We start from the raw sequence: 57,671 nt of genomic DNA, 5'->3' as shown, positions 1-57,671 counted from the left end.
TCGCGCACGGTGGCATCGGTGGTCAGGTACATGAGGGCTAAAAAACGACGTTTGATTATGCCTTCGCATTATGCCTGCATATAAGGCCCGCTGACCGTTTTCTCCTCGCGCGATGGTTTTTTCTCGGCGCGCAAACGTGTGAAATCAAGGACTTGCCGGTATTGCCGGATCATGTGTCGCACGCTCTGATCTTTTAAGCAGTCGGTGATTATTCGATAGTTTCCGGCGCTAATTTATGGGGTAAAACAGAGCCTGTTGCGCACGTTCGATTTTTATTTGAACACTTGTGGAGGAATAATGAAGCATACCGACTTTGGCCAGATGCCATGCCCGATCGCGCGCAGCCTCGGGAAGGTAGGCGAATGGTGGAGCATCCTCATCCTGCGCGATGCGTTCTACGGCCTGACCCGTTTCGACGAGTTCGAGAAAAGCCTGAAGATCGCCCCGAACATGCTGACCCGGCGGCTGGCCGGGCTGGTGGCGGGCGGCCTGATGGAGAAGCGCCAGTACAGCGCCCGGCCGCCCCGTTATGAGTACCTGCTCACGGAGAAGGGCCGGGCCTTCAAGCCCGTGCTGCTGGCCTTCGTGGCCTGGGGCAACGAGCACCTGGCGCCGGAAGGCGCCAGCCTGCTGGTGGTGCACCGGGAAACGGGCCAGCCCGCCGAGCAGATCCTGGTCGATGCCCGCAGCGGCCGCACCATCAGCGACGAGGACTACATGTTCGCCCCCGGTCCGGCCGCACCGGAACTGATGCGTACCCGCCTGCGTGAAGCCAGCCAGCGCGTGCCGTTCGTGAAGCATTCCAGCGCCAACTGATCTTTCGGCACCGTGCTCTACCTTGCCGGCCGCCTCGCGCGGCCGGTTTTCATTCCATTTGCAAACTTTTCCCTGTAGTGCGTCACTCTTCCATCGACGCCCGTAGAATGCATTTCTAAACTTAAAAAAATAATAAGGGTTCTGGAAGCGGCAATTTTATTGCTGCAGCGAATCGATGCTGCGGTTACTTGTTGCATATTGGCAGTTTGGAAGATACAGGGAGAAAACATGAACAAGGCAAAGAAATACCTGGCTGTACCGCTGCTCGCCGTCCTGATGGGCATGGGCACGGCTTATGCACAATCGCTGGCGAAAGCCGATGAAAAGGCGCTGAAGGACATGGCGATCGCCAACATGGCGGAAGTCGATGCAGGCAAGATCGCGCTGCAGAAATCGCAGAACGCGGAAGTGAAGGCATTTGCCCAGCAGATGGTCGATGACCACGGCAAGGGCCTGGACGAAGTGAAGGCCGTGGCGCAGGCCAAGAACGTCACGCTGCCGAGCGAGCCGGATGCCAAGCACAAGGCCATGGCGAAGAAACTGGAAGCCACCCCGGCCGACAAATTCGACAAGGCCTATATCGACATGGCCGGCGTGAAGAGCCACAAGGAGGCGCATGCGCTGGTCGTGAAGACCCAGAAGAGCGCCAAGGATGCGGACGTCAAGGGCCTGGCCGCCAAGCTGCAGCCGACCATCGACCAGCACATGGGCCACGTCGAGAAGCTGGCTGCCGGCATGAAGGGCAAGAGCTCGGGCATGAGCGACAGCGGCAGCACGGGCGGCTCCGCCATGCCGATGAACAAGGACAAGATCGGCACGCAGCAGCAGTCGAGCGGCAATACGGACAACCCGGCCAGCCCGGCGAATCCAACCAAGTAAGCAAGTGAGCAAGTGAGCGCGGCGCGCGCAGCGCTCGCCGCAGACAGGCTCCGGCTCCGGCCGGGGCCTTTTTTTCGCCTACTGCTCGGGCTCGATGGCCGGTTCGATCGTGATCTCCGAGCGCAGCGAGTTGGCGATGTAGCACTTGTCATGCGCCTCGTGGTGGATGGCCGCGATCTCCTCCTCGCTGGGCCACGCCATGCCGGCAAACGCGATGTCCGGGCGCAGCGTGATGTTCGTCATCCCCAGCCGGCCGTTCGGCAGCTTTTCCAGCAGGCCCACGGCGTTGTCGATGTAGCTTTCGACCGTATGGCCCTTCTTTGCCGCGATCGACAGGAAGAACAGCATGTGGCAGCTGGACACGGCGGCCACCAGCGCTTCCTCGGGATCGACATTGTCGGCCACCGACATCGGCAGCGGCACCGACAGCGGCGACGACGACGCCGGCACGCGCAGGCCGCCATCGAAGACCCACTCGTGGGCGCGGCTGTATTTCTGGTCCAGGAAGGGATGGCCGTTGCGCTGCCATTCCAGGCGTGCTTCGAATTGCATGTACACCTCCGCAGATGACGAAACGTCATCTTACCTTCGGTGCAAAGCCAGGATGACATTACGGCCAACTTTCCGTCCCGAGTGTTGCGCGGCGCGGCAAAAAGTCGGCACCCGGCGTGCCGCCGCGCACCGCCGCACGTACAATAAGTTTCCGTACGTCTACACTCTGGTGTGCAATGAAACTTTCCCATCCCGGCCAGCCCCAGGCATCGTCGCTGCAGCTCTCCGAACTGATCGGCGCGCTCAGCTATGCGCTCGACATCACCGAAGGCCAGCCCGCCGGGCACTGCGTACGCGCCTGCTGGATCGGCATGGCGATCGGCCGGCACGCCGGCATGACGCAGCATGAACTGTGGGAGCTGTATTACACGCTGCTGCTGAAGGACCTGGGCTGCAGCAGCAATGCGGCGCGCATCTGCGAGCTGTACCTGACGGACGACCTGTCCTTCAAGCGCGAGTTCAAGACGATCGGCACCAGCCTGCCGCAGGTGCTGGCGTTCGTGCTCAAGCACACCGGCCTGAACGCCGGCCTGGCCGAGCGCTTCCGCGGCGTGCTGACCATCCTGCGCGACGGCAAGCGCATCACCGACGAACTGATCGCCACGCGCTGCCAACGGGGCGCGGACATCGCCCGCCTGCTGCGTTTTTCCGACGGCGTGGCGAACGGCATCTACAGCCTCGACGAGCATTTCGATGGCGGCGGCCGGCCCGACGGCCTGACGGGCGAAGCGATTCCGCTGTATGCGCGCATCGCTCTGCTGGCCCAGGTGATCGACGTGTTCCATACCGCCGACGGCCGTGCGGCGGCCCTGCGTGAAGCGCGCGCCCGGTCCGGCCAGTGGTTCGATCCGGCACTGGTGGCGGCCTTCGATGCCATCGCGGCCGATGAAGCATTCTGGCGCGTGCTGGCCTCCCCGGACGTGGACGCGGCCGTGCGGGCGCTGGAGCCGTCCGGCCACGCGGTGCCGCTGGACGAAGACTACCTCGACGATATCGCCACCGCCTTCGGCCAGGTGGTCGATTCGAAAAGCCCGTACACCAGCGGGCACAGTGCCCGGGTTGCGCTGTACACGGACATGATCGCCGAGCAGCTGGGCATGTCCGAAGGCGACCGCCGCTGGCTGCGCCGCGGCGCCGTGCTGCACGACGTGGGCAAGCTGGGCGTCAGCAACAGCGTGCTGGACAAGGCCGGCTCGCTCGACCGCGCCGAGTGGGAAGCGGTGCGCCTGCATGCCGAATACACGGAAACGATCCTGGGCCGCATCGGCGCCTTCCGCGAGCTGGCCCGCATCGCCGGCGCGCACCACGAGAAGCTCGATGGCACCGGCTATCCGCGCGGCCTGCATGCGGTCGACATCCCGCTGGAGACGCGCATCATCACCACGGCCGATATCTTCGATGCGATCACGGCCGAGCGCCCGTACCGCGGCGCCATCCCGATCCCGCAGGCGCTCGAAATGATGGGCAAGACGGTCGGCACGGCGCTCGATCCGGCCTGCTATGACGCCCTCGTGGCGGCCGTCGCGCGGCTCGAACTGTAAGCCGCCCGCCGCGGCGGGCGCGCGCCCAGCCTCTATACTGGCGGCTTTCGTCCACGGATCCCGCCATGTCCATCGTCCGCTGCACCTGGGCCAATCCGGCCAACCCCCGCTATCTCGCCTACCACGACGAGGAGTGGGGCGTGCCATGCCATGACGAAGGGCGCCTGTTCGAGATGCTGAACCTGGAAGGCGCGCAGGCCGGGCTGTCGTGGGAGACCATCCTCAACAAGCGCGCCACCTACCGCCTGGCCTTCGACGGCTGGGACCCCGTGAAGATCGCCGCCTATGGACCGGACAAGGTGGCGGCGCTGCTGGCCGATCCCGGCATCGTGCGCAACCGGCTGAAGGTCGCCGCGGCGATCACCAATGCGCAGGCCTACCTGCGGCTGCGCGAGGCAGGGCAGACGCTCGATGGCTACCTGTGGGACTGGGTGGAGGGGAAGCCCCTGTGCAACCACATCGCCACGCCGGCCGACCGTCCCGCGAAAACGGACCTCTCCGACCGCATCTCGAAGGACCTGGCCAGGCGGGGCTTCAAGTTCGTCGGTTCGACGATCGTCTACGCCTACCTCCAGGGCATCGGAATCGTCAACGACCACGATGCCGCCTGCTTCCGCCACGAGGAGTGTGCGCGCCTTGGCTGACCGCGTCATCCTCGACCTGGGCTTCGGCGACGGCGCCCATTTCGCACATTTCGCGCAGGCGCGCGGGGAGGGCGGCCGGCTGCACTACATCGCGCTGTTCGATCACCTCCCGCCGGCACCGGCGCAACTGGCATCGCACTGGCCGACCGCCGTGCCGGGCCTGCACCGCATCGAACTCGATGATGGCCGCACGGTCCTCGACGTGGCGATCGGCCCCGTCGACACGCTGCTCGCCGAGCTTGCGGCGCGGGTGGATGAATTCATCGTGCCCTTCCCACTGCCGGCACTGCGCGCGCTGGCACGCCTGGCCGTGCCCGATGCGCGGCTGGTCACCTGCCCGGGCGACGAGGACTGGCGCCGCAGCCTGCGCGCCGCCGGCTTTTCGTGGGAGGCCGCAACCGCTCCGCTGCAGGCCCGCTACACGAGCCGCAAGCCGCAGCCGCCACGGCCCGCGCCGCCGGTGCGCAGCGCGGTCGTCATCGGTGCCGGCGTGGCCGGTGCCGCGGCCTGCGAGCGCCTGTGCGCGCGGGGCTGGGACGTCACGCTGGTCGAGCGCCACGCAGAACCCGCACAGGAAGCCTCCGGCAACCGCGCCGGCATCTTCATGCCGCTGCTGTCGCGCGACGACAATCTGCCCACGCGGCTGACCCGCGCCGCCTACCTCTACGCGCTGCGCCGCTGGGGGGCGCTGGGCGGTATGGCTGCCGATGGCAGCGCACCGATCCTTGGCGAAGAGTGCGGCGTGCTGCAACTGGCGCGCGATGCCGAACACGCGGCGTTGCAGAAGGAGGTCGCCGAGGCGTGGCGCTATCCGGACGAATACGTGCGCTGGCTCGATGCCGCAGCGGCGTCGCGGCTGCTGGGCTCCGGCACGCCGCACGGTGCCTGGCTGTTCGCGCAGGGCGGCTGGGCCAACCCGGCTTCCGTGTGCCGCGCCATGCTGGCCGCCTGCGGTGCGCGCTTGCAGCGTGTCTTTCACGCAGAAGCGATCCGGCTGGAACGGGCCGGCGAGCGCTGGCTCGTGATGAGCGCCGACGGCACCGTGATCGCCGCGGGCGCGCATGTGATCGTCGCCAATGGCGCCGGCGCGATGGACCTGGCGCAGACGGCCGGCCTGCCGCTGTACACGATGCGCGGCCAGGTCACGCACCTGCCGGCGGACGACGCGCCGCACCTGCCGCTGGTCGTGTGCCGCGAGGCCTACATGACGCCGGCCGTGGACGGCATCGTCAGCGTCGGCGCCACCTACGACAAGAGCGCCGACCGCGCGCTGGACCCGGCCAGCCAGCGGGAGAACCTGGAACGCGCGCGTGACATCCTGGGCGCGGCACGGCTGCCGGCCGAGCCGCCGCTGGCCGGCCGCGTGGGCCTGCGCTGCATGGCGCCGGACCGCCTGCCGCTGGTGGGCGCGCTGCCCGATCACGCCGCGCCGGGCCAGCCCGAGCGCCTGCGCGACGTGCCGCGCCATCCGAACCTGCACGGCCTGCTGGGCTATGCGTCGCGCGGCCTGATCTGGGCACCGCTGGCGGCCGAACTGCTGGCCTCCCAGCTGGAAGGCGCGGCGCCGCCGCTGGAAGCGACGCTCGTCGCAGCGCTCGATCCCGGGCGCTTCCTGCTGAAGGCGCGGCGCCGGAGTGTCGCAGGCGCGCCATAAATGTGGCCGAATCGCTTGCGATTTGCGCCACAAAGTCCGGTTTCCCGGGAGTGCGCCGATATAATTGCCGCTCTGTAATCAGGCGTAACAGCGCAAACGGCGGAGTGATGACGGAAGATCAAGGCGGTTCCCCCGAGCTGTTCGTGTTCCTGGCTTCCACGGTGCACGACATGAAGAATTCCATCAGCGTGCTGGGCGGCACGCTGGAGAACCTGCTCGACCGGCCGGCCGCGCCCGGCGCGCCGGCCGAAGATCCCGCCTACCCGCAACTGGCGCACATGCTGTACCAGACGCGCCGCCTGTCCGACAACCTGATGCAGCTGCTGGCGCTGTACAAGGAGGTGGGCAAGCCGACGTATCCGTTCGACCCGAACACGGTGCCCGTGCAGGAGCTGGTGCAGCAGGTGGCCAGCCAGGCGCGCGTGCTGCTGGCGTCGAAGGGCGTGACGCTGGAAGTCGACTTCCCGCCGGACCTGCTGTGGACACTGGACGAAGACCTCGTCATCGGCGTGCTGGCGCACGCGATCCACAACGCCGTGCGCTACACGCGCGACCGCATCCGCCTGGCCATCTTCGAGCGCGACGGGCTGCTGGAATGCACCGTGGAGGACAACGGCATGGGCTTCCCGCCGTCGATGCTGCAGGCCGGCGCGGCGGTGGGCCAGGGCGTGAACTTCCTCACCAACAGCAGTGGCCTGGGACTGTTCTTTGCCAGCGAAGTGGCGAAGATGCACCGGCGCCGTCACGCTGGCGGTAGTGACGTCATCGGCAGCATCGGGCTGGAGAATGGCGGACCGCTGGGCGGCGGCCGCTTCGTGCTGGTTTTGCCATGACCCTTGCCATGATGATTCCGGTGACGCCATGACCAGCACCTACATCACCGCGAGCGGCGCCCCGGTGGCGGAGATCGCCAGCGTGGACTGGAGCGAGAAGCGCTACCTGGTGGTCGACGATTTCGTCGGCATCCGCCAGTTGCTGCGCGAGGCGCTGCGCAACCTGGGGGCGCGGCACATCGACCAGGCTTCGTCCGGTGGCGAGGCGATGACGCTGCTCGCGCGCCTGCACTACGACGTGGTGCTGTGCGACTTCAACCTGGGCGAGGGCAAGAACGGCCAGCAGGTGCTGGAGGAAGCGCGCGTGCGCAACCTGATGGTCCCCAGCAGCGTGTGGCTGATGGTGTCGGCCGAGAAGAGCGTGGAATCCGTGATGGGGGCGGCCGAACACCAGCCGGATGCCTACATCATCAAGCCGATCACGGAAGGCGTGATGCTCACGCGGCTGAACCGGGTGTGGCACAAGAAGCAGATCTTCCAGCAGATCGACGCGGCCTACATCGAGAAGGACTACCTGCGCGCGGCCAAGCTGTGCGACGCGCAGATCGCCCGGCACAAGGTGCACGAGATCGACCTGATGCGCATGAAGGCCACGCTGCTGCTGAAGGCCGGCGAAACGGAAAAGGCGCGCCTCGTCTACGAACGCCTGCTGGAGGAGCGCGAGTTCAACTGGGCCCGCGCGGGCCTGGGCAGGATCCGCCTCGCCAATGGCGACCATGAGGTGGCACGCCAGATGTTCCAGGCCGTGATCGCGGAAAACCGTTTCTATATCGACGCCTACGACCAGCTGGCCCATGCGCTCGAGCTGATGGGCCGCCACGAGGATGCCTGCGACGTGCTGGGCAAGGCGGCCAAGCTGTCGCCGAACTCCGTGCCGCGCCAGCGCAGCCTGGGCAACGCGGCGCTCCGCATCGGCAATATCCCGCTGGCCGAGCATGCGTTCCGCAAGTGCATGGCGATCGGCGAGTACTCGATCCGCCGCACCGTCGATGCCTACCTGGGCATGGCGCGCGTGTGCGGCATGAAGGGCGACACGAAGGAGGCGCTGCGCCTGCTGGCCGTGGCGCAGCGCGATTTCACCGACGAACACGTACTCCTGCGCAGCAAGATCACCGAAGGCCTGGTCTTCCACGAGAGCGGTGATTTCCGCCGCGCTCGCAAGTCCGGCGACGAGCTGGCGGCGCTGCTGGAGAAGGATCCGGAGCGGCCGCCAACGGCCATCTGCATCGAGATGGCCACGCTTCTGTTCGCGGTGGGCGTGAAGGAGGCACCGGTCGAGCTGCTGTGCCACGTGGTGCGCAACAACCACGACAACCAGGTGCTGGTGGACGAAGTACAGCGCCTGTTCGACCGGGCGCGCATGAGCGAGGAGGGCGTCGACCTGATCGCGGTCGCGCGCAAGGAAGCGTCCGAGGTGATGAACCAGGGCGTACTGCTGTGGAAGACCGGCAAGCTGGTGGAAGCGGTGGCGTGGATGCGCGAATCGCGCGCGCGGCTGCCGGACAATATGCGCATCCTGTTCAACTCGGCGCAGATGCTGATCAACCTGATGCAGCACAGCGGCCACGACGAGGCGCTGATGCTGGAGGCGAACGCGGTGCTGATGCACGTCGACAAACTGGCACCGGGCCAGCAGCGGTTCGCCCTGCTGGTCGAACAGCTGCAGGCGCTGGTGCCGGGCACCACGGCCGAGGAACTCGATGCGGAGTTCGATGCCGAGGCGGCGGCCGGCTAGGCGCTCACTCCTTCTTCTGCAACGGCTTGCGCGCCGCCGGCTTGCGCGGCAGGTCCGCTGCCGCTTTCGCTTCTTCCGGCCGGGCCGCGCCCGGTGCGGCGGCGCCGCCCGGCTTGCCGTCCGTGGCCATCGCCGAGCTCACGGCCTGCGTGAACTGCTCCTGCAGCAGGTTCCACCAGGCGGCCGGATTGGCCATCTGCGCGGCGGCGGCACTGGCCAGGTCCGGTTTCGGCAGGCCGTGCGCGGCGGGTGGCACGGGTTCCGGCTTTGCGGCCGGCGGCTTCGGTGGTGTACTGCCTGCCGCCTGCGCCGCTTCCATGTGCTGGAAGAACGCGGCGGCATACGGATTGGCGTCGAACAGCGACTTGTCCGGCCGGTCGGCCTTCTGCTGCAGCGAATCGGCCAGCGTCTGGCCCATCGACTTCAGCGTGGCGAGCGTGCCGCGCTGGACTTCCAGCGCCTGGATACTGCTGCGCAGCATGGTGGTGTTCAGGTTCAGCCAGGATTCCACCGCCTTCAGGTCGGCGATCTTCTTGTCCAGCTCATCGACCGACAGGGTGGGCGTGGCCAGGCCGGGCACGCCCATGCTGCCCCACAGGTTCTTGACGAAATCGAGCGTATCCGTCATCACGGCGGCACCGGGAATAGGGGGCATCTGTGGTGTGCTCATGGCTGTCTCCTGAGTGGGTATTGGCGCGCTAGCGGCGCGTGTTGTGCCGGATGCGTGGCGCACCGCTTCGCCTAGCGTAGCAGATACGGCCGCCTGACGGCAAAATCCGCCTCCGGCGCACGGCTGCGTCCCGCAGTCGGAACCGTTACACTAGCGGGCATGACGATCGTTTCCTTCCTTTCGCGGCAGCGCCGGGTGGCGGTGCTGTGCGCGGCCACGCTGGCGCTGCACTACGTGACGATCGACTGGCTGGGCAACCGCCTGGGCACGCCGGAGCGGCCGCAGGAGCCGATGCGGCCGATGACCGTGGGTGCCCAGCTGCGCCTGGCGCTGCCGGAACGGCCTCCCGTCGCGCAGGCGCAGGCGCAGGCAGAACCGGCGCCGAAAGCCGCACCCGTGCGCCGAGCGCCGCGCCACGCCCCACCCGCGGCTCCGGCACCGCCGCCCGATCCCGTCGCCGAGCCCTCCGCAGAGGGCGTTGCCCCGCTGGAGGAAGCGCTCGCCGAGCCCGCGCCGGCACCGGCGCCGCAGGTCGTCGCCACGCCGCCGGCACCCGCAGTGACGCCACCGCCGCCGCAAGCCGGCGCCGCGCCGCAGCCGCCGGCGGTAGAATCGGCGCTGCCCGCCGGGCGGCGCTTCCGCGTCAATCCGCCGCCATCGGCCCGCTTCGAGCTGGAAGTGAAGCGCACCGATGCGAACGGCACCAAATGGAACGGCGTGGCGGACATGCGCTGGCAGGTGGGTGGCGGTACCTACCAGGTTGGCCTGGATGTGGGCATCAGCATGCTGGTGGCGCGGGTCGACCTGCTCAATCTCACGAGCGAGGGCACCATCGACGATGCCGGCATCGCGCCCGTGAAGACGACGGAGAAGCGGCGCAGCCGGTCGATGACGGCCACGCATTTCGACCACGACGGCAAGCGCATCACGTTCTCGGCCAGCACGGCCAGCGCGCCGCTGGCACCGGGCGCGCAGGACAAGGCCACGGTGCCGTTCCAGCTGGCCGCCATCGGCCGGGGCGACGTCAACCAGTTCGCCGGCGACATCGACATCCAGGTGGGCGAGGACCGCGGCGCCACCGTGTACCGCTTCCAGCTGGTGGGCGAAGAGGAACTGGAAACGAAGATGGGCCGGCTCGTCACGTGGCGGCTGGCGCGGCCGCCGCGGCCGGGCAGCTACAACGCGCGGCTCGATATCTGGCTGGCGCCCAGCCTGGACTGGTATCCGGTCCAGATCCGCAATACGGAAGGCAATGGCGCCGTCACCACGCAGACCGTCACGACGATCTTGCATTGATCACCTGCACTAATCATTTGCAATAATCATCTGCAATAAGCACCTGCACTGATTCCAACGAAAGCACATCGATGAAGAAGAAGTACACCCTGGGCGCCCTGGCGCTGGCCGCACTGCTTCCGCTGGCACCGCTGGCTGCCGCGCAGGACGACCACCCGAGCGTCAAGCGCCCGTTCGAGCTGCCGCCCTCGGCGGAACTCACGTACACCGTGAAGGCCAATAACCACGGCATTCCACTGACCGGCAATGGCGTAATCACGTGGCAGCAGGGCGGCGGCAAATACCTGCTGGTGACGGAAGCCCGCTCCGGCCTGTTCGGCAAGGTGCTGGAGTACCGCAGCGAAGGCGCGGTGGATGCCTACGGCCTGGCGCCGGATACGTACTACGAAAAGCGCCTCCGCAAGGGCGCCAGCACCACCACGTTCAGGCGCGACACGAAGACCATCGCGTTCGCCGACAGCGACGACACCGCACCCCTGAGGGGCGGCGAGCAGGACCGCAGCAGCGCCGCCTGGCAGCTGGCCGCCCTGGCCCGCGCCGCGCCGGACAGGTTCACGGCCGGCTCCGAATGGAAGCTGTTCGTGGCTGGCCGCCGGGGCGCCGACACGTGGACCTTCAAGGTGGTCGGCACCGAAACCATCCGCACCGGCCTGGGCGAACTGAAGGCCCTCCACTTCACCAAGGCGCCACCGAAGAAGGACAAGGGCCAGCGCGTCGACCTGTGGCTGGCGCCGTCGCAGGAGTGGTATCCCGTGCGGCTGGTGTTTACGGAAGATGACGGCGACTCGTTCGAGCAGCTGCTCGAGAAGATCAGCAAAAAATAACCGGGGACAGACCCCTGTTTTCAGGAAATTTCTTCAAAACAGGGGTCTGTCCCCGGTTTCCGAAGCCACGCCCCGAACTGGTATACTGACGCCCCCGCCTGAGTCCACGAGCCTTGTCAGCTTTGCATCAGGACGCCAGTTACCCGGAGCGCAATGAGTCATTCTTCGAACGCGACAGCCAGCGCAGCCTCGGCTACCGACCACCATGCCATGGATGCCCAGGATGCCCTGCATCCCGATTCGCTCCAGGCGCACTTCCAGCCGCACGTCGCCGTCGACGAGATCGAGCAGGTCTTCCACCTGAAGCGCGCGCAGCCGCTGCTGCAGGTGTTCACGGCGCTGTTCCACGGCGGCTTCGACAGCGTGCTGGTGCGCCTGCTGGTGCTGCGCGAGCTGGCGACCGACACCTCGTCCACCGCCTTCTCCCGAGCGGACATCAACACCCGCCTCGCCTACCTGCTGCCGGAAAGCCTGGAAACGGTGCTGATGCGCCTGCGTACCAACCAGCTGCTGGCCTGGGATGCGCAGCAGGGCGTCTACCGCGTCACGCCGATGGCGCGCAACGTGCTCTCCGCGCTGGACGGCCTGCTCGGCCTCGGCCAGCAGGAAGACGAGGACGCCGGCATGGGCTTCCTGCTGTCGCAGGTGGCCGGTGCCCAGGCCGTGGGCGGCGTCACGGTCGAGCAGCTGCAGCATTTGCTGGGCCGCCTGACCGACCTGACGGAGGAATTCCGCGACGCGATCGCCTCCGGTTCCGAGTTCCGCCTGCGCGAGTCGCAGGAAAAATGGCACACGGCGTGCGACTGGGTCGAGAAGGGCTCGGAGATCCTGCGCGCCATCACCAGCGACGAGAATGCCGATGCGGCCACCCAGCGTGCCGCGCAGGCCATCGGCCGCGCCCAGAGTTCGCTGCTGAACATGCAGGGCATGTTCTCGCGCGCGCTGAACCAGATCGAACGGCAGCGCGTGCACCTGGGCCAGTCCGGCCTGTCGACCACCGACATCAAGCGCTGGCTGCTGGCCCACAGCGACCTGGCTTCGCTGGCGGAAGACGCCATCGAGCAGCCCGTGAAACCCCTGTTCATCACGCCGGCCGAGATGATCGACGTGGCCGAGACGGAGCTGCTGACCGAACGCGTGGCCAGCGCCGTGGGCGGCCTGCCGTCCGGCGAGAACGCGCCGCTGACGATGGACGAAGGCCACCCGATGCAGCGCGAGCTGGACGACTGGCTGACCCGCCTGTCCGACTTCGCCACGCTGAACAACTTCCCCAGCATCGCCGACGAGTCGCCGCGCGACATCAAGGTGCACGAGGCGCTGCTGCCGGCCAGCTTCGCGGTCGCATCCTACCGCGCCTCGATGCTGCCCCTGCTGGGTGATGAGGGAGAAGCAAGCCTGCAGGGCGCGACGGCCGACCTGGCGCGCCTGCCGCTGCAGTTCGCGCCCACCGACATGATGGTGCAGCTGGACGACATGGAGGTGGCCGCGATGTCGCTGGCCAGCCTGTCGCTGTTTGCACCGCCCCCGCCATCCCCCGATTCGACCGAAAGCGGCAAGGAAGAGAATTGACCCGATGAATGATGATTCCCAGATCCTGATCGCGCGCCTGCTGACGCACCAGACGCTGCGCCGCGACGACAAGCTCGTGAAGCGCGCGCTGTCCGACGAACTGTTCCGCCAGGAGGTCGATGCGCGGCTGCTGGCCACCGGCCTGAAGCTGCTCGACAACGTGTATGCGGACCACGTCACGCTGGCGCTGCACCGTGCCATCGAGCCGAAGATCTTCGGCGCGCGCGACACGTGGCAGAACAATAACTTCGGCCTGGCCCGCGACGGCGTGGCGCTGCTGGTCGTGCTGTGGGCGCTGATCATCCTGCCCAAGCGCGAGCGGCAGGAAACCCACCAGCATGCGGACGACGACCAGGACGACATGTTCGGCAACGAGAAGCCCGTGCCGCGCGCGGAAGACACGTCGATCGGCATCCCGTACAAGGCGTTGCTGGCCGACTTCGGCGACAAGCTGGGCAAGAAGACGCGCATGGACATGAACCTGGGCATCCTGTCGAAGCTGGGCTTCATCGAACGCCGCGGCGACATCCTCGTCGAAGGCCCGCTGCTGGACCTGCTGATGGACACGGACCTGCTGAAGGAACGCATCATCAACGGCGCGCTGGCCGAAGTGTTCAAGCGCGCGCCGGCCCAGGTGGTGCACATTCCCCGCGCCGTGCTGGCCGCCGCGCATGAAGCGGAAGCCGCGGTGGAGGCGGCGGAAGACGAAGTGGCCGCCGCGATCCGCGATGCCACCGCCGCCGCATCGTCGAACGACGACACCGCCGCCGACGAACCAGAAAACCGGAGCTGATCCATGTTTCACATCAAATCGCTGGAGCTGGTCCACTGGGACTACTGGCAGCGCATCAAGAACATTCCCCTGGACGCCAAGATCATCACGATCGCCGGCCAGAACGGGTCCGGCAAGACCACGCTGCTCGACGCGCTGCGCACGCTGTTCGGCCTGGACTGCTCGATGGGGCGCACCTATAAACACTACGCGCGCCACTCCGGGCAGCAGAGCGCCTGGCTGCGCGCCGTCGTCGACAACAGCGCCGTGGGCCGGCAGCTGTCGAACCGGCCGTTCCGCTCCAGCGGCTTCTTTGCCGAGGACGAAGTCACGCTGTTCTGCCAGATCCAGAAGAACGGCGGCGACTGGAAGCGCCAGTACCTGATGCGCCCCGGGAATGTCGAGATCGAGGAAGTCACCGATGCCAACGACTGGCTCGGTGTCGAGAACTACCGCAAACGCCTTGCCAATGCGGGCCTGTCGCCGGCGATGGCGAAAGTTCTGGCCCTTGAGCAGGGCGAAACGGACAAGCTGTGCGAATACGCGCCGCGCCAGCTGCTGGACCTGGTGTTCCAGGTGTTCGGCGACAAGGAAGTGCTGGACGCGTACGACGAGGCGAAGCGCCACCAGCGCGACACGGAAGAAGAGCTGAAGCGCTTCGAGGCGGAGCTGGACGGCTCGCGCGCCAACCTGGAAGGGCTGCGCCTGCGCGTGGCCAACTACCACCAGTGGGAAACCCTGCACAAGGAACGCCGCAACCTGCAGGAAGAAGTGCTGCCGTCGCTGGAATACCACGAGGCGCGCGAGAAGGCCAACAACATCGGCCGCCAGCTGCGCGAGTCGAAGAAGCCCCTGTCGCAGGTGGACCAGGTGATCGCCGACCGCCGCCGCGAGGTGGAACGCCACGCGGCGCTGCTGCAGGATGCGCAGCAGCAGGAAACGCTGCTGGAACAGGAGTCGACGGTCCTGCAGAACCGCCTGTCCGCGCTGAACGCCAAGATCAAGCCGCTGGACAGCCTGATCGAACAGAAGTCGCGCCTGCAGAAGATGGCCAGCGAAGCCGGCGCCGACGTGGCCGACATCGCCGTCCAGCTGGAAGCGAAGGAAGCGGAGCTGGGCAAGCTGCGCGCGTCGCGTGACGCCGTGTCGTCGCGCATCGCGGCCGACAAGGCCACCATCGCCGCGCTGCAGGGCAAGACGGCAATGCCGGAGCCGGACAATGTGCGCCAGATGCGCCGCGTGCTGCGCGATGCGAACATCCCGCACGCCATGCTGTCCGATATCGTCGAGGTCACGGATCCGAAGTGGCAGGGCGCCGTGGAAGGCGTACTGGGTGGTTACGCGTCCGTGGTGCTGCTGGAGAACGCGTCTGACGCCTCCGCCGCGTATCGCCTGGCCGAGAAGGAGCGCTACCGTCACTTCATCGTGCCGGAATGCGTGAAGGCGCACGAGCCGAAGAACGCCAGCCTGCTGTCGGTCGTGCGGTTTTCCGCGCGGGCCCCGGAATGGCTGATCGAGCAGCTGTCGCGCATCACGCGCGTCGATTCGGTGGAAGAGGGCGCGAAGCTCGGCAACATCGAGGAATGGATCACGCCGGACGCGTACCACAAGGAACGCCGCGGCGGCCGCTCGCTGTTCGTGGAAGTGTCGCGCTACCGCTTCGGTTCGGCCGGCCGCACGCAGCGCCAGGAAGCCATCGCGCGCAACCTGCCGGCGCTGGAAGCGGAAGAAGACAAGTTCACGCTGCAGATCAGCAAGCTGGCCGCCGAGACCAGCGCGCTGAAGGCCCGCGTGGCCGGCGTGGATGCGGTGAAGGAGCTGTCCGCCCGTGCCGATGAATTCGACGAGGCGGCGCGTACCGCCGTGCCGCTGCGTTCGGAACGCCTGGAAGTGGGTTCCCGCCTGGGCGAGCTGCAGGGCCTGATGAAGAACGCCACGGTGGCGCGCACGCGTGCCGACGGCGCGTGGAACGGCGCGCGCATGGCGCTCTCGGAAGCGGAAGCCGGCATGCGCCTGAACTACAAGCGCATGCTCGACCAGCGCTCCGACCACGCCCGTGCACTGCTGGCACTGCGCCGCCAATGGAAGCACCTGCCGGCCGGCTGGCGCCGTCCGGCGCGCCGGCAGGCCCTCGTGGCGCAGCACCACAATGCGCACCAGGTGGACCTGCGCATCGCCAGCCTGCAGGCCAGCCTGGCGCGCGACGACTGGGAGCTCGATGCCACCGTGATCGACCAGTACGGGCGCCTGAGCGAGCAGCTGTCGTCCCGCAAATCGGAAACGGAGGAACGCCGCTACCAGAACAACCGCGCGATCGAAGCGACGGGGAACGCCCGCGGCGCCTACATCGAGCGGCTGCGCTACACGATCAAGCAGTACACCAAGAACATCAAGGAGCTGGGCGAACTGGCCAAGATCGAGGTCCATGCCGACCCCGTGAAGCTGGAGAACGACGACCTGCTGCTGGCCCAGGCCGGCCTGCACGTGCGCTTCAAGTTCGACGGCAAGGGCGTGATCGGCATGAACGACGGCGAAGCCTCCGGCGGCCAGCAGGTGATGAAGTCGCTGGTGCTGCTGATCGGCCTGCTGAAGTCCGACGAAGGTTCGGGCGGCTTCGTGTTCATCGACGAACCGTTTGCCCACCTGGACATCCGCAACATCCAGCTGGTCGGCGAGTTCCTGAAGAACACCGATGCCCAGTACCTGATGACGACGCCGCTGACGCACAACACGGACGTCTACGATCCTTCCGAACTCACGCTCATCACGAGCAAGAAGAAGAAGGACACGCAGTGGGCCCAGCCGATCTTCGTGCTGCAGCGGCGCAAGGACGATCCGGCCGACACCGCAAAAGCCGCCTGAGGTTCCAGTCGCCAGCCTTGCGCGCCACCGTCCGGAAGGAGGGTGGCGCCATGGCCGGAGACTAGAACCGGTACACCACCCCGCTGTACACCGAGAAGCCATCCCCGGGATAGAAGCTGGCGGAGTCGAGCCCCCGGGCGTTATCGACCGTGCTGGCGGCGGAGGCATAGTGCCTGTCGCCGAGGTTGCGGAAGTCGAGATACGCCTTCCATTTCCTGCCCGGCGCCTCGTAGCCGAACTTGGCGGCCCAGATCACGGCCGACGGCGCCTTCAGGCTGTTGGCATAGTCCACATAGTAGCCCGACATCGCGCGCGTGTTCACGCCCGCATAGAAACCACCGGCCTGCTGATACAGCAGCTCGCCCTGGTAGACGTGCCGCGGCAGGCTGGGAAGTTGGTTCCTGCCGTAGCGGGCATCGCCCCGGTAATAAAAGTCGCTGAACGTGTAGGCCTGGCGGTAGCTCAGGCGGTCGTCATCGGCGTTCTTCCACAGCTTCGACGTCAGCGCCGCCTCGATCCCCTGGTGGATGGTCTTGCTGGCGTTCGCGTTGGCGATCAGCGCATCGACGCCGGCACTGGCCTGCCGCACCACCGTCGACAGCAGTTCGTCGCTGATCCAGGAGCGGTAGACGGACAGCGTTCCTTCGTGCGCCTCGCTGCCGGCACGCAGGCCGATCTCGCCCGTGGTGGCCCGCTGCGGCTTCAATGGGCGGATGTACGGCACCCCGGTACTGCCCATCTGCCACGTCACGGGCGGATCGACCGACCGGGAGATGTTCGCGAACACCAGCAGATCCGGCGTGGCCTGGTAGCGCAGCCCCACGCGCGGCGCCACGGCATGGTCGTTGTAGCGCACGGCACGGGGGAACTTCTCCGTCGTCGTCAGGATCGTGCGGTCGATATGGGCATCGCGGTCCACCTCGATGAACGACAGGCCGGTCGACAGGGCCAGCCCTTCCGACAGCTGCAGCTCGTTGGCAAACGACAGCACCGTGTCGCGCGAGCCCGTGTACACGGTGTACTGGCGTTCGGTGGTGCGCGTGGCGGTGGCGAGGTTCTGGTCGTAGGCCGTCACGTCGCCCTTCAGCAGCCGCGTGTCGCTGAAGGCGATCGTGGTATCGCTCGGCTTGCCGAACAGCGTGTCGCCGGTGCGCAGGTAGCGCAGCGACATGGAGCCGTCCGTCGAACGCCAGTCCTGCGGCGTCGTCGAGTAACGCCAGCCGTTGTCCAGCGGGTAATCGTTGTAGGCCAGGCCCAGTTCCAGCTTCGCGCGATCGTCCAGGGTCAGCGTGGTCTTGCTGGTGACGAGCGTGGTACCGGTCTTCTTGCGCGCGCTGGTGGTGGCATTGCTCTGGCGCGGATCGGCTGCCAGCTGGGCCAGCGTGATCGTGCTGCCGTTGCGCAGCTCCTCGTTGCGGTGGCGGACCGTCAGGCGCGTCTCGAGCCGGTCGCTGAAGCGATGGCCCAGGTTGGCCACATACTCGTTGCCGCTGTTCGGGGTCTGCCGCTGAAAGCCGTCGCGCTCGTTGTAGAAGTACGCCAGGTAGTAATCGGTGTGGTTGTCGGCCGAGACGCCGCCGGTGCTCAGCGCGTACTTGCGATAGCCGTAGCTGCCGGCTTCCACGCCGATGGCGGTGCCGGGCGCGGAACGGCCCGTGTGCGTGACGAAGTTGATCGCGCCGCCCAGCGACAGCGCGGCATACGAGAAGGCGTTGGCGCCGTTCAGCACTTCCGTGTAATCGAGCCCGTTCAAGGTCAGCAGGTCTTCCTGCGTGCCGCCGGGTCCCGTGATCGGCAGGCCGTCGTACAGGTACTTGATGCCCAGCGAATAGCCCTGGTAGAAGGCGTTCAGGCCCGAACCGCGGATGGAGATCTTGTTGGCGCCGTTGCCGCTGGTGGCGGCCGCGAACACGCCGGGCTGGTAGGCCAGCACGTCTTCCGCATTGGCCGCGCGGCCCCGTTCCACATCGGCATTGTTCACGACGCTGACGGTGCCGGCCACCTGGTCGAGCCGCGCCCGGGCCCTGTCCGCTTCGTCCAGTGCCTGGCCCTTGACGATGACGGTGGCGCCCACCAGCACTTCGGCTGCTGCGGCGGTCGCGGCCTGCTGTGCGGACGCGGCACCGGTCGCCAGGCACAGTGCGGCGCCGAGGCCGCAGAACATGGCGGGGTGATACGGGGACGTGATGGGATGCGCGCGGGGCGGCTGCGATGGCGGTCTGATTCGTTTCACTAGCGTCACTTGTCGTCGATGAACAAGTGGCAGAAGTTACAACCTGCAAACGCGCGCAACAAACAATAAAAACTGCGATCTATAGCAGGATCCGTTTCATATCGACAGGCGCGGAACTGCTTTGCGCCGGCGCCGCGCGGACCGCCTCAATGCAGCTTGATGCTCACCACGGTCGGATCGTCCTTCACCTCGATCGACGCATCGTCGAACGACGGCGGACCGAAGCGGGGCACGAAGTTGCGCGACAGGCCGTAGTCCTCGCTGGGGATGCCCAGGGTGCGATCGAGCTTGCCGTTGTCGTTGGCGTCCTCGTACACCAGCACGGCCCAGGTGCCGGCCGGGACATCCTTCACGCTCACCGTCATGGCGCCCGCCGTGGACGGTGCCGACGCCGTATGGACGCACTGCTTCAGGAACGTGGCGCGGTCGCACACGGCCACTTTCAGCTGGCCCTTGCCGACGACGTTCGTGACCTTCACCTCGACGGTGGCGGCCACGGCGACCTGCAGCGAGGCGACGCACAGGGCGGCGGCGGTCAGCAGATGGCGCAGGGAGGGGCGGGTCGAAAACATCATGCGGATTCCTTTCTCTGGTTGGATGCGCGGCGCGGCCGCGCGGGCGGATATGGTAGTCTTGGCAACACCGGATTTCACGCGATCATACATGCTCTTCAATACGTTCATCGTCGTTGTCACTGTCGCGGCGATGGAGCTGTTCTCCATCGTCGCGCACAAGTACATCATGCACGGCTTCGGCTGGGGGTGGCACAAGTCGCACCACGAGGAGCGCACGGGCTGGTTCGAGAAGAACGACCTGTACGCCGTGTTCTTCGCCGGGATCGCCATCGCGCTGATCTACGCCGGCACGCGGGGCCACCATCCGCTCGAATGGATCGGTGCCGGCATGACGGCGTACGGCTTCCTGTACTTCGTGGCGCACGACGGGCTGGTGCACCGCCGCTGGCCGTTCACCTACATTCCGCGGCGCGGCTACCTGAAGCGGCTGTACCAGGCGCACCGCATGCACCATGCCGTGCAGGGCAAGGAAGGCACCGTGTCGTTCGGCTTCCTGTACGCGCCGCCCGTGGCAAGACTCAAGCAGCAGTTGCACGCGCTCCATCAGGGCGCGCCGCGCGCGCGTCCACGCGAGGGCGCTGCCACAGGCCTGCAGGACGTGCCGCCGGCTTCCTGAAGCGCGACAGCAGCGCTGCCACGCCGCCCTTCGCCAGCAGCCACAGTTTGGTGGCCTTTGACGTGCCCACCCGTTCGTCCCAGGCGTGCGCGCCGCGCCGCTTGACCTCCACGCCGATCTGCCGGTACACATAGCGCGCCGTGGCGATGGCCCAGGCGGCACGCAGCGGCAGCGAGGCGATGCCATCGGCGGCGGAGTCGTAGTAGGGCTCCGCTTCGTCCACCAGCCGTGCCGCAACGACGGCCAGTGCCGCGCGGTGCTGCGGCAGGCCCGCTTCGCCGGCGGGAATGCCCGCTTCGCGCAGCCACTGCGCCGGCACGTAGCTGCGGCCGATCGCCGCATCGTCGACGATGTCGCGCGCGATGTTCGTCAGCTGGAAGGCCAGCCCCAGGTCGCAGGCGCGGTCCAGCACCGGTTCGCGCGTGACACCCATGATCGACGCCATCATCAGCCCCACGACACCGGCCACGTGATAGCAGTAGCGCAGCGTGTCGTCCAGCGTTTCGTACCGCACCTCGTGCACGTCCATCGCGAAGCCAGCCAGGTGGTCGAAGGCGAAGCGGGGCGGGATCGCATGGCGCAGCGCCACTTCCTGGAAGGCGGCGAAGGCGGGCTCCGTCATCGTTTCGCGCTGGTAGGCGCGGCGGGTCGTGTCTTCGAGGACGGCCAGTTCCCGCGCGGCCGCTTCGGGCGTCGGGGCGATGGTGCCGAACCCCAGCTCCTGGCCATCGACCACGTCGTCGCAATGGCGGCACCACGCGTACAGCATCAGCACGCTGCGGCGCGTGGCGGGATCGAACAGCTTTGCGGCGGCGGCAAAGCTCTTCGAGCCCACATTGATCGTGTGCGTGGCATGCTCGAGCAGCGTGCCGCCCGCGGCCGTACCGAGCGTCCCGTTCACGCCGTTCACGTCGCCACCCCCTCCAGCATCAGCCCGGCCGTGGCCTTCGCCGAGCCGATCACGCCCGGCACGCCGGCACCGGGATGCGTGCCGGCGCCCACCAGGTACAGGTTGGACAGCTCGGCATCGCGGTTGTGCGGCCGGAACCAGGCGCTCTGCGTGAGGATCGGCTCCAGCGAGAAGGCCGAGCCCACGTGGGCATTGAGCTGGTCGCGGAAATCGAACGGCGTGAAGATGCGGCTGGTGACGAGCTGGCTGCGCAGGCCCGGCATGTAGCGCTCCTCCAGGTACTGGAAGATGCGGTCGCGGTAGCGCGGACCTTCCACGTCCCAGTCGATGTCCGCATTGCCCAGGTGCGGCACGGGCGCCAGCACGTAGTGGCTGCCGCAGCCGGGCGGCGCCAGCGACGGGTCGGTCACGCACGGCGCGTGCAGGTACAGCGAAAAGTCTTCCGACAGCGTCTTGCCGCCGAAGATCTCGTCGATCAGGCCCCGGTAGCGGGGGCCGAAGCACACGGTGTGGTGCTGCAACTGGCTGTGGTGGTGATCCAGCCCGAAGTACAGCACGAACAGCGAATTGGAAAAGCGCTTCTTCTGCAGCGCGCCGCCTTCGGCCGCACCGCGCGGATGCTGGCCCAGCAGCTTGGCATAGGTATGCACCACGTCCGCATTCGAGGCCACCGTATCGGCGGCAAATACACGGCCATCCTCCAGCCGCACGCCGGTTGCACGCGCGTCTTTCGTTTCGATCTGCGCGACATTGGCATTGAGCTCGATGCGGCCGCCCAGGTCCTCGAACAGCTTCACCAGGCCCTTGACGAGGGCGCCGGTGCCGCCGCGCGGGAACCACACGCCCCATTTGCGCTCCAGCGCATGGATCAGCGTGTAGATCGACGAGGTGGCGAACGGATTGCCGCCCACCAGCAGCGAGTGGAAGGAGAAGGCCTGGCGCAGGTGCTCGTCCTCGATGAAGCGCGACACCATGCTGTACACGCTGCGCCAGGCCTGCAGCCGCGCCAGTTGCGGGCCGGCGGCGATCATGTCGCGGAACGACAGGAAGGGCACGGCGCCCAGCTTCAGGTAGCCTTCCTCGAACACCGCCTTCGAATAGGCGAGAAAGCGCTGGTAGCCCTGCACGTCGGCCGGGTTGCGGGCGTGGATCTGGCGGTCCAGCGCCTCCTGGTCGTTGGCGTAGTCGAACTGGTGGCCGTCTTCCCAGCACAGCCGGTAGAACGGCGACACGGGCAGCATCTCCACGTAGTCCGCCATGTTCCTGCCGGCCACCGTGAACAGCTCCTCGATGGCGGAAGGATCGGTGATGACGGTGGGGCCCGCGTCGAACGTGAAGCCCTGGTCTTCGTAGACGTAGGCGCGGCCGCCCGGCTTGTCGCGCTTTTCCAGCAGCGTGGTCTGCACGCCGCTGGCCTGCAGGCGGATGGCCAGTGCCAGGCCGCCGAAGCCGGCGCCCACGACAACGGCGGTTTTGGTTGGATTCATGCGGACGTCCTGGTCGTTAAATTCGGTTGAAACTGGTGCGGGTGGATCCTGACGGCGGCGCGCAGCGCGGCACCGACAGGCACCGGCGGCTTGCCGGTCAGTACGCGGGCCATGTCGCCCAGCGTGGGATGGCCGGCGTAGAAGCGCGCGATCAGGTCCGGCGGCAGGCGGTAGAAGCGCTGCATCACGCGCCAGCGCTCGTCCGGCTGCCCGGCCAGGAACAGCATGCGGTTCAGCAGCCGGAAGAAGCGCTGGCCGCGCCACTCGGCCTGGGCATCGGCGCGCAGCGCGGCAAACAGGGCCGGCGCGTCGAGGTCCTGCAGGGCGGCGATGCGTTCGGCCAGCCGCACCGCGTGCGGCAGCGAGTAGCCGGTGGTCGGGTGGAACAGGCCGGCGCGGAGCCCCGTTGCGGGCTGGCCGGCCAGGTCGTCCCAGAAACCGTCCACATCGCCGGCCAGCACGATGGGCAGCGAGCCGTGCTCCTCGCGCAGCAGTTCGGCAACGTGCCAGCCGCGCGACCTGGCATACGCGGCGATGTTGGCACGCAGCCGCTCCGGTTCCCAGGCGCTGCTGTCCACGTAATGCGTGTCCTCGATCAGCACCGTGTCGGGCGTGAAGGGCAGCAGGTAGACGAAACGGTAGCCGCCCTGCTGCGCGACGCCGGCATCCATGATCACGGGCGCCGTCAGGCCATGCGGTTCGTGCAGGCGCACTTCCTGGCCGAGGAAGGTCTGGTAGCCCAGCGCCAGCCGGCTGGTGGGCCGCATGCCGCGCCCGTCGATCACGGCGCGCGCCGCCAGCAGTTCGCCATTGGCGAGACGGACCGTGGTGGGCGTCAATGCCTCGATGCGCACGCCGGTGCGCAAGGCTTCGCCCAGCGCCGGTGCGATCACGCGCGCGAAATCGTGCGAAGCGATGCTGGCATAGCCGCTCTCCATCGTCCGTGACAGGCCGGGGAACACCACCTCGTAGCGGGACCAGTGCGCCGAGACGAGCGGGGCCAGCCACTCCCGTTGCGAGGCATCCAGATCGCCATCGTGGAACGACCAGGTGTGGTTGCCGCCGATGGTCTCGCCCTGTTCGAGCAGCAGGATGCGCAGGTCGGGGCGGTGGGTGCGCAGGCGCCAGGCCAGCAGGCCGTTGGCGAGGCCGCCGCCGGCCAGGATCAGGTCGTAGGTCGTCGAAGCGGAAGCGTTCATGCCGATTGCGCCACGGGCTGCGCGGCCCCCACGGCCGCTTCGATGATGTCCGCCGCGCGGCGCGTGCCGCCGGCCTGCGCCAGTTCCTCGGCCATGATGTCGAGGCGCTGCTGGAAGGTAGACTTGTCCAGCAGTTGCCGCAGCATCCTGCGTAGGTGCGCGGTGGTGACGAAGCGGGGCGACGCCTGCAGGCCGATGCCGGCATACGCGACACGCGCCGCGGTCCCGGGCTGGTCGAACGCGATCGGCAGCGCCAGGATCGGCGTGCGCGCCTCGATCGCATCCATCACCGTGTTCGAGCCGGCGTGCGAAACGACGACGTCGGCACGTGCCAGCAGTTCGCGCTGCGGGCCGAACGCGCAGACCCAGTTGGCGCCGGCCTCCTGCAGCGCGCGCGCCTGCGCTTCATCCAGGCCGCCGCAATGGGCGATCAGCAGCTGCACGTCCAGCGCACGGCAGGCCTTCGCCACCCGCTTGAACAGCCCGAAGCGGTGGCCCTGCATCGTGCCGAACGAGGCAAACACGAACGGCTTGTGCGGATCGACGGCCGGCATCGGGTCGCGTGCCAGGCTCGCGCCCGAGGCAGACCGCAGGGGCCCCACGTGATGGAAATTGGCCGGCAGTGCGCGCCGCGGGAAGTCGAAGCCTTCGGTGGTCTGGCTGACCTGCGCCAGCGGCGACAGGCATTCGTGCAGCATGCCGCGCGGCGACAGGCCGAACGCGCGCGCGTGCTGCTCGATCACTTTGCGGTGCGGCGTCATCAGCCAGTCGTAGACGCGCGTGCTGCCCTGGTACATCTGCAGGTCGCGCTCGCTGGTGCCGTAGGCGAACGGCATCACGGGCAGCGGGATGCCGGGCTCGCGGTTGACGGGCAGGGCGCAGGCGACGGAGACGAACGGCATGTTCAGCGCTTCGGCGACCAGGCCGCCGGCCGCTTCCATCTGGTCGGCGATGAGGAAATCGACGCCTTCCGCGGCCAACGCGGCGGGCAGTTCGCGGCACAGCATGTCCGTGCCGCGCGCCATGTCGCCGATCACGCGGCGCAGGCCCAGCGGGCTGCCGGGATTGGCGGCACGGGCCATCACGGCGGCAAACGAGCCGCGCGGGTGGCTGGCGGCGCCGAGCGCATGGAAGCCCAGGCGCGGATCGGCCAGGTGGTCGCCCGCATCGATCTGCTGGAAGAAGGTGACGCGGTGGCCGCGGTCCACCAGCTCGCTGGCGAGGGCCGATTGCGCACTGAAATGGCTGAAGAACGCCGGTGCCACCACGCCGAAATGCGCCATCGGGTTCTCCGTGCGGCGGTCAGCCGGCGCGGCTGTTGAAGCCTGCCGGCGCGGCGGGTGCCGCGTACAGGTGCGGCACCGCGTCCGATGGCGGCCAGGCCTGCGCCAGGTGCGCGCCGAACATGCCCTGCACGAAGCGGCGCGTGCGCTGGGCACCGGCCAGCGCGTCTTCCAGGTGACGTTCCACGTCGCGCAGGTGATCGGCCAGGCGGCGCTGCGCTTCGTCCGCGCCGAGCGTGGCCAGCAGCGTGGCCTTGCCCTGGTCCAGCCCCGTGTCCTTGCCGGTTACCGTGATGTCGTTGCCCGGCACGTCCTGGAAGTCGTCGCGGATCTGGAACGCGTGTCCCGCCGCCAGCGCAAACGAACGCAGCGAGCGGGCCACGCAGTCGTCCACTTCGGCCAGCACGGCCGCCATGTCCACGGTGGCGCCCAGCAGCAGGCCCGTCTTGCGTTCGTTGGTGGTGGCGATGGCTTCGGCGGAGCGGCTGGTGCCGCCATGCAGGTCCTCGAACTGGCCGCGCACCAGGCCTTGCGCCCCCACCGTTTCGGCCAGCGTGGCAACGAGGCGGGCACGCGTGATGGACGGAATGCCGGGCGCCGACGCCAGGATCGCGAACGCGCGGCTCAGCAGCGCGACGGAGGCCAGGATGGCGACATCTTCACCGAACTGGCGGTGGATGGTGGGACGGCCGCGGCGCAGCGTGGCATCGTCCATGCACGGCATGTCGTCGAGGATCAGCGAGGCGGCGTGCACGATCTCCACGGCGCAGGCCACGTCGATGACCGCCGGCGACTTGCAGTTCAGGTCCGCCGCCACCAGCATCAGCAGCAGCGGGCGCATGCGCTTGCCCGAGCCCAGCACGGCCGCACGCATCGCGCTGGCCAGCCGGTCGTGGCGGTCGCCGTCGGCCGCCAGCAGATGTTCAATGCGCTGGTCGAGGGCCTGGCGCATCGCCTCGATGCCATGCACCGACGGATCGCTGGCGGTCTCGTGGCCGGCCTCGCCGAGCCATCCTGTCTGAGTAGTCATGCGCTTTCCTTCGGACGAAGTATCGAAAGGCCATGATAACGGAAAAGCGTTAGAAAAGTGGCAAGACGATCAATCGTGCGGCGTCCAGGACAGGCACCCGCGGGCATTACGCTTTTACCCATGCCGGGGCCAGCACCGGCAATCAGCTGTCCTTGCGAGCGAGGTAGCCCCGCACTGCGCTGACAACAGGACCGGCTGCCTGTACAGCTTCGACAAGCTGTTCGGGTGTGATCGCCAGTTCCTTCGTCCAGTACCGCATCTCCCACGACTCGTGGATGTTGATCCTGCTGCGATCCTTGTTCGACTGGTGCGGCGAGGCAGGGGCCGGCGGAGATGCCGCAGCACTCGCAGGCGGCACGGCACCTGGTTGCAGGCCGAATGGCCGCAGCAGTTTTTCGACGGTGGCCAGCGTGGGGCTGGTGGCTTCCCGCTCGATGTCCGCCAGCGCCCGAGCCGAAACGCCGCACAGCCTGGCGTATTCGGCGATCGTCAGGCGCAGACCTGTGCGGATCTTTCTTATCACCGCAGGGATCGGCATCGAAGGTGCCGCCAGGAGTTCGTCATGCAACGCGCGCCGCACAGCGTTCATTTCTGCAGGTGCCATCGGTTTGTAGCGCTTGTCCATCACAGCCCCTCGATCTGGACGCAGGCATTGCGCCACGCCCGTTCCAGCGGCTTGAGGAACTGCTCGCCGATCCCTGCCGCTCGCGCCTCCTCGAACAGGGTGCCCAGCGGCCCCGCCATGGCTGCAACACCAGCACGTATCAGGCTGGCGTCCAGATGCGCTGCCTCCGCGGCCTGGTCAATGACACTCGACCAGTCCGGCGAACCGCCATCGTCCCGCTGCCAGCGCATGCGCCTTGCGATGCCGTCGGGATGCAGCCACATAGGCGCGAAGTCGAACAGTGGCGTCAGGCCGATGAACCCGTCCGGCTTGCGTCCAATGGCGGTGTTCCTGGCGTGATTGTCCTTGTTGCCAAGGACGATGTTCGCGATGTCCCGCTTGATGTATTCGATGACATCGCGTGCCGGATCGGTGGCCACCTGGCCAAGGTGGCGGCAAACCTCGTTATGGCTTGGCACTGCGCCAAAGCCGGGCACGCCGCACAGCGAGGCGATGCTTTCCTGGCCATGGCGGAACACCTGCCCATTTGCCACCTGTCGATCGAAGCGCGGAATGAAGAGCGCGCGTTCACGCTGCAGGAGGGCGGCATGGACATGTAAACCCAGAGATCGAGCCAGGTGCATGTACGGTGCTTCCAGTGCCAGGATATCTGCCAGCGCCCGGTCCGTGCCGCGCCCGAACTTGACAATGTAGTGCCGGACTGCCTGCGCATCCGGTAGTGTGTGATCCAGGTACAGCAAGCCATCTGTCGCGTGGGTCAGCAGGATCTTTGGCCACTCGCCCTGTATGCCGGACGATCCAGCCAAGAACAAGCCATTCTGGGCAAGATATTCGTTGAAATCGCCAGCCCTTGCAGCCACTTCCTCCATGGTAAATCCATGCATGGTCGAACCCGAGCGTTCCGTCGCCCATGCATGCGCTTCCTTCACACGAATATTCCCGATAGGGTTGCCCGCACCCGCCCGAAGCAATGCCCAATCGTGCGCCGGGCCGCTGTGGGAACCCAGATGCAGTTGGCGCATCAATTCGGCGCGCCCATAACCTTGTGGCAAAAGATCGGTCAGGAAAGGCGGCCAGGTCTCCGGCATCCAGTGGGTGATGCCGACCGGAAGATTGGCGGAGAGTGCCGCCGAATCGACGCGGCCCCAATGCGCAAGCGCATAGTTCGGCAGGTATGCCAGATAGACAGGCGAATCGATACCGTGGTGGACACTGCCGGTCATTTCGACCGTGGCGGCATCCTGCCACTGGGCGTCGATAAAAACCTGTAATGTGCAGAAGGGCTCCATTTGGGAGGTATAGTAGCATTAATGGAGAGGCGTAACGCCATAATAAGGATACTAAAGCGCCTATTTAATGAATACGAGGCAATGAATGGACTTGGCTGACCCTCTGCGCTTCGGCGCGCCCGGCCAGACCGTGCTCGTCACCGGCGCCACCGGCTTCGTCGGCCAGCACCTGGTGGCGGCCCTGCTCGCCGACGGCCAGCACGTGATCGCGCTGACCCGCGACACGGCGGCGGCGCAGCGTACGCTCGGGGCGCGCGTGCGCTGCGTGATGACCGTCGATGAACTGCCGGTCACGGAGAAGATCGACCTCGTCATCAACCTGGCCGGCGCCCGCATCCTCGGCCAGCGCTGGACGAAGAAGCGCCAGGCCGCACTGCGCGCCAGCCGTGTCGGCCTGACGAAGCGGCTGGTGGCGTGGATCGGCAAGGCGCAGCACAAGCCGCGGTTGATGCTGTCCGCCTCCGCGATCGGCTACTACGGCGTGCAGCCGCAGGCGCAGCTGCAACCGCTGACGGAGGACAGCCCGCCGCAGCCGGTCTTCATGTCGCAGCTGTGCCAGGAATGGGAAGCGGCCGCGCAGGGAGCGGCGCAATACGGGGTGGCGGTGGCGACGACGCGCTTCGGCCTCGTCCTTGGACACGGTGGCGCATTGCCGCCGATGCTGATGCCGGTGCGGTTCGGGGTCGGGGGACCGATGGGGACGGGCCGGCAGCGCCTGTCATGGATCCACCTGGACGACCTGCTGCGCGGCCTGGCCTGGCTGGCGCGGCAGGACGGCAACGTGGCGGGCGCCTGGAACTTCACCACCCCGGACTGCGTGGCGCAGCGCGACTTCGTCGCCACCGCGGCGCGCCTGCTGCACCGGCTCGCATGGCTGCCGACGCCGGCCTGGCCCGTTCGGCTGCTGCTGGGCGAGCAGGCCGACCTGCTGCTGGAAGGGCAGTGCGTGATGCCGCGCCGGCTGCTGTCGGCGGGGTTCGAATTCCGCTATCCGGCGCTGGAGCCGGCGCTGCGCAGCCTGCTGTAACGGGGCTTCAGGACGCCGAGACGGCCAGCGTGCACAGCTGCGCATTGGCGCGGTCGATGGCCGCCAGCGCCTTCTGTTCGAACGCATCGCCGGCACGGCGCCGGGTGTCCCGGTAGCGCCGGCAGGCATCCAGCGCGGCGGCGCGGCCCGCCGCGGCATCGGCCGGCACGGCGATGCCCGCCGCCGACAGCTTGCCGGCGACGAGGCGGAACAGGCCCTCGTCCAGCGCCGGCCGCTCCAGCACCAGCGCGCTGGACGTGAAGCCGCGGGCATGGGCCAGCGCAAGCATGTAGCTCTCATGGGACGCCAGGCTGACGCCGCCGCCGGGCACCAGCAACAGCAGCGGCGCATACGGCGCCAGGGCCGGCAGCACATGGTTCGGGAAGATGTGCGCACCGCGGCTGCGCGCCAGCAGCAGGCCATAGTGCCGGTGATCCTGCACCGGCGTCAGGCCGGCCTGCCGGAACGGCACGATCGCCACGCCGCCCGGCTGCGCGACATCGATGAACAGGGTGCCGAACAGGAAGCCGTCGTGTAAGCGTTCGCCGCGCAGGGCGCCCCAGATGTGGCGCGCGCTGCCGCCGGCGCCGAGGAAGGCGGCGATGGCATCGTGGCCGGCCCGCTCGGCCTCCGGCAGCGCCGTCGGCCCGGCGTCATGCAGGCCGCGCGACACGGCCTGCGTGATGGCCCGCGAATCGCCGGCCGCCAGCAGCTGCGGGGGCAGGACCGCGCGCAGGCCGGCGAACAGCGCCTTCAACGGTGCCAGCGCCGGCAGCAGGTAGCGCTCGGTGAGGGCCTGCTGGCGGGGGGCGTCGTCGATGCGGGGTTCGTGGGGCAGGGGCGACATGACGGGACCGCTCATGGCTGCTCCGGCAGTGCCGGCTGTGCGCGGCGCCAGCGCAGCATGCCCAGCGAGAAGTTGGCCAGGTAGCCGGCCAGCAGGCCGAAGGCCAGGCAGGACAGCGGGTGGTACAGGCCCGTCTCGAACGTGAACGGCTGCGGGTGCTCGGACTGCCGGTTCATGTAGATTTCCAGGAACACCTGCAGCACGCGCGCAGCGAACAGCATGCAGACGAGGATGCCGAAGCGGTCGTACGGCTTGTAGAAATAGCGGCGGCCAACCGTCTCGATGCGGGTCTTCTTCAGCGCGAAGAAGGCCAGCCAGGCGCCGCCCAGCACGCCCGCGCCAAGGCTGGACAGGGCCAGCAGGTCGGAACGCAGCGTGATGGCGGCGGCCAGCAGCAGAAAGGCGAAGAATGCGAAGCCGGCCTTGTGGCGCCACAGCAGCGATTCCTGCCGCACGAAGATCTGCCGCAGGCGCAGGTAGACGCGCCAGACCAGCAGCGGTATCAGGATCAGCAGTGCCAGGGTGGTGAGTTGCATGGGGAGTCGAATTCGGTGGAACGGGATTGTACTGTGCGGGACTGCAGCGCGCCCGATTGTAGTGCGGCCGGTTGCAGTGCGTCCGGTTGCAGTGCGCCCGAATTGTAACGCTGCGGCGCGATTACCGGTGGCATGCTACCGTAACGGCCTTCAATACTGGAGGAACCATGGACCCATACTTCACGACTGTCCCCGTCCATGCGCACCGCGCACCGGACCTGCCGGTGCCGATCGACGAACCGGAAACGGCGCCGGGCCACCACCACGATCCGGACGCGCCGGGCGAGGAAGAGGAGCCGGTGCCGGATCACAAGCCGGAGTAAAAACAGGAAGTGGTGACACAGGAAGTGGGGACAGACCCCTGTTTTAAGGAAATTTCCTCAAAAATGGGGTCTGTCCCCATTTTCAAGGAAATTCCTTCAAAAATGGGGTCTGTCCCCGTTTTTATCAGTCGAAGGCCCAGGTGTACAGCACGTCCAGCGCGTTGTTGGTGCCGGTCTGGAACTGCAGCGTGAAGCGCTGGTTCAGCTTGTAGCGGAGCTTCACCAGCGACGTGGCCGTGCCGGCGCCCTGCTCGAAGCCCAAGTAGGCGCGCGAGGACAGCTTCTTGCCGACGGTGACCACGGTGTTTTCCAGCCCCGTGGCCGTGCCGTTGCCCTGTTTCACGCCCAGTTCGTCCAGCCCCACCTTGTTGGCGAAGCTGCCGCCGCCCTTGCCGCCGAAGAGGGCGCCGGCAGCGGTGCCCAGCAGGCCCATCTCGTTGCCGGCCATATCGCTCATGCCATGACCCAGCACCAGCCAGGACAGCTTCTCGCTGTCCGGCACCGTCGGCGTCGACACGAGGCGCGCGACCGGCGAGAGCACCGTGCCCTTCACTTCCACGCCCGCTTCCACGTTGGTATCCGACAGCTCGGTGTCTTCCGGCCGCTTGCGCACGGCGAGGATGTTCAGGCCCGGGTTGTCATACGCGCCCGTGAAATTGATCACGCCCCGTTCGATCGCCAGCTTCTGGCCATATGCCGCATAGGTGCCGCTGACGACACGGATGCTGCCGTTCACGCGCGGCGCGCTGCGGTTGGCGATGCGCACGTGCGCGCCGCCGGCCAGGTATGCATCGAGACCCTTGCCGCGCAGGCGGAAGTCGTTGCCCAGGTCCGCTTCCAGGTCCACGTTCAGCGGCAGCGACTGGGCGGCCTCCTTCACGGTGGGCTTGGTACGGCCGAGGATCACGACGTCGTCGCTGATCGTCGGCGAGTTCTCGTCCGGCAGTTCGATGTCGGCGCGGTCGGCCTTGAACTTGCCCGTCAGCTGGAAGCGCTTGGCATCGCGCACCAGCGTGCTGGTCCCGGAGAGCACCAGCGTGCGGTCGGGGCGCGACAGGGCTTCGAGCTTGTCCGCCGTGAGCTTCAGGTTCATCGTTGCCGCCGCATTCGTCAGGCTGGCCGAACCTTCGGCATCCATGCGGCCCGTGCGGCCCTCGAAGTGCAGGCGCTGCAGCGTCAGCTGGTCGCCCGCGACGCGCGCCTGCAACTGGCCGTTGCGCAGGCGCAGGCCCTGTTCGGCCCAGTTGACCACCAGGCCGGTGCCATTCACCTCGCCATTCAGGGCGGGCGCGGCGATCGTGCCGCTGCCGGCGATGGCGGCTTTCAGCGCGCCATCGACTTCCAGGCCGTCCATGCCCACCAGCGGCGACAGCCACGCGATCGACGGCATGTCCAGGTTGGCGTTCAGCCGCAGCGGGCTGTCGCCCGGGATGCGGCCATTGCGCAGCTGCGCGGTGCCATCCACGGCGATGCGGCCGGCACGCGTGCCGTTCAGGCCCACCTGCACACGCAGCGTGCTGCCGGACACGTTGACACCGGCCTGCAGTTGCGACAGGCCGAGCGGAATCGGCTTGTCGCCGCCCGTCACGGTGATGTCGCCCTTTTCGCGGAACACGTTCACCGAGCCGTCCAACGCCGGTGCGGCGCCCGTGGTCGTCGGCAGCGCCAGGTTGACGGCCCAGTTGGCACCCAGGGTCAGGTCGCTGACCACGTGGCCGCGCCAGGCATCCGAGAGCTGCGCCAGGTAGGTGGCGGGCACGCCGGCCGCCGCGCCGCGGCTGCGCCACTGCGGACCGTTCTTTTCCAGGTTCTCGATGCGCACGGAGCCTTCCGGCAGGCCGATCACGGCGTTCGTCAGCGCGATGCGGGCCGGATTGGCCAGGCCGGCCACGCCGGCGCCTTTCGGGGCGGCGATCACCAGCGGGGCGGGGGACTGCAGGTTCAGCGCGAAACGGCCGCGGTTCTGCAGCGTGTCGATGGCGCCCGTCCACGTGTCGTTGGCCCAGCCGCCGCGCACGCGCAGCGCCGCATCGAAATCGGCGTTCGCGGCGGACAGCTGCACCGTGTGCTGGGTGCGCGTGCCGCTCGTCTGCAGGCGCGCGCGGTCCAGCGAGAACGTGGGCGAGGTGTAGCCTTCCACGTTCACGTCGGCGACGAGCGCATCGGCATTGCCCAGGGTGCCGGTGGCCTTGATCGAGCGGACCTGGTGCTGCGTGAACGCGCGCACATTGCTGCCTTCGATGCCGAAGGACAGCTGCGGTTTGTCCATCGTGCCGCCCAGCGTGCCGGTACCGCGCAGCACGCCGCCGAAGCCGGCGCCCAGGCTGGACAGCTGCGGTGCATCCAGCTTCCAGTTCAGGCGGTCGTTGGTGGCGCCGAACGCACCCCGGGCCTGCAGGCTGTTCGGGCCCAGGCGCAGGTCCACATCGGCATTGTCCACATGACGGTGGTCGGCCAGCACTTTCGCGTGACCGGTCAGCGGCGCGTTCACCAGGGTGGAAGCGCCCATGTCCAGGTTGATGTTGGCGCGCCAGTCCTTGGCCAGGCGCGCGTTGCCGGAGAACGTGGCGTTGATGCTGCCGGCCGGCGCCGAGGCGGCGAAGGCGGCCGGATTGACGCGGCGGGTGCTGCCCGTCATCGTCACTTCCGGCTGCTTGTCCTTGCCGGCCAGGGCCAGCTGGCCGGAGGCGCGGATCACGCTGTCCAGCGCGCGCACCTTCGCGCCCGTCATGCCCAGGCCCCGCGCTTCCGCGTCGAAGCTGGTGCGCGGTGCCGCGTAGCCGCCGGTGGCCGTGCCGCTGGCCGCGACGGCGCCGGCCAGGTCGCCCTGGATCGCGGCGAGCTGCTTCGCATCGAGCTTCCACTCCAGCTTCTCGGCCGGCAGGCCGAAGTTGCCGCGCGCGTTGACGGTGTTCTGGCCCATCGCCACGTTCGCATCGATGCCGGTGAGGTGCTGGGCATTGGCCTGCAGCTTGCCCTTGCCGGTGAGCGTCTGGCCGGAGAAGCGGCTGGGGCGGATGACGAAGTCCACGCCGGCCTGCCATTCCGGCAGCAGCTTGCCGGCCACGTTCGCGGCGGCGTTCAGGTCCGCCTGCGGGAAGGCGCCCAGCGCGGCAGGATCGAAGTGATCGACGGTGGCCGCGGCCTTGAAGTCCTTCTGGTCCTTCAGGCTGGCCTGGCCAGTCACGCCGATGCTGCCTTTACCGGCCTGCAGGCGGGCGCGGGAGATCGTCAGCAGCGTGTCTTCCAGCTTCGCCTGCGCATCGAGGCGCAGGTTCTTCTCGGCCAGCTTCACGTCGAAGGTCTGCAGCTTGCCGGTGCTCTTCGCCGCGATGTCGCCGGCGATCGCCGTGCTGTTGGCCGCGCCGTGCAGGGCCCGCAGGTCGATGCGGTCCGTGTGCAGGCGGATGTCGGCCGTCTCGATGCCGCCTTCCGGCCCGGTGCGTTCCACGCGCCCGGCGCCGGTGAAGCGGCCCGCGTTGCCGAGGTCGATCAGCAGGTTGTCCAGCGTGGCGACCGTCAGCGTGCCGCCCAGGCGCGCGGTGACCGCCTTCAGTGGCAGCAGCTGCTGGTCGATCGGGCCGGGCGTCGCGGTATTGGTCAGCTCCAGCAGGCCGCTGACTTCCTGTTTGGTCCCGATATCGGCTTTCACCCGCAGGTCCAGGCTCGCTTTCGGCCAGGCGGACTGGAAGCGCGACGGGTCCACGCCATGGGCGCGCAGGTCCATCGTCTGCAACGGAATCTTTTCGAACGGCGTGAGCGTGGCGACGCCGTCGCCGGTGGCGTTCGGCGAAGTGCCTTTCACCGCGACCGACATCAGCGACAGGTTGCCGGTGGCGGCCGCCGTCAGCTGAGCAGCCGGCTGGCCCGGCGCGATATGCACTTCGGTCAGCGCCGCCTTGGCATTCAGTGCGAACGGCTTCTGCGCGCCGATGGTGCCGCTGGCCGCAACGCGGCCGAACGGCGTGACGGCGCTGGCGCTTTTCAGCTGCCAGGTGGTCTTGTCGCCATACAGCTGCGCACGCACGTCGTCGATATCGTTGCGCACGCCGACCAGGTTCACCATCGTCAGCTTGAGCAGCTGCGCGTCGGCCACCGTGATGCGGAAGGGCGGTGCCAGCGAGGCGGGCAGGGTCGTCGGCTCGTCCGATTCGGCCGTCGTCTGCATCAGCACCGAGGCCACGCGCAGCTTGTCGATCTCGATCCCGGCGGAGAAGAACTGCAGCGGCGACCAGTCGATGTCGATGTCGGCCGCGGTGATCGTGCTGTTCTCGCCCTTGTAGACGAGGCGGCCGATGTGCATGTGGTCGTACAGCGAGCCCGTGACGCCCGTGATGGCGATCGAGCCGCCGCTGGCGCGCGCCACGCGTTCGGCGATCTGCTGCAGCGTGGTCTCGCGGCCCAGCAGCCACACGGCGCCGCCCAGCAGGACGACGGTGATGCCGGCGCCGATCAGCGTGCGGCGCAGCCAGCGGCGCTGCTTGCGAGGCAGCTTGACCGGTTCGCCTTCGTTGTTCGTGGTGTTGATATCGTCGGCCATCAGAACGTGAATCCCAGAGAGAAGTGCAGGCGGGCTTTCTTCACCGCGTGGCCATAGGCGACGTCGACGTTGATCGGGCCCACCGGGCTTTTGTATCGTGCACCGACGCCGTAGCCGGACTTCGGATGCAGGTCCTTGAACGAATCGGCGGCGTTGCCGGCGTCGTAGAACACGGCGGCGCCCCAGGTGGGCTTGAACCAGTACTGGTATTCGGCGCTGGCGGTCGCCATGTAGCGGCCGCCCACCGTCGCATCGCCTTCGCGCACGCCCAGCTCCTGGTACGCATAGCCGCGCACCGAATTGTCGCCGCCGGCGCGGAACAGGTAAGTGGAGGGCACGCCGTTGCGGCTGCCCGCACCGAGCACCCCGATTTCGCCGCGGAAGATCAGCAGGTTGGTCGGGTTCAGCGGCCGGTAGGTGATGCCGCGCGCGGTGGCGCGGAGGAATTTCTGGTCCGTCAGGATCGGCAGGATCGCGCCGCCCAGCGTGGCGTTCAGCACATAGCCGCGGCTCGGGAACACCAGGTTGTCCAGCTTGCGCCAGGTGACGGCATACGTGACCGGCAGGCTCATCGAGTGGGTCTGCGGATCGTCGAGCGGGATGCCGGCGATGCGGCGGTTCTCGTTCAGGTATTCGGCCGTCACGCTGCGCTCCAGCAGCGGCGTGCCCCAGGCGCGCTTGGCGTACACGGACGCGGTGCGGGTTTCCTCGCCCTCGATGTCGTTGCGTTCCAGCGCGCCGCCGAAGCTGTCGTTGTAGCCGTCCGCCGTGGTGGGGAAGTAGAAGTCGCCGCGCGCCGTCTGCTTCTTCTGCTCCAGCGTGAGCGCGCTTTTCAGGCGCAGGTTCCACACCGACAGGTCGTCATAGGCGACCGACGTGCGGCCGCCCGTGTTGGTGGAAAAGCCCACGCCCAGGCTGACGTTCTTGCGCTTGTTTTCCACCACGTGCACCAGCAGCGGCACCGGTGCCAGCGTCGAAGGCTGTGGCGCGCCGGTGCGTTTCTCTTCGGCCGCTTCCTGCTGCTGTTCGATCAGCGTGTTCAGGTCCGCCGTCACTTCCACGGCGGCGAAGTAGCCGGTGTCCTGCAGCTTCGACTGCAGGGCCTGCAGTGCGGCTTCGCTGTACACGTCGCCCGGCTGGATCTTGTTCAGGTTGCGGATGACCGCTTCCGGATAGCGTTTCAGGCCCTCGATCTTCAGCTCGCCGAAGCGCATTTCCGGGCCGCTGTCCAGGGCCACGCGCAGCAGCGCGCGCTTCGTTTCGGGATCGACGGTGGCCACGCTCTCCGTCATCTGCGCGCGCGGATAGCGGGTCTGCACCACGGCACGCAGGATGGCGCGCTTGGCGCTTTCCCAGTCGCCCTGCCGGAACCGTTCGCCCTGCGGCAGGGGCCAGCTGGCTTTCAGGGCCTCCTTGTCGAACGGCGACTCGGGCGACGATTCGAAGCCGTTCAGCACGATCTCCACGCCGCCCACCAGCGTCGGTTCGCCGGGGGTGACATCGACGATGACGGTTGGCGTGCTGCCCGTTTCATCCAGGCGCACGGTGACCACCGGTGTGTAATAGCCTTCCGTGGCCAGCAGCGTGTTGGCCTGCGCGGGCGCGGTGCGCACCATGCGGCGCAGCTGTTCCATGTCCGTGCGGGGATTGCCGCGGTAGCGCAGCAGGTCCAGGTTTTCCTCCAGCAGGTCGTCGAGCTTGCCGGGCGCATTGATGCGGACGTTGTATTTCAGTCCTGCGGACTTCTGCTCCGCGGTCTTCTGCTCGTCCGCCCGCTGTGCATCCTCCTGCGCGCCCGCGGCATGCGCTGCCAGCGGCGCGACGAGCGACAGCAGCAGCGTCGCCTGAGCGAGCCGCGCTACTTTGTTGACGACTTGTGCCAAAATTCGTGATCCCCGGTGATTAGTGGGTGGAATGGTAACGGATCGGCCAGAAAGATGGCGTACGGATACCACTACCGGGGGTTACAGTGGGAATCACGGATTTTTTTGGAAAGACGGCAATGATGAAAAGCGATGCGGCCCTGGTGCTGTTCTCCGGTGGACAGGATTCCACCACCTGCCTGGCCTGGGCACTCGACCGTTATGAACGGGTGGAAACCATCGGTTTCGATTACGGCCAGCGCCATGCGATCGAGCTGACGATGCGGCCGCAGCTGCTGGCCAGGCTGCGCGCGCAGCGGCCCGACTGGGCCGCGAAGCTGGGCGAGGACCACATGATCGACCTGGGCCTGATCTCCCAGCTGTCGCACACGGCCATGACGGAGGATATCGAGATCACCATGCAGGCCAACGGCCTGCCGAACACCTTCGTCCCGGGACGCAACCTGATGTTCATGACGGTGGCGGCCACGCTGGCCTACCGCCGCGGCCTGAACGTGCTGGTGGGCGGCATGTGCGAGACGGACTTCTCCGGCTACCCGGACTGCCGCGACGACACGATGAAGGCGCTGCAGGTGGCCCTGAACCTGGGCATGGATACCCGCAACAAGCTGGAAACACCGCTCATGTGGCTGGACAAGGCCGAGACGTGGGAGCTGGCCGAGACCCTGGGCGGCCAGGCACTGGTGGACCTGATCCGCGCCGACACGCATACCTGCTACAAGGGCGAGCGGGGCGCCTTGCATGACTGGGGGTATGGCTGCGGGGAGTGTCCGGCCTGTGCGCTGCGGGCGCGGGGCTACCGGAATTATGTGGCGAAGAAGGCGGCGACCGCGGTTGCAGCTGATGGCGCCGCTGGTGCCACGGCTGGTGGCGCACCCGGTGCAGCAGCAGGTGCCTGACACCGGTGCAAGGCTGGGACAGGCCCCAGGAAACGTCGGTGACCGGGGGCCACGCCAACGGCGGTGACGGCCAGACCCCCGGGCTGCGGGCATCCTTTACACCGCGGCTTCCTTCACGGTGGCGCGGCGCTTGTTGCGGCGATTGAAAAACCAGCAGAGGCCGACCACCAGCGCCACCGGCACCAGCAGCGGCGACAGTGCCGCACCGAGCGCCACCACCAGCAGGGCAGCGAGGATCGCGAAGCCCGCCACGGCCATGATGCCCAGACCGGCAAACAGCACGCCGATGAAGGCGGCCACGCAGACCAGCACCACGGCGGCGATCAGCAGCCCGCCGCCGGCCATCAGGGCACCCATCAGGAAGCCGAACGGGCCGTCGATTTCCTCCCCACCCATGTACATCTGCCAGTCGTTGTCCCAGGCGGGATGGAACGAGGCGTCCAGCAGGTTCGACGCGGCGATGCACAGCAGGACGATGACGGTGACGGCAAGCAGTTTCTTCATGATGGCTCCAGGTATGTGGGCTTTCGCAATGATCGAACTGTACCCGCGCCATCTTGCGCCAGTGCCGCCGAAGCGACAGACCGCCGCTTTCGCGGCATGAACGGTGAAATCGCTCAGAAATTGTGGCGCAGGCCGAACGCCGTGGCGGCCAGATGTGCGCCTTGCAGGGACCCGGCCAGGGCGGCCGCGCCGTTGATCGGGAAGTCGTAGGCGGCATTGGCGCCGTTGTGCAGGCGCGAGTGGTAGGCATACACGCTGGTGCGTGGCGACAGCGTGTAGTCGTAGCCGAGCGTTGCGCTCAAGGCGCCGGTCGCGTCGCCACCCTTCACGAAGCCCACGCTGCCCGCGCCGCTGCCATCGAAGGCCTTGCCGAGGCTGGCGCGCAGGCCATGGGGCCCGGCCTGGTGACTTAATGACAGATAGGCCGCATTGCGCGCCAGCCGGCTGCCGGGCAGCTCGTACGCCAGCCGTTCGCCGATCAGCGCCAGCCGCGTGGTGCGTGCCGTGCCGAAGGTATAGGCCAGTGCCGCTTTCGTTCCCGTGTCCGCCGTGCCCGCGCCGTGGTATTCGTGGTGGCGTTCGTGGGCAAGCACCGCGTACCAGGGGCCGGCGTCGTGCACCAGCGCCAGCGACAGCAGCGAGGGATGCGCGCCGCCGGCCGGGCGTTCCTCCGCCAGCCCGTGCGTCAGCCGCAGCGACCAGCCGCGCCAGCGGGGCGACCACCAGTGCACGCTGTTGGCCTGGCGGCGGTCGAACGAGGCTACGTCCGATACATTGTCCGTGCTGGCTGCTGCGCCGTTGGCGAGGATGTTCATGTAGCCGGCCGTCGTGGGGTAGAACGGATCGAGGCTGGAGGTGGCGCTGTTGTAGGCCGTGATCCAGTGGCCCGCGAACAGCGTGCCCCAGGGCCCTTCGATGCCGACCCGGGTGTCGCGCTGGGCCAGCGAGCCGGCACCGGTGTCGGGCGACAGCGTGCCTTCGATCTGGAACACGGCCTTCATGCCGTCGCCCAGGTCCTCGCTGCCACGGAAGCCCAGCACGGAGCGGTTGTTGGAGAGCCGTTCGGCATGCACGCCGGCGGCGCGCAACGCTTCGAACGACACGTTCAGGCGCCCGTAGATCTGCACCGGCTGGGCGCCGGCGGCACCGCAGGCCAGGAACAGAACTAGCTGCAGGAGTGGTTTTTTCATGCCTTCGATTGTCCCGGCGGCGGTCTGATCGGGGCATCCCCCATCGGTAGGGGCGAACACGGTTCCCATTGCGCGGGTTCGCTGCTATAGTACTGGTTTTATATACAGTATTCGAGGAGGACGTACGTGGTGGATCTGATCGAGCAAATGGAACGCGCAGCCGACGAGGCGCCCACGCACGGCGCCGCGGCCCACGGAGGCACCGGTGCCGTTGCCTCCGAACCTGCTGCAACCCCGGCCGAACCCGAAGACGACGTGCCCGAAGACGACGAGCCTGCACTGATCCAGGAAGACCGCGTCTGGCAGGGCCAGGGCTGGACGGCCCGCGTCATCAAGAACGACGATGACGATGGCTGGGCCGTGGCGATGATCATGGATGGCGAGCCGGAGCCGGCGCTGGTCGGTCCCTGGACGATGGGCCGCGACAAGAAGAACCCGAAGCCGCTCGACACGCCCGCCTTCCACACGCTGGTGAAGACGGCCAACGAAGTGATCCGCCGCCACGAGCAGCAGCTGCATGCGCGCCTGCACAAGTCCGTGCGCATCACGCTCGAGGATGGCACGGCCGTCAACGTGAAGCTGGTGATCACGCCGGATGAAGACGATCCCTACGCCACCCTGACCGCCACCGAGGAATACGGCAGCGAACTCGCTTCGGTGCGCGTGCGGCCCGATTTCAAGCTGTCGCAAGCGAGCGCCATGGAGTGGATCGAGGGCGGCTACCGGAAGCCCCGCTGAACCGGGTCACTGGCAGGACTGTTGTTTCGGCGCGCCGGCTCTGGCCGCGGCGCGGTGCGCCTGTTATATTTCCCGAATGCATTTTCATAATTATGTGAGCAGTCATTCAGGGAGTCCGATGGAAGATCGCCTGCGCCGCCTCGAAGCCGTCCAGTCCATGCTGCTGGAGATCGGCCAGCTGTCGACCAGCTGCACGGACATCGTGCAGTTCCTGCGCGCCGTGCACGCGGCGCTGGGCCGCATCATGTACGCGGCGAACTTCTATGTGGCGCTGAACGACCGCGATGGCCCCACCAATGCGGTGCGCTTCGTGTACTTCGTCGACGAGGCCGACCTGCCGCCCGATCCGGGCGAGGTGATCACGCTGGCCTCGCCGGACGAATCGCCGACCGCGTGGGTGATCCTGAACGGCCAGCGGCTGGTGATGACGGCGGCCGAGCACCTGTCACGCCGCCAGGTCGCCTCCTACGGCGTCGGCACCGTCGCCGAGCACTGGATGGGCTCCCCGCTGCAGGACCAGAACCACCAGACGCTGGGCGCCATCGTCATCCAGAGCTACGACAGCGAACATACCTACAGCGGCGAGGACCAGGCGCTGTTCGCGCTGATCGCCAACCACGTGTCGTCCGCGCTGCAGGGCCTGCAGAGCATGGACCGGCTGGAGCGGGCCGTCAGCGAACGCACGCTGCGCCTCGAGCACGAGGTGGCGGAGCGGCGCCGCGCCGAGGAAGCGATCGGCAAGGCCAAGGCCTCGCTGGAAGAACAGAACGCGGCGCTGGCCAGCGCGCTCACGCGTTTGCAGCAGGCGCAGTCGGAACTGGTGCGGCAGGAGAAGCTGGCGTCGCTGGGCCGGCTGGTGGCGGGCGTGGCACACGAGATCAATACGCCGCTGGGCATCTGCGTCACGGCCACCTCGCACCTGGTGCAGGAGCTGAAGCTCACGAAGGAAGAACTGGCGGCCGGCGAGCTGGATGAAGAGGGCCTGAACGGCTTCTTCGACACCATCGACCAGTCGCTGCGCATCATGACCACCAACACGCAGCGCGCGGCGGCCCTGGTGCGCAGCTTCAAGCAGGTGGCGGTGGACCAGTCGTCGGAGAACGTGCGCCACTTCAATCTGGCGAAGTACCTGGCCGAGGTGCTGCTGTCGCTGCAGCCGAAGCTGAAGGGCAAGCCGGTGAAGGTGGAGGTGGACTGCCCGCCGGACATCCACCTGGACAGCTTCCCGGGCGCGGTGTCGCAGATCGTCACGAACATGGTGGAGAACTCGCTGGTGCACGGCTTCGGCGAGGACCAGGCGGGCACCATCCGCATCAAGTGCCGTGCCGAGGGTGAAGAAGTGCTGTTCGATTACAGCGACGACGGCGCCGGCATGGATCCGCACACGCTGGCGCAGCTGTTCGATCCGTTCTTCACGACGAAGCGGGGCAGCGGCGGCTCGGGCCTCGGCGCGCACATCCTGTACAACCTCGCCACCGGCCCGCTGGCCGGCGCCATCAACGTCACCAGCGCACCCGGCATGGGGCTCCACTACCAGCTGCGGTTCCCGCGCAACCAGCGCAAGCGCGGCTGATTAGAAAAAAGCTTCAATAGGGGGACTGGAAGGAGTGCAGCCCTGCATGGCTGCACCGTTTCGCAGGCGCGAAATATATTTCGCGAAACCCCTGCTCCACCACCGAAGTTGACACGGGCCCAGCCATAGAGGGCTAGTCGGGCAGCCGCGCGTTGATGGCAAGGGCTTCGTCGATGTTGGCGATCAGCAGCTCGACATAGCGGGGGTCGAGGTGCTTGCCGGCCACTTCGCGCAGGTAGTCGGTGACGCGTTCGACGGGCCAGGCTTCCTTGTAGCAGCGCTTGTGCATCAGGGCGTCAAACACGTCGGCCACGGCCACGATGCGGGCGTACAGGTGGATGTCCTCGCCCTTCAGCCCTTGCGGATAGCCGCTGCCGTCATATTTCTCGTGGTGCTGGTGGGCGATCACGGCGGCGGCCTTCAGGATCGGGCGCTGCGAGCCGTCCAGGATCGACAGGCCCACGGCCGGGTGCTGCTTCATGATTTCCCACTCGTCCGGATCGAGCTTGCCGGGTTTGAGCAGCACGGCGTCCGGCGTGGCGATCTTGCCGATGTCGTGCATCGGCGCGGCGTGCTTTAGCACTGCCACTTCATCGTCCGGCATGCCGGAGGCCTTCGCCAGCACCTGGCATACCTCGGCCATGCGGCGCACGTGGTTGCCCGCCTCGTAGGAGCGCGATTCCACCACGTCGCCCAGGCGCAGGATCAGTTCGGCCTGCGTGTCGGTGATCTCCTGGTTCAGCAGGATATTGTCGAAGGCGATGGCCACGCCGCTGCAGAAGATCTCCAGCAGTTGCGTATCGATCTCGGAAATCTCCTCCACGCCTTTCAGCACCAGCAGCGATGCCTTGCCGCTGTTGTTCGGGAAGTAGCCGACGTAGGTGTCGCCTTCCAGCTTCGAGATGCGGTTGCTCTGCGCCACGCGCAGCTGGGTGACGAGGTCCGGCGTCAGCAGCGGTCCTTCGCCGATCTGCGCCAGCACTTCGAAATCGCCGGCGTCGCCGTACGCGGTGGCGCCGCGCAGCCGCAGCAGCATGCTCTGCTCCAGGCGCAGCAAGGCCACCACCTGCATCAGCAGGCCGTTGGCGAAGTCCTTCAGGTTGCGCTGCTTGAAGATGTGAGTGGAGGCCGCGATCACCCGTTCCAGGCCTTCGCGGTAGTGCACCTGCTGGCGGCGCGCATCTTCCACCTTCATGATGTCGCGGTAGGCGCGCAGGGCCGCGAACGTGGTCGTGAACAGCTTGGTGCGGTCGAGCTCCGTCTTTTCCTTGTAGTCGTTGATGTCGTAGTCGACGATCACGCGTTCCTCGGGCGCCTGGCCCGGCTGGCCGGTGCGCAGCACGATGCGGGTGAACTGGTTGTCCAGGTCCTGCCGCATCCAGCGTGCCACTTCCAGGCCGCTGTCCTCGCGTTCCATCACCACGTCGAGGAACACCAGCGCGATGTCCTTCTCGCGCGTCAGCACCTCCTTCGCTTCGCGGCCGCTGTAGGCATGCAGGAAGGTCAGGCCGCGGCCGTCGAGACGGAAGCGGGTCAGCGTGAGCTTGGTGATGTCATGGATATCGGGCTCGTCGTCCACCAGCAGGATTTTCCAGGGCGGCAGCTTGGGCGAGGCTGAAGACAGAAAGGACATGGGCGACTTCCGGAAAAAAGGACGGCCGCGCTGGGCGGCTCGAATTTTTCCGATTGTATTCGTAGTATTGCTGCTTAACAACAAGCAATGAGTGTTACAGCAGCTTTACAACACTGGCCCGTAGCGCTTCTGGCAACGCTCGCACCAGAAGGTGCGGCGCTGCGTCTTGCCCAGGTGGGCCTTGTGGAAGGCGATGTTGCAGCGCGGGCAGATGCGCTTCGTGTGCGCCAGCCAGTGCTGTTTCAGCACGAACGCTTTCTTCCACTCGAGGAATTCGAAGCTGTAGACGCGCGCCTGCTTCACCAGTTCGCGCAGCTTGGTCGCCGGCAGGTCGCCGACCCGGGACAGTGGATGGATCCTCAGCCGGAACAGCACCTCGTTCTTGATGATGTTGCCCACGCCGGAAAAGATGGTCTGGTCGAGCAGGGCGTCGCACACCAGTTCATCGGGCTTGGCGCGCAGCTTCTTCAGCGCGGCGGCCGGCTTCCAGGCGTCGGCTATCACGTCGGCCTGCCAGTCGTAGGCTTCATCCAGCTCGCCTTCGACGAGCTTCATGGCGCAGGTGTAGAAATTGAGCTCGCCGCCTTCCTCGAACGCCAGGCCGAGCCGCTCGGGACTGCCGTCCTTGCGCTCGTCGATGCGATAGCTGCCGAACATCAGGAAGTGGATGCGGATACTGTAGAGCGGCAGCTCGATCAGGAAATGCTTGCCCCAGGTGCGCACCGACAGGATCGGCTGGCCCACCAGTTCGTCGAACGCCAGCGTCTTGGCGTTGCCGTGCGCGGCAGCGATCGTGCGGCCCTCGTAGGGCCTGGCCAGTTCTTTCAGGATGACGAGGGAAGGTCCTTCGGGCATGCCGGGCTCCGCGGGGATGACGAGGTGGCCAGTGTGCCGAAGCGGTCGCGGCCGAGCGGTGCGTGGACGCACATATGCGCACCAGAAAAGTTTCCAAAAAACGGGGACTGTCCCCATTTTTTGGCAACTCTTTTTTACAACAAAAAAACCGCACAGGGCTTGCACCCCGTGCGGCAAAGGATCAGCGGCCGCGAGCAACGGACGCATCAGGACCCTGGAGTTCTCCGTCAGGAGAGGGTAGGCATGCCCGTCAGGTAGCCGACGGCGGCGCCATAGCGGTCGCGGTAGTTGGCGCGGATCAGCGGATCGAGCGTCGCCACCACGTTCTTGTGCAGGCCGCCCGTGATGTTGCCGGCGGCGTCGCGCGTCACTTCCCAGTCGCCCGGGTGCTGGAAGTTGCTCATGATGTAGGCGAAGCCGTTGATGTCGTCCACCGCGTGCAGGCCGGTCGATTCGGCGCCCGCCGGGTTGGACAGCACGCGCGCCAGCACCTTCGTGTCGACGTTGTACGCCCACAGGAAGTTGTTGACGTGGGTGCTGGAGTCCTCGCCCACGAACAGCGTGCGCAGCTTTTCCGAGAACTTGATGTTGTCCGGGTTGGCGACCTTGTCGGCGCTGGCGGTGTTGCCCAGCGCGTCCGGCGTGGCCAGGTCTTCGGCGACCAGGGCCGGCACGGCGCCCATGTCCACCGGCACCCATTCGCTGTTGATGGCGGTGCCGGTCGTGTCCTTCTGGCCGCCCTTCAGGTTCAGCGCGTACACGGCGCCGGCCGACGGGCCCTTGATGGCGATGCCGCCCGAACCGTCCTTCATCTGCGCGCCGATCGAGGCGATCGCGCAGTAGGCGATCTTGTCCTTGGCGTTGACGGTGGTGCCTTCCAGCTTCGTGAAGCCCAGGCTGCCGCCCTTCAGCGCGGCGTAGCGGTGGGTTTCCAGGAACGTGGCGGCCAGCTCCATGCCCGGCACGACCTTGACCCAGTTCGGCTTGCCGCTGAACGGGATCTTCGTGAACGACGGATCGGCCGGATCGGTGGTGGCCACCGTCATGATCTGGGTGGACGAGGTGATCCTGTCGGCCAGCGCCTTGATCTCGGCGCTGGTGGCGTGGCCCAGGCGGATCCAGGTGAGGTCCGCGGAGCCGCCGTTGTCGGTGGTCTTCTGCGCCCACTTGGCGACGAACAGCGTGCCGGCGGACAGGTCCTGCGCCTTGTCGGCGACGAACATGAACAGGCCGCCGTTGGTGGCATCGTCGCCCATCAGCACGGTGCGCTCGTCCGGCATCACCTGCACCAGCTCGTGCGAGATGCGGCCCAGGCAGTAGTGCTTCTTGCAGGAACCCGTGCCGTCCGCATTGACGGTGATTTCCGGCAGGTGGCCGTAGTGGTAGGGATTGGCCTTCTTGCTGTCGCCGTACAGGTTCAGCGAGAAGTTCTGGAACTGCGTGTTCGATGCGATCGTCGTGGCATCCGGCTCGTATTCCTCGGACGACAGGTGGGTGTTCCACGGCGAACGGCTGGCGCCGCAGGTGATCCACAGGCCGTTGGCCGGGCTGGTGTCCACGTTGTGGTATTTCACCAGGGTGAGGGCGCCGGTGGTCTTGTCCTGGTCCAGCGTGAGGATCGCGATCGGCGACGGCAGCATGCCGTACATCGAGTCGCCCTTCACGTTGCGGGTGGCGTATTCGAACTGCACCACGGCGAACACGGTGTTGCCCTTGATGTTGGGGACGGTCGGTGCGGCCAGCTTCAGCAGCGAGCTGCCGTCCGGGCAGTCGGAGAAGAACTGGCGCGCGTTGGCATCCGTCTTGTCCAGGATCGGCTTGTTGTTGATGTCGTAGTAGCCGCCGGCCAGGATCGTGCCGCCGCTCCCGTTCGGCACCATCGCGCCCGTGATGAAGAAGGTCTCGTACTTCAGTGCGTAGGTGGTCTTGCTGGTGTCGCTGTAGCTGGCGACCATCGACGAGGCGACCGAGGTGGTGGCCATCTGCGAAGCCTGGGCCAGCGTGGGCGCGGCCATCGGCGAGAAGGAAATCGAGCTCAGCGTGGCTGGGGCCGGCGCCGGGGGAATGGTGATGGACGATCCGCTGTCATTGTCGCCGCCGCAGGCCGCCAGCAGGGCGGCGGTGGCGCTGCCACCGGCCAGCGGCAGCAGGGGGGTACCCGAAAGGAACTTCAACAGGCGGCGGCGGGAAGGATCGGTGTACTCGGACATGGGGGGCATCTTCTGGGTTGTTGTGAAAGATGCCAGCATGTTAGTTGCGGCTTGTTACAACATCGTGACAGCGGAAACGTTCGCCGTTACAGGTGGGCGTATAGTGAAAGGCTCAATCAAGGAGAACGACCATGCAGCGGAACACCAAGCGGAAGGCTCGACTCTGGCTGGCAGCGGCGCTGCTGGCCGCAGCCGGCGGCGCGATCGCCGGCGTGACCGTCGACTACACGGATCCGGAAAAATTCATCGACCTGCCGCGCTCCCCGCACGAGCGCGACCGGGTGCTGAAAGAGGTGCGCGACCACTTCACGAAGCTGGGCAACGACTTGCCGGCGGGGCAGGACCTGAAGGTGACGATCAGCGATATCGACCTGGCCGGCTGGGCCGAACCGCGGCGCTGGTCGACGGACGATGTGCGCATCATGCGCGGCGGCGCCGACTGGCCCCGCATCGACCTGACCTATACGCTGGAGCAGAACGGCCAGGTGCTGCGCAGCGGGAAGGATTCGCTGAAGAACATGATGTACCAGCAGCGGATCAATCGCTATACCTCGAGCGATCCGATGCGCTACGAGAAGCAGATGATCGATGACTGGTTCAAGACGGCGATCACCGGCGGGCAAGTAAGCAGTAAATAAAATATTGCCGCGAAAATGGGGACAGACCCCATTTTCGCGGCAATATTTCCATAAAAATGGGGTCTGTCCCCATTTTTCAATCCAGCCAGTTCACCTGCGGGAACTTGCCCCGGAAATCGTCCGGCATCGGCACCACTTCCTTCAGCCGGTAGTTGAAGAACACGAAGCCGTATTTCGCCATCGCCACCAGCGTGTTGTCGGCGGGGCGGGTGACGCGGAAGATCATGTCGCCGCCGTACTTGTTGAAGTCCATCACGCCCACCTCGAACAGCAGCTGGTCGTGTGCATGGGCCTCCGCGCGATAAGTCGTGGCCAGGTCCGTGACGATGATGCCGTGCCCATCGCCTTCCGCTTCGCGCACGCCGTATTCGTACAGGAAGCGGGCGCGGGCCTCGGAGATCATCGAGATCATCGAATCGTTGCCGAGGTGGTTGCCGGCATTGATGTCGGTGACGCGCACCGCCATCTGCGTCGAGTAGAGGAACTGGTCGTCCGGGAACGACAGCTTCAGCCTGGCCATGGCCTTACAGCGTCTCGGCCAGGAACACCAGCGTGTTGCCGCGCGCCTCGGCGGCCGAGCGCTGGTGGTAGCTGGCGCGGTGCGAGCAGTTGAAGCCGTGTTCCGCTTCCGGGTAGACGTGGATTTCCACGTTCTCGCGGTCCAGGCGCTCGGCGATGCTCTTCACGGCGTCCTGCGGAATGTGGCTGTCCTTGCCGCCGAAATGCATCAGCAGCGGCACAGTGACCTTGTCGGCCTTGTCCAGTTCGTTCTGGATGCCGCCGCCGTAGTAGGCCACGGCCGTGTCCACGCCGCCGCTGGCCGCCGTCAGGTACGACAGCAGGCCGCCCCAGCAGTAACCGATCGACGCCACTTTCGACACGCCATCCAGGCCGCGCAGCACCTTGATGGTGGCGGCGATGTCCGCCACCGCCTTGTCGTTCGACGAGGCGCCCTTCAGCGCGACTGCCTTGTGCCAGTCCGCCTCGTCGTAGCCCAGTTCGATGTGGGCGCCTTCGCGCCAGAACAGGTCCGGTGCCAGCACCACGTAGCCGTCGGCCGCGTACTGGTCGGCCACGCTGCGGATGTGCGCGTTGACGCCGAAGATTTCCTGGATCAGCACGATGCCGGGGCCCTTGCCGCCGCGTGGCAGTGCCTGGTAGGCCTGGAAGGTGCCGTCATCGCCCTGGATGTCGATCCACTGGCCCTGCGGTTGATTCTGGTTTGCGGTCTGAGTCAATCTGTTCTCCGATTCAAGTTGGATCCGGCGACGCTGCGGTGGCCGGGCGGACCAGTATAAAACGAACCTCGCCGGCCTGCTGCCACCAGTGCGGCGGTTGGCATGGCTGGCAAACGGCTACTGCCCCAGCGCCTGCAGCAGCGCCTTGTGGAAGCCGGCCGGGTCCTCGATCTGCGGCGCGTGGCCCAGGCCGGGGAATTCCACCAGCTTGCCCTGCGGGATGCGCTGGACGGCCGCCTTGCCCAGCACCTTGTAGTTGCCGACCTTGGCTTTCACGTCCGGCGGGGCGATGTCGCTGCCGATCGCCGTCGTATCCGCATCACCGATCATCAGGGTGACGGGCACCTTCAGCTGCGGGAACTCGTGCACCACGGGCTGCGTGTAGATCATGTCGTAGAGAAGCGCCGAATTCCAGGCGACCACCCGGTGGCCGGGACCGGCGTTCAGGCCGGCCAGCATGTCCACCCATTTCTCGTATTCCGGCTTCCAGCGGTTCACGTAATAGGTGCTCTTTTCATAACTGCGCACGCTGTCCGCGCTCAGCTTCAGCTCGCGCTCGTACCACGCATCCACGCTGCGCCAGGGCACGCCCAGCTGCTGCCAGTCCTCCAGGCCGATCGGGTTCACCATCACCAGGTGCGACACGGCCTGCGGATACATCAGCGCGAACCGGGTGGCCAGCATGCCGCCCGTCGAATGGCCCACCAGCACCACCTTGTCCACGCCGGCCTTCTTCAGCAGCGCCAGCGTGTTGGCGGCCAGCTGCTGGAAGCTGTACTGGTAGTGGGCCGGCTTGGTGGACGCGCAGAAGCCGATCTGGTCGGGCGCGATGACCCGGTAGCCGGCCTTCGTCAGGGCCGTGATGGTGGCTTCCCAGGTGGCGCCGCAGAAGTTCTTGCCATGCATGAGCACCGCCACCCGGCCGTTGGCCTGGCCGGCGGCCGGCACGTCCATGTAGGCCATCTGCAGCGCCTGGCCCTGCGAGTCGAAGCGGAAGTGCTGCTGCGGATGCGGATAGGGGAAACCCTGCAGTTCCGGGCCGTAGGTGGCCGCCGCGGCGCTGCCGGCCAGCAGCAGGGAGAGGACCGAAGCGGCGATCGGCAGTCGGGACATGGAGGCTCCTGCTGGGATGGAAAGCGCCGAATATAGATGAAATTGCGTCAATGTGACGGACGCCTCGGGCGATCTGTGTCGCGGCCGCCGCCCGGACAAGGTAAACTAGCGCCTTTCCTGTCGCATTGGGCGATTCGAACAATAACTTATCGCGAGTGCCGCCATGACTGCTACACCTTCCCTGTTTTCCGACCTGGACCTCTCTGCTCCACTGCTCAAGGTGTTGAGCGAGGTCGGGTACGAACAGCCTTCGCCGATCCAGGCGCAGACCATTCCCCACCTGCTGGCCAACCGCGACGTGCTGGGCACCGCGCAGACGGGTACCGGCAAGACCGCCGCCTTCGCGCTGCCGGTGCTGTCCCGTATCGACATCCGCCAGACCACGCCGCAGGCGCTGGTGCTGGCGCCGACCCGCGAGCTGGCGATCCAGGTGGCCGAAGCCTTCCAGCGCTACGCCACCCACATCCCCGGCTTTCACGTGCTGCCGATCTACGGCGGCCAGAGCTACGGCCCGCAGCTGTCGGCGCTGCGCCGCGGCGTGCACGTCGTGGTCGGCACGCCGGGCCGCGTGATCGATCACCTCGATAAAGGTTCGCTGGACCTGTCGAAGCTGAAGACGCTGGTGCTGGACGAAGCCGATGAAATGCTGCGCATGGGCTTCATCGACGACGTGGAGCGCATCCTGAAGGAGACGCCGGCCAGCCGCCAGACGGCGCTGTTCTCGGCCACGATGCCGTCGGCCGTGCGCCGCATCGCCAACACCTACCTGCGCGATCCGGCCGAAGTGACGGTGGCCGCGAAGACCACGACCTCGGAAAACATCCAGCAGCGCTACTGGTTCGTCTCCGGCATGCACAAGCTCGATGCGCTGACCCGCATCCTGGAAGCGGAGCCGTTCGACGGCATGATCATCTTCAGCCGCACCAAGATCGGTACGGAAGAGCTGTCGGAGCGCCTGCAGGCACGGGGCTTCTCGGCCGCCGCCATCAACGGCGACATGCAGCAGGCAGCCCGCGAGCGCACGATCTCGCAGCTCAAGGAAGGCAAGATCGACATCCTGGTGGCCACCGACGTGGCGGCCCGCGGCCTGGACGTGGACCGCATCAGCCACGTGATCAACTACGACGTGCCGTATGACGCGGAAAGCTACACGCACCGCATCGGCCGCACCGGCCGCGCCGGCCGCAGCGGCGAAGCGATCCTGTTCATCACGCCGCGCGAGCGCACGCTGCTCAAGGCCATCGAGCGGGCCACGCGCCAGCCGATCAAGCAGATGGAACTGCCCACGCTGCAGGCCGTGAACGACGTGCGCATCGCCAGGTTCAAGGACCAGATCACGGAAACGCTGGCCGCCGGCGGCCTGGACCAGTTCCGCGGCCTGGTGGAAGAGTACGAACGGGAGCACGATGTGCCGGCCGCGGACATCGCCGCCGCGCTGGCCCTGATGGCACGCGGGAACTCGCCGCTCCTGCTCGACAAGAAGGCCGAGAAGGGCTGGCACGAGGAGGGCAGCGCGCCATCCCGCCCGGCCCGGGAAGAACGTGCGCCGCGCGAGCGCGCCGAACGCTTCGAGCGCCCGGACCGGCCGGACCGCCAGGACCGCGAACGTCCGCCGCGCAAGGAACGCGTGGCCCGTGAACCGGAACCGGGCATGGCCACCTACCGCATCGAGGTGGGCTACGAGGATGGCGTCAAGCCGGGCAATATCGTGGGCGCCATCGCCAACGAGGGCGGCATCGATTCGAAGTTCATCGGCCGCATCGAGATCTTCGACGACTACACGGTGCTGGACATGCCGGGCGACCTGACGGCCGAAGTGCTGGCCACGCTGGGCGGCGTGCGCGTGGCGGGCCGACCGATGCAGATCAAGCGCGAAGGCGCCGCCGGCGCTTCGGCACCGGCCGCACCGCGTGCCCCGGCACCGGCCCGCGCCCCGGCCCCTGCTGCGCCTTCCGCTGCTTCTGCTCCTGCATCTCCTTCTGCGGCGCCAGCGCCCGCACCGGCGCCACGCAAGAACCTCGATGCCATCGTCAGTGCCGCGGTGGACGAGGACGAGGCGCCGCGCAAGAAGAAAAAGGAAAAGCCCGGCAAGGAAGTGCTGCCGATGCGCGCCTACCGCATCGAGGTGGGCACCCAGCAGGAAGCCACGCCATCGAACATCGTGGGCGCCATCGCCAACGAGAGCGGCCTCGAAGCGCGCTACATCGGCCGCATCGAGATCTTCGAGGACCACTCGCTGCTGGAAATGCCGGCCGGGATGCCGGACGAGATCTTCAAGCACCTGGGCAAGGTGTGGGTTGGCGGCAAGCAGCTGAAACTGAGCCTGGCCGACGCGATGCCGCCGCAATCGGGCAAGCACACGCCGCCCAAGCCGGCGCCGGGCGCCGCCAAGGGCAAGCCGAAGGCCAAGCGCTGATCGACCCCGCAAGGCGTCACCTCCGCTGACATCGGGGACAGCCACCTATTTTCGAGCAACACGCGTGTTGCCAGAAAATAGGTGGCTGTCCCCGATTGTTGTCCGCGGCAGACGGGCTTGCTGCACGGCTACGGTGCCTTTCGTGCACCACGTTAATGCTTTCAATGCCATCTTTCTCCCGGCAGCCGCCGTTCTCCCTCTGAAGGCGGCTTCCCGAAAGGGTGGCCCGGAACTTGCATCTCCTCCCTTATTTACGCTCCACACGGGAGGGCGGATGTTACTGCGAAACGATTTACTCCAATACGACGCGACGGACAACGCGAAACAGCGCCGCACGGTGCGGATCCTGTGGATCGATCCGGCCCGCACGATGGCCTATATGTTCGACATGGACGGCAAGGGCTGCGACGTGGAGTCCGCGCGGCTGGCGCAGCTGGAAGCCGACGTGGCTGCCGGCCGCGCGCGCCAGCTGCAGGACGATCCGTGGCTGGTGGTGACGGACCAGCAGGCCGTGAAGCCCGGCCACCTGGCACTGCGCGACCGCGCCTGGGCCATCGTTGCCGAGCTGACGGCCGCCGAGCCGGCCATCTACGAGGCACGCCGCCGCGGCCAGCTGATCGCCGACTACACCGCCCGCAATGGCGTTTCGCATCCCACCATCTACCGCTACCTGCGCCGCTACTGGCAGCGCGGGCAGACCCCGAACGCGCTGCTGCCGGACTACTCGAACAGCGGCGCCCGCGGCAAGACCCGCGCCTCGACGGCCGGCGTGAAGCGCGGCCGGCCGCGCCGCGAAGGCGCGCCGCAGGGCGTGAATGTCGACGAACCGATGCGCCGCATCTTCCGCGTGGCGGCCGCCACCTACACGGGCACGCGCTTCTCCCGCCGCGGCGCGTATGACTCGATGCTGCGCGACTTCTTCGGCACCCGCAGCGTGGCCGGCGACACCTGGCACGTGGTGCGCCGCAACGGTGCGGACGATGCGGTGCCCAGCTTCGGCCAGTTCAGCTACTGGCTCGACCAGGGCCAGTTCCTGCGCCCGTTCCTGCGTCCCGCCGAACGCCCGCTGCCGCTGCCGCCCCATGCGACGGTGGTGCCGGAAGGCCGTCCCGGCGCCGCCTTCCACGTGGCCGCCGTGCGCGCCGACGTGCAGCTGCTGGCGCAGGACGACCGCACGCTGCTGGCCGGCCGGCCCGTGCTGTATCTGGTCAGCGACGTCTTCTCCGGCATGGTCACCGGCTTCCACGTCGGTACCGAAGCACCGGGTGCGCAGCAGGCCCTGATGGCGCTGGCCCATTGCGCGGCCGACAAGACCCGATATGCGGGGCGCCACGGCCGCACGATCGCGGCGCAGGACTGGCCATGCCGCCACCTGCCCGAACTGCTGCTGCTGCCGCACACGCTGGCAGGTGCCGATGGCGACGGCGCGGCCGGACTGCTGAACAACTTCGGCATCCGCAGCGCGGTCGGCATGACGGGCGATGTGCCGGCCCGCGCCGCGCTGGAACGGCGCTTCGGCCTGCTGCGCACGGATGCGCCGGCACGTTCCGATACGCTGGGCGCACTCGATGGTGCGCTGGACCTGAACCAGTTCACGCGCCTGGTGATCGATGCCGTCATCGAACACAACCTGCAAGGTGACGGCAACGGCCCGGCGCCGCTGCAGCTGTGGGACTGGGGCGTGCGCGAACGCGGTGCGGCGCTCAAGCAGTTCGGCGAGGAACTGGTGCGCTGCGCGCTGCTGCCGGTGCAGGAAGCCCTCGTGACGGCGGAAGGCATCTGCCTGAACGGCACGTACTACAGCTGTGCCAAGGCGGTCGACGAGCGCTGGTTCGAGCGCGCCCGCCAGCGTGGCCGCTGGGTGGTGCGGGTGGCCTGCGACACGGCCGAACCGGGCTGCATCTACCTGCCCGATCCCGCCGCGCCGATGCGCTACCACGCCTGTCACCCCGTGCAGCAGGGCGGTCCGGCGCTCAGCCCCCTGGGCCCGTTCCCCCGCCAGGAACCGGCGCGCCAGCGCGTCCCGGCTACCCCGTACGCCAGTTTCGAACGGATCGTCGCCGGCTTCGTCGGCTGACCGGCTGATTACCGATTCCTTACCGTTTTCCTTCGCTGTGACTTTTCGGCGCGCCGCCCGGCGCGCCTTTTTTTTGTGCTCTGCATCGCTCTGGTGCGGTGCACGAAGGGGAACGGACTTTGGCGGTCGCGGTCCGCGCAAACAAAGTCCGTCCGGCAGGAGGCCTTGTGCCATCAGGCTTTCTGCAAAGGTCCGCGAATCGGCTGCAGCCGAAGCGACTTAATTCGATCCCGCAAAAACAGTGCTTTCCAGGCGCCGTGTGGCACAGCGATTGCTTTTATAGCGATCAGGAAGCAGGGCAGATTTTCACCAGAGAAGGGGCATCGATGGAACGGGAATTGTTGAAATCGGTCACACGGCGCGATTTTCTGTATCGCGCCGCCGCAGTGGGTGGCACCGGATTGCTGCTGAACGCGATGAGTGCCTGGGGCATGGGCATCGCGTCGACGATGTCCGGACCGCCGGTGCTGAGCGGCAGTGGCAAGGGCAAGACGGTCGTCATCCTGGGCGCGGGCCTGGCCGGCATGACGGCAGCCTATGAACTGGGCAAGCTGGGTTACAAGGTGCAGGTGCTGGAAGCGCGCGGCTTCGCCGGCGGGCGCTGCCAGACGGCGCGCAAGGGGTTCGAGCTGACGGAGCTGGGCGGCGAAACGCAGCGCTGCGCGTTCGACAAGGGCCAGTTCATCAACCACGGACCGTGGCGCATTCCGCTGCACCACCAGTCCACGCTGCACTACACGCGGGAATTCGAGGTGCCTCTCGAGATCATGGTCAACGATAACGACCATGCCTACGTCTACCTGGAAAACGCCGGCGGTCCGCTGGCCAAGAAGCGCCTGCGCGCCAAGGAGATCAAGTCCGACCTGCGCGGCCACGTCGACGAGCTGCTGGCGAAAACGGTGCAGAACCACCTGCTGGACAAGGAACTGAGCGCCGACGACCAGCGCGCGCTGCTGGAATACCTGAAGCACGAAGGCCACCTGGAAGAGAACCTGGCCTACAAGGGCCGCACCGGCCGCGGCTTCGCCGTGTATCCGGGCGCCGGCCTCAATCCCGGCCCGGGCAAGCCCTCCGATCCGCTCGGCCTGTCCGAACTGCTGCAGTCCGGCGTGGGAAAGGTGTACAGCGCGGTGCACGACTTCCCGATGCAGGCCACGATGTTCCAGCCGGTCGGCGGCATGGACCAGATCGCGAAGGGCTTCGAGAAGCGCGTGGGCCGCCAGATCCGCTACAACTCGGCCGTCGAATCGATTCGCCATGGCGAGAAGAACGTGACGGTCGCGTACAAGGACACCGTCACCGGCAAGGCCGGCACCGTCACGGCCGACTACTGCCTGTGCGCGCTGCCGCTGTCCGTGCTGCGCATGATCGATACCGATTTCTCCGACAAGTTCAAGGACGCCATCAAGGCCGTGTCGTATGCGCCGGTCGGCAAGATCGGCCTGCAGATGAAGCGCCGCTTCTGGGAAGAGGACGACCATATCTACGGCGGCCACGTGATCACGGACCAGAAGGGCATCAACACGATCTCGCTGCCGTCCTGGAACTGGCAGGGCAAGAAGGGCGTCATCCTGGGTTACTACAACTACCAGACGGCGGCCATCGAAGTGTCCGGCATGTCGCCCGCCGAACGCGCCGAATTCGCGATCGCCGCCGGCGAGAAGATCTTCCCGCAGTACCGCGAGTCCTTCGACAGCGCCTTCTCGGTGGCCTGGCACCGCGTGCAGTACAACCTGGGCGGCTGGGCCGAATGGACCGACGACAGCCGCAAGAATGCCTACCCGCTGCTGCTGGAAGGCGAAGGGCGCGTGCTGCTGGCCGGCGAACACCTGTCCTACCTGACGGGCTGGCAGGCCGGCGCGATCGAATCGGCGTGGCAGCAGCTGGCACGCATCCACGAAAGGGCGATGGCATGACGAAGGTGTTTTCCGTACTGGCCGCGCTGGCTGCCTTCGTCCTCGCACCGGTGCATGCCGCCGAAGCCGATGGCAAGGCGGTCTTCCAGAAGAACTGCGCGGCCTGCCACATGGCGACCGGCAAGGGCATTCCGGGCGCGTTTCCCGCACTGGCCGGCAACAAGTTCGTGCAGGGTCCGGAAAAGGATCCGGCCACCGTGCTGCTGAAGGGCCGCGGCGGCATGCCGGACTTCTCGCAAAGCCTGAACGATGCCGATATCGCCGCCGTGCTGACCTATGTGCGGGGCGCCTGGGGCAACAAGGCGGGCGCGCTGACGGAACAGCAGGTCGCCGCGGTGCGCACCGAGGTGCAGGCCGAGAAGTTCACGGCCGGCCAGATGGCCAACAAACACTGAATCCAACCAGCTCGATGCAATCTCAGACAAGGGAATCCCGATGAAACAACAGATCGCCGCCGCACTGCTGCTCGCCACCGCCGCCTGCATCACCACCACCGCCGTCAACGCCCAGGACATCATCCGCCACAAGATCCCGGGCTCGGACTTCCCGATCGCGCAGGCCGTCACGCTGCCGCCGAACGCCACCATCCACTTCATCAGCGGCCAGGTGCCGCCGGTGGTCGACAAGGCCGCCGCACCGGATTCGCTGGCCGCCTTCGGCGACACGAAGACGCAGACGATGGGCGTGCTGAAGAAGATCGACGACATCCTGAAATCGATGAACCTGACGATGGGCGACGTGGTGAAGATGCAGGTCTTCCTGGTCGGCGACCCGTCGAAGGGCGGCCGCGCCGACACCAAGGGCTTCATGGAAGCGTACACGCAGTTCTTCGGCGGTTCGCAGCCGAACCTGCCGGCGCGCGCCGTGATGCAGGTGGCCGGCCTGAACTCGACGGGCTGGCTGGTCGAGATCGAGGTCGTGGCAGCCAAAAAATAGGGATTTCTCCGCCGTAGAGACGGCAATCACCCCATGAGGAACGCTGGCACTCCGGTGCCGGCGGGGGAGGCTGTTGCCGTCTGTTTTACCGAGCACCGTGTTTTGCCGTACCGAGCTTTTGTAGTCGTAGTCGTTGTTGCTGTCAGCTGCCGATTTTCGTCCATTACAAGAAAAGGGATCACGCAATGCACAAGGCCATCATCACATCCGGCGCCGCCGCGATGCTGCTGCACACCGGACTCGCCCTCTCCGCCAACCCCGCGCCCGAAGGGGAACCCCAGGCGGAAGTGGCGGGTGCCGCCGGCGCCCCCGTCTCCGTTGGCGCCGTGATCGTCACCGGTACCCGCGCCAGCGGCCTGAAAGCCGAAAACAGCGCGTCGCCGATCCAGGTGATCGATGCCGGTTCGCTGCAGCGCACCGGCCAGCCGGACCTGATCCAGGCGATCGCCCAGAACATCCCGTCGTTCACCGCCCAGGCCTTCGGCGGCGACACGGCCAACCTCACCTTGTCGGCGCGCCTGCGCGGCCTGTCGCCGAACAACACGCTGGTGCTGGTGAACGGCAAGCGCCGCCACGGCACCGCCAACCTGGCCGTGCTGGGTGGCCCGTACCAGGGCGGCGCAGCGGCCGACCTGAACTACATTCCCGTCGCGGCGATCGACCATATCGAGGTGCTGCAGGATGG

The 57,671-nt window shown here is 67.1% G+C and carries 49 protein-coding genes (1 of these 49 running past the window's edge); 25 read left to right on the top strand and 24 right to left on the bottom strand.

All coding sequences use genetic code 11. The features are described 5' to 3' along the window. A protein-coding gene (locus IP91_RS23720; protein WP_145652667.1) for a response regulator transcription factor crosses the window boundary here: on the bottom strand, nt 1-32 show its beginning. 757 nt of this gene lie to the left of the window's left edge; only the first 32 of its 789 coding nucleotides appear in the window; the start codon lies at nt 30-32; its stop codon lies beyond the left edge, outside the window. Nucleotides 33-297: 265 nt separating this feature from the next. Here IP91_RS23720 and IP91_RS23715 point away from each other — a divergent pair, with 265 nt between their 5' ends. Beyond that, entirely contained in the window at nt 298-816 is a 519-nt protein-coding gene (locus IP91_RS23715; protein ID WP_145652665.1) for a winged helix-turn-helix transcriptional regulator, read from the top strand. Between the two features lie 228 nt (nt 817-1,044). Beyond that, entirely contained in the window at nt 1,045-1,695 is a 651-nt protein-coding gene (locus IP91_RS23710; protein ID WP_145652663.1) for a DUF4142 domain-containing protein, read from the top strand. Nucleotides 1,696-1,773: 78 nt separating this feature from the next. Here the strand turns inward: IP91_RS23710 and IP91_RS23705 are convergent, their stop codons facing one another. Continuing rightward, nucleotides 1,774-2,247: an OsmC family protein gene (locus IP91_RS23705; RefSeq protein WP_145652659.1), complete on the bottom strand. Its 474-nt coding sequence runs from the start codon at nt 2,245-2,247 to the stop codon at nt 1,774-1,776. A gap of 176 nt (nt 2,248-2,423) precedes the next feature. On the opposite strand from IP91_RS23705, the gene IP91_RS23700 reads away from it, so the two are divergent. From IP91_RS23700 to IP91_RS23680, 5 genes are all read left to right on the top strand, one after another. Then, a complete protein-coding gene (locus tag IP91_RS23700; RefSeq protein WP_145652657.1) occupies nt 2,424-3,788 on the top strand; it encodes an HD-GYP domain-containing protein in 1,365 nt (454 codons plus the stop codon). Nucleotides 3,789-3,853: 65 nt separating this feature from the next. Continuing rightward, nucleotides 3,854-4,432 carry a DNA-3-methyladenine glycosylase I gene (locus IP91_RS23695; protein ID WP_145652655.1) on the top strand — a complete coding sequence of 193 codons (579 nt, stop codon included), beginning with the start codon at nt 3,854-3,856 and terminating at the stop codon, nt 4,430-4,432. Next, nucleotides 4,416-6,086, top strand: a complete 1,671-nt coding sequence (gene mnmC1 / locus IP91_RS23690; protein WP_371860647.1) for an FAD-dependent 5-carboxymethylaminomethyl-2-thiouridine(34) oxidoreductase MnmC1 — start codon at nt 4,416-4,418, stop codon at nt 6,084-6,086. The genes IP91_RS23695 and mnmC1 overlap by 17 nt, the downstream gene beginning before the upstream one ends. Before the next feature lie 107 nt (nt 6,087-6,193). Further along, nucleotides 6,194-6,919, top strand: a complete 726-nt coding sequence (locus tag IP91_RS23685; RefSeq protein ID WP_145652651.1) for a sensor histidine kinase — start codon at nt 6,194-6,196, stop codon at nt 6,917-6,919. A 28-nt stretch (nt 6,920-6,947) separates the two neighbouring features. Next, nucleotides 6,948-8,654 carry a tetratricopeptide repeat-containing response regulator gene (locus IP91_RS23680; protein WP_145652649.1) on the top strand — a complete coding sequence of 569 codons (1,707 nt, stop codon included), beginning with the start codon at nt 6,948-6,950 and terminating at the stop codon, nt 8,652-8,654. Between the two features lie 4 nt (nt 8,655-8,658). Here IP91_RS23680 and IP91_RS23675 read toward each other — a convergent pair whose 3' ends face one another. After that, on the bottom strand, nt 8,659-9,324 hold the full coding sequence (locus IP91_RS23675) for a PhaM family polyhydroxyalkanoate granule multifunctional regulatory protein (RefSeq protein WP_145652647.1): 666 nt from the start codon (nt 9,322-9,324) through the stop codon (nt 8,659-8,661). Nucleotides 9,325-9,483: 159 nt separating this feature from the next. Here IP91_RS23675 and IP91_RS26560 point away from each other — a divergent pair, with 159 nt between their 5' ends. From IP91_RS26560 to IP91_RS23650, 5 genes are all read left to right on the top strand, one after another. After that, nucleotides 9,484-10,620 (top strand): DUF3108 domain-containing protein, encoded by a 1,137-nt coding sequence (locus IP91_RS26560; protein WP_145652645.1) that lies wholly within the window; start codon nt 9,484-9,486, stop codon nt 10,618-10,620. A 71-nt stretch (nt 10,621-10,691) separates the two neighbouring features. Further along, a complete protein-coding gene (locus IP91_RS23665; protein WP_145652643.1) occupies nt 10,692-11,444 on the top strand; it encodes a DUF3108 domain-containing protein in 753 nt (250 codons plus the stop codon). A gap of 210 nt (nt 11,445-11,654) precedes the next feature. Next, complete coding sequence (locus IP91_RS23660; RefSeq protein WP_145652841.1) at nt 11,655-13,013, top strand: hypothetical protein; 1,359 nt, start codon at nt 11,655-11,657, stop codon at nt 13,011-13,013. 4 nt (nt 13,014-13,017) lie between these two features. Next, nucleotides 13,018-13,806, top strand: coding sequence for a hypothetical protein (locus tag IP91_RS23655; protein ID WP_145652641.1), 789 nt, complete (start codon nt 13,018-13,020; stop codon nt 13,804-13,806). Between the two features lie 3 nt (nt 13,807-13,809). After that, on the top strand, nt 13,810-16,647 hold the full coding sequence (locus IP91_RS23650) for an ATP-binding protein (protein ID WP_145652639.1): 2,838 nt from the start codon (nt 13,810-13,812) through the stop codon (nt 16,645-16,647). A 61-nt stretch (nt 16,648-16,708) separates the two neighbouring features. Here IP91_RS23650 and IP91_RS23645 read toward each other — a convergent pair whose 3' ends face one another. Both IP91_RS23645 and IP91_RS23640 read right to left on the bottom strand, forming a co-directional pair. Continuing rightward, a complete protein-coding gene (locus IP91_RS23645; RefSeq protein WP_229474909.1) occupies nt 16,709-18,880 on the bottom strand; it encodes a TonB-dependent receptor family protein in 2,172 nt (723 codons plus the stop codon). A 146-nt stretch (nt 18,881-19,026) separates the two neighbouring features. Next, nucleotides 19,027-19,455 (bottom strand): DUF2141 domain-containing protein, encoded by a 429-nt coding sequence (locus tag IP91_RS23640; RefSeq protein ID WP_145652637.1) that lies wholly within the window; start codon nt 19,453-19,455, stop codon nt 19,027-19,029. Between the two features lie 88 nt (nt 19,456-19,543). Here IP91_RS23640 and IP91_RS23635 point away from each other — a divergent pair, with 88 nt between their 5' ends. Then, entirely contained in the window at nt 19,544-20,071 is a 528-nt protein-coding gene (locus IP91_RS23635; protein WP_145652635.1) for a sterol desaturase family protein, read from the top strand. On the opposite strand, the gene crtB is transcribed toward IP91_RS23635, so the two are convergent. The 7 genes from crtB to IP91_RS23600 form a co-directional block, all read right to left on the bottom strand. Beyond that, entirely contained in the window at nt 19,974-20,981 is a 1,008-nt protein-coding gene (gene crtB / locus IP91_RS23630; protein ID WP_229474907.1) for a 15-cis-phytoene synthase CrtB, read from the bottom strand. The genes IP91_RS23635 and crtB overlap by 98 nt on opposite strands. Beyond that, the gene (locus IP91_RS23625) at nt 20,978-22,468 is read right to left on the bottom strand and encodes a phytoene desaturase (protein ID WP_145652633.1); all 1,491 of its coding nucleotides are present in this window, start codon (nt 22,466-22,468) and stop codon (nt 20,978-20,980) included. The genes crtB and IP91_RS23625 overlap by 4 nt, the downstream gene beginning before the upstream one ends. Next, nucleotides 22,465-23,667 (bottom strand): lycopene beta-cyclase CrtY, encoded by a 1,203-nt coding sequence (gene crtY, locus IP91_RS23620; protein WP_145652631.1) that lies wholly within the window; start codon nt 23,665-23,667, stop codon nt 22,465-22,467. Before crtY ends, IP91_RS23625 begins: the two co-directional genes overlap by 4 nt. After that, nucleotides 23,664-24,950, bottom strand: a complete 1,287-nt coding sequence (locus IP91_RS23615; RefSeq protein ID WP_145652629.1) for a glycosyltransferase — start codon at nt 24,948-24,950, stop codon at nt 23,664-23,666. Before IP91_RS23615 ends, crtY begins: the two co-directional genes overlap by 4 nt. Before the next feature lie 19 nt (nt 24,951-24,969). Continuing rightward, the gene (locus tag IP91_RS23610; RefSeq protein ID WP_145652627.1) at nt 24,970-25,980 is read right to left on the bottom strand and encodes a polyprenyl synthetase family protein; all 1,011 of its coding nucleotides are present in this window, start codon (nt 25,978-25,980) and stop codon (nt 24,970-24,972) included. Nucleotides 25,981-26,122: 142 nt separating this feature from the next. Then, nucleotides 26,123-26,605: a DUF3606 domain-containing protein gene (locus IP91_RS26555; RefSeq protein ID WP_229474905.1), complete on the bottom strand. Its 483-nt coding sequence runs from the start codon at nt 26,603-26,605 to the stop codon at nt 26,123-26,125. Beyond that, nucleotides 26,605-27,894, bottom strand: coding sequence for a type II toxin-antitoxin system HipA family toxin (locus IP91_RS23600; RefSeq protein ID WP_145652625.1), 1,290 nt, complete (start codon nt 27,892-27,894; stop codon nt 26,605-26,607). Before IP91_RS23600 ends, IP91_RS26555 begins: the two co-directional genes overlap by 1 nt. 91 nt (nt 27,895-27,985) lie before the next feature. Here IP91_RS23600 and IP91_RS23595 point away from each other — a divergent pair, with 91 nt between their 5' ends. Continuing rightward, nucleotides 27,986-28,921, top strand: a complete 936-nt coding sequence (locus IP91_RS23595) for a TIGR01777 family oxidoreductase (RefSeq protein ID WP_229474903.1) — start codon at nt 27,986-27,988, stop codon at nt 28,919-28,921. A 7-nt stretch (nt 28,922-28,928) separates the two neighbouring features. Here the strand turns inward: IP91_RS23595 and IP91_RS23590 are convergent, their stop codons facing one another. Further along, a complete protein-coding gene (locus IP91_RS23590; protein WP_145652621.1) occupies nt 28,929-29,783 on the bottom strand; it encodes a hypothetical protein in 855 nt (284 codons plus the stop codon). Continuing rightward, nucleotides 29,780-30,304, bottom strand: coding sequence for a CcdC protein domain-containing protein (locus tag IP91_RS23585; protein WP_145652619.1), 525 nt, complete (start codon nt 30,302-30,304; stop codon nt 29,780-29,782). The genes IP91_RS23590 and IP91_RS23585 overlap by 4 nt, the downstream gene beginning before the upstream one ends. Nucleotides 30,305-30,471: 167 nt before the next feature. On the opposite strand from IP91_RS23585, the gene IP91_RS26290 reads away from it, so the two are divergent. Next, entirely contained in the window at nt 30,472-30,627 is a 156-nt protein-coding gene (locus tag IP91_RS26290) for a hypothetical protein (RefSeq protein ID WP_199754732.1), read from the top strand. Between the two features lie 124 nt (nt 30,628-30,751). On the opposite strand, the gene IP91_RS23580 is transcribed toward IP91_RS26290, so the two are convergent. Next, nucleotides 30,752-35,167 (bottom strand): translocation/assembly module TamB domain-containing protein, encoded by a 4,416-nt coding sequence (locus tag IP91_RS23580; protein WP_145652617.1) that lies wholly within the window; start codon nt 35,165-35,167, stop codon nt 30,752-30,754. Then, complete coding sequence (locus IP91_RS23575) at nt 35,167-37,050, bottom strand: autotransporter assembly complex protein TamA (protein WP_229474902.1); 1,884 nt, start codon at nt 37,048-37,050, stop codon at nt 35,167-35,169. Before IP91_RS23575 ends, IP91_RS23580 begins: the two co-directional genes overlap by 1 nt. A 119-nt stretch (nt 37,051-37,169) precedes the next feature. Between IP91_RS23575 and queC the strand changes: the two genes are divergently transcribed. Next, a complete protein-coding gene (queC, locus tag IP91_RS23570; RefSeq protein WP_145652615.1) occupies nt 37,170-37,949 on the top strand; it encodes a 7-cyano-7-deazaguanine synthase QueC in 780 nt (259 codons plus the stop codon). Nucleotides 37,950-38,045: 96 nt separating this feature from the next. Here the strand turns inward: queC and IP91_RS23565 are convergent, their stop codons facing one another. Together IP91_RS23565 and IP91_RS23560 are read right to left on the bottom strand one after the other, a co-directional pair. Continuing rightward, nucleotides 38,046-38,453, bottom strand: a complete 408-nt coding sequence (locus tag IP91_RS23565) for a hypothetical protein (protein WP_145652613.1) — start codon at nt 38,451-38,453, stop codon at nt 38,046-38,048. Between the two features lie 113 nt (nt 38,454-38,566). Continuing rightward, on the bottom strand, nt 38,567-39,643 hold the full coding sequence (locus tag IP91_RS23560) for a porin (RefSeq protein WP_145652611.1): 1,077 nt from the start codon (nt 39,641-39,643) through the stop codon (nt 38,567-38,569). 147 nt (nt 39,644-39,790) lie between these two features. Here IP91_RS23560 and IP91_RS23555 point away from each other — a divergent pair, with 147 nt between their 5' ends. Further along, nucleotides 39,791-40,381: a hypothetical protein gene (locus tag IP91_RS23555; RefSeq protein ID WP_229474899.1), complete on the top strand. Its 591-nt coding sequence runs from the start codon at nt 39,791-39,793 to the stop codon at nt 40,379-40,381. A gap of 118 nt (nt 40,382-40,499) precedes the next feature. Continuing rightward, nucleotides 40,500-41,954 (top strand): sensor histidine kinase, encoded by a 1,455-nt coding sequence (locus tag IP91_RS23550; RefSeq protein WP_145652609.1) that lies wholly within the window; start codon nt 40,500-40,502, stop codon nt 41,952-41,954. A gap of 133 nt (nt 41,955-42,087) precedes the next feature. On the opposite strand, the gene IP91_RS23545 is transcribed toward IP91_RS23550, so the two are convergent. From IP91_RS23545 to IP91_RS23535, 3 genes are all read right to left on the bottom strand, one after another. Next, on the bottom strand, nt 42,088-43,587 hold the full coding sequence (locus IP91_RS23545; RefSeq protein WP_145652607.1) for a response regulator: 1,500 nt from the start codon (nt 43,585-43,587) through the stop codon (nt 42,088-42,090). Nucleotides 43,588-43,692: 105 nt separating this feature from the next. After that, on the bottom strand, nt 43,693-44,442 hold the full coding sequence (locus tag IP91_RS23540; protein WP_145652605.1) for a DNA-formamidopyrimidine glycosylase family protein: 750 nt from the start codon (nt 44,440-44,442) through the stop codon (nt 43,693-43,695). Nucleotides 44,443-44,669: 227 nt separating this feature from the next. After that, nucleotides 44,670-46,652, bottom strand: coding sequence for a PhoX family protein (locus tag IP91_RS23535; protein WP_145652603.1), 1,983 nt, complete (start codon nt 46,650-46,652; stop codon nt 44,670-44,672). 131 nt (nt 46,653-46,783) lie between these two features. Here IP91_RS23535 and IP91_RS23530 point away from each other — a divergent pair, with 131 nt between their 5' ends. Next, on the top strand, nt 46,784-47,290 hold the full coding sequence (locus IP91_RS23530; RefSeq protein ID WP_145652601.1) for a DUF3016 domain-containing protein: 507 nt from the start codon (nt 46,784-46,786) through the stop codon (nt 47,288-47,290). Nucleotides 47,291-47,366: 76 nt separating this feature from the next. On the opposite strand, the gene IP91_RS23525 is transcribed toward IP91_RS23530, so the two are convergent. From IP91_RS23525 to IP91_RS23515, 3 genes are all read right to left on the bottom strand, one after another. Further along, entirely contained in the window at nt 47,367-47,810 is a 444-nt protein-coding gene (locus IP91_RS23525) for a thioesterase family protein (RefSeq protein ID WP_145652599.1), read from the bottom strand. Nucleotides 47,811-47,814: 4 nt separating this feature from the next. Then, nucleotides 47,815-48,528, bottom strand: a complete 714-nt coding sequence (locus tag IP91_RS23520; protein ID WP_145652597.1) for a dienelactone hydrolase family protein — start codon at nt 48,526-48,528, stop codon at nt 47,815-47,817. A 117-nt stretch (nt 48,529-48,645) separates the two neighbouring features. Beyond that, nucleotides 48,646-49,641 (bottom strand): alpha/beta fold hydrolase, encoded by a 996-nt coding sequence (locus tag IP91_RS23515; protein ID WP_145652595.1) that lies wholly within the window; start codon nt 49,639-49,641, stop codon nt 48,646-48,648. A gap of 163 nt (nt 49,642-49,804) precedes the next feature. Here IP91_RS23515 and IP91_RS23510 point away from each other — a divergent pair, with 163 nt between their 5' ends. The 6 genes from IP91_RS23510 to IP91_RS23485 all read left to right on the top strand — a co-directional run. Then, nucleotides 49,805-52,057: a DEAD/DEAH box helicase gene (locus tag IP91_RS23510; protein ID WP_145652593.1), complete on the top strand. Its 2,253-nt coding sequence runs from the start codon at nt 49,805-49,807 to the stop codon at nt 52,055-52,057. A 274-nt stretch (nt 52,058-52,331) separates the two neighbouring features. Then, nucleotides 52,332-54,134 carry a TnsB C-terminal domain-containing protein gene (locus IP91_RS23505; RefSeq protein WP_145652591.1) on the top strand — a complete coding sequence of 601 codons (1,803 nt, stop codon included), beginning with the start codon at nt 52,332-52,334 and terminating at the stop codon, nt 54,132-54,134. A 341-nt stretch (nt 54,135-54,475) separates the two neighbouring features. Beyond that, nucleotides 54,476-56,050: a flavin monoamine oxidase family protein gene (locus IP91_RS23500; RefSeq protein ID WP_229474897.1), complete on the top strand. Its 1,575-nt coding sequence runs from the start codon at nt 54,476-54,478 to the stop codon at nt 56,048-56,050. Further along, nucleotides 56,047-56,445, top strand: a complete 399-nt coding sequence (locus tag IP91_RS23495; RefSeq protein WP_145652587.1) for a c-type cytochrome — start codon at nt 56,047-56,049, stop codon at nt 56,443-56,445. Before IP91_RS23500 ends, IP91_RS23495 begins: the two co-directional genes overlap by 4 nt. A gap of 40 nt (nt 56,446-56,485) precedes the next feature. Continuing rightward, nucleotides 56,486-56,986 carry a RidA family protein gene (locus tag IP91_RS23490; RefSeq protein ID WP_145652585.1) on the top strand — a complete coding sequence of 167 codons (501 nt, stop codon included), beginning with the start codon at nt 56,486-56,488 and terminating at the stop codon, nt 56,984-56,986. Between the two features lie 185 nt (nt 56,987-57,171). Beyond that, nucleotides 57,172-57,671 (top strand): TonB-dependent receptor plug domain-containing protein (locus IP91_RS23485; protein WP_158643195.1); only part of this gene is annotated, 500 nt, incomplete at its 3' end.

This window comes from Pseudoduganella lurida (assembly GCF_007830455.1).
GTDB lineage: Bacteria > Pseudomonadota > Gammaproteobacteria > Burkholderiales > Burkholderiaceae_D > Rugamonas > Rugamonas lurida.
This window is presented reverse-complemented; position numbering and strand designations above follow the sequence as displayed.

Coding starts and splice junctions, on each gene's coding strand:
- IP91_RS23715 (WP_145652665.1), top strand. CDS start 298: ATGAAGCATACCGACTTTGGCCAGATGCCATGCCCGATCGCGCGCAGC.
- IP91_RS23710 (WP_145652663.1), top strand. CDS start 1,045: ATGAACAAGGCAAAGAAATACCTGGCTGTACCGCTGCTCGCCGTCCTG.
- IP91_RS23705 (WP_145652659.1), bottom strand. CDS start 2,247: ATGCAATTCGAAGCACGCCTGGAATGGCAGCGCAACGGCCATCCCTTC.
- IP91_RS23700 (WP_145652657.1), top strand. CDS start 2,424: ATGAAACTTTCCCATCCCGGCCAGCCCCAGGCATCGTCGCTGCAGCTC.
- IP91_RS23695 (WP_145652655.1), top strand. CDS start 3,854: ATGTCCATCGTCCGCTGCACCTGGGCCAATCCGGCCAACCCCCGCTAT.
- IP91_RS23685 (WP_145652651.1), top strand. CDS start 6,194: ATGACGGAAGATCAAGGCGGTTCCCCCGAGCTGTTCGTGTTCCTGGCT.
- IP91_RS23680 (WP_145652649.1), top strand. CDS start 6,948: ATGACCAGCACCTACATCACCGCGAGCGGCGCCCCGGTGGCGGAGATC.
- IP91_RS23675 (WP_145652647.1), bottom strand. CDS start 9,324: ATGAGCACACCACAGATGCCCCCTATTCCCGGTGCCGCCGTGATGACG.
- IP91_RS26560 (WP_145652645.1), top strand. CDS start 9,484: ATGACGATCGTTTCCTTCCTTTCGCGGCAGCGCCGGGTGGCGGTGCTG.
- IP91_RS23665 (WP_145652643.1), top strand. CDS start 10,692: ATGAAGAAGAAGTACACCCTGGGCGCCCTGGCGCTGGCCGCACTGCTT.
- IP91_RS23660 (WP_145652841.1), top strand. CDS start 11,655: ATGGATGCCCAGGATGCCCTGCATCCCGATTCGCTCCAGGCGCACTTC.
- IP91_RS23655 (WP_145652641.1), top strand. CDS start 13,018: ATGAATGATGATTCCCAGATCCTGATCGCGCGCCTGCTGACGCACCAG.
- IP91_RS23650 (WP_145652639.1), top strand. CDS start 13,810: ATGTTTCACATCAAATCGCTGGAGCTGGTCCACTGGGACTACTGGCAG.
- IP91_RS23640 (WP_145652637.1), bottom strand. CDS start 19,455: ATGATGTTTTCGACCCGCCCCTCCCTGCGCCATCTGCTGACCGCCGCC.
- IP91_RS23635 (WP_145652635.1), top strand. CDS start 19,544: ATGCTCTTCAATACGTTCATCGTCGTTGTCACTGTCGCGGCGATGGAG.
- IP91_RS23625 (WP_145652633.1), bottom strand. CDS start 22,468: ATGAATCCAACCAAAACCGCCGTTGTCGTGGGCGCCGGCTTCGGCGGC.
- crtY (WP_145652631.1), bottom strand. CDS start 23,667: ATGAACGCTTCCGCTTCGACGACCTACGACCTGATCCTGGCCGGCGGC.
- IP91_RS23615 (WP_145652629.1), bottom strand. CDS start 24,950: ATGGCGCATTTCGGCGTGGTGGCACCGGCGTTCTTCAGCCATTTCAGT.
- IP91_RS23610 (WP_145652627.1), bottom strand. CDS start 25,980: ATGACTACTCAGACAGGATGGCTCGGCGAGGCCGGCCACGAGACCGCC.
- IP91_RS26555 (WP_229474905.1), bottom strand. CDS start 26,605: ATGGACAAGCGCTACAAACCGATGGCACCTGCAGAAATGAACGCTGTG.
- IP91_RS23600 (WP_145652625.1), bottom strand. CDS start 27,894: ATGGAGCCCTTCTGCACATTACAGGTTTTTATCGACGCCCAGTGGCAG.
- IP91_RS23590 (WP_145652621.1), bottom strand. CDS start 29,783: ATGAGCGGTCCCGTCATGTCGCCCCTGCCCCACGAACCCCGCATCGAC.
- IP91_RS23585 (WP_145652619.1), bottom strand. CDS start 30,304: ATGCAACTCACCACCCTGGCACTGCTGATCCTGATACCGCTGCTGGTC.
- IP91_RS26290 (WP_199754732.1), top strand. CDS start 30,472: ATGGACCCATACTTCACGACTGTCCCCGTCCATGCGCACCGCGCACCG.
- IP91_RS23580 (WP_145652617.1), bottom strand. CDS start 35,167: ATGGCCGACGATATCAACACCACGAACAACGAAGGCGAACCGGTCAAG.
- queC (WP_145652615.1), top strand. CDS start 37,170: ATGATGAAAAGCGATGCGGCCCTGGTGCTGTTCTCCGGTGGACAGGAT.
- IP91_RS23565 (WP_145652613.1), bottom strand. CDS start 38,453: ATGAAGAAACTGCTTGCCGTCACCGTCATCGTCCTGCTGTGCATCGCC.
- IP91_RS23560 (WP_145652611.1), bottom strand. CDS start 39,643: ATGAAAAAACCACTCCTGCAGCTAGTTCTGTTCCTGGCCTGCGGTGCC.
- IP91_RS23555 (WP_229474899.1), top strand. CDS start 39,791: ATGGAACGCGCAGCCGACGAGGCGCCCACGCACGGCGCCGCGGCCCAC.
- IP91_RS23550 (WP_145652609.1), top strand. CDS start 40,500: ATGGAAGATCGCCTGCGCCGCCTCGAAGCCGTCCAGTCCATGCTGCTG.
- IP91_RS23545 (WP_145652607.1), bottom strand. CDS start 43,587: ATGTCCTTTCTGTCTTCAGCCTCGCCCAAGCTGCCGCCCTGGAAAATC.
- IP91_RS23540 (WP_145652605.1), bottom strand. CDS start 44,442: ATGCCCGAAGGACCTTCCCTCGTCATCCTGAAAGAACTGGCCAGGCCC.
- IP91_RS23535 (WP_145652603.1), bottom strand. CDS start 46,652: ATGTCCGAGTACACCGATCCTTCCCGCCGCCGCCTGTTGAAGTTCCTT.
- IP91_RS23530 (WP_145652601.1), top strand. CDS start 46,784: ATGCAGCGGAACACCAAGCGGAAGGCTCGACTCTGGCTGGCAGCGGCG.
- IP91_RS23525 (WP_145652599.1), bottom strand. CDS start 47,810: ATGGCCAGGCTGAAGCTGTCGTTCCCGGACGACCAGTTCCTCTACTCG.
- IP91_RS23515 (WP_145652595.1), bottom strand. CDS start 49,641: ATGTCCCGACTGCCGATCGCCGCTTCGGTCCTCTCCCTGCTGCTGGCC.
- IP91_RS23510 (WP_145652593.1), top strand. CDS start 49,805: ATGACTGCTACACCTTCCCTGTTTTCCGACCTGGACCTCTCTGCTCCA.
- IP91_RS23505 (WP_145652591.1), top strand. CDS start 52,332: ATGTTACTGCGAAACGATTTACTCCAATACGACGCGACGGACAACGCG.
- IP91_RS23495 (WP_145652587.1), top strand. CDS start 56,047: ATGACGAAGGTGTTTTCCGTACTGGCCGCGCTGGCTGCCTTCGTCCTC.
- IP91_RS23490 (WP_145652585.1), top strand. CDS start 56,486: ATGAAACAACAGATCGCCGCCGCACTGCTGCTCGCCACCGCCGCCTGC.